This window comes from Massilia sp. CFBP 13721, from assembly GCF_014842025.1.
GTDB lineage: Bacteria > Pseudomonadota > Gammaproteobacteria > Burkholderiales > Burkholderiaceae_D > Telluria.
Genome location: NZ_JACYUY010000007.1, coordinates 114194 through 170855, shown reverse-complemented (window position 1 = coordinate 170855; position 56662 = coordinate 114194). Strand labels below are relative to the sequence as shown.

Genomic DNA, 56662 nt, shown 5'->3' with positions numbered 1-56662 from the left:
TTAATTGCAATTAATTGCAATTTAGCATCATCATTCCCATACAGGTCACCCGATGAAGATCTTTACCAAGAAGCGCGTGCTGGCGCTAGCCGCCCTGCTCGTTGCCGGCGCGGCCGCCCTCGCCTACGCTAAACTCAACAGCGAGCCGAAGACGCCGCCGCTGAAATACCGCGCCAGTGCGGTCGATACCGGCAGCATCACGCATACCGTGACGGCCACCGGCACCATCAATCCGGTGGCGCTGGTGAACGTTGGCTCGCAAGTCTCGGGCACGGTGGTCGAGCTGGAGGCGGACTTCAACGACCGCGTGAAAAAGGGCCAGGTGCTGCTGAAACTCGACCCGACCATCTTCAACGCCCAGGTCGGCCAGGCGCGCGCCAGCGTGGCCTCGGCCCAGGCTTCGCTGCGCCTGGCCCAGGCCAGCTTCGAGCGCAACAAGCAGCTCGTCGCCCAGAACTTCGTCTCCAGCCTCGCGCTCGACCAGTCGCAGCGCGAACTCGACGTCGCGCGCGCCAACGGCCAGCTGGCGCGCGCGCAGCTCGACCGTGCGCTGGCCGACGTCAACAACAGCGTGATCCGCAGCCCGATCGACGGCGTCATCATCAAGCGCACGATCGACCTCGGCCAGACGGTGGCGGCATCGTTCAACACGCCGAACCTGTTCCAGATCGCGCAGGATCTGACCAAGATGCAGATCGACACCAGCGTCTCGGAAGCGGACGTCGGCGCCCTGAAGGACGGGCTGCCGGCGCGCTTCGTGGTCGACGCCTACCCGAACCGCGAATTCAACGCCACCATGCGCCAGTTCCGCCTGGCGCCGAACGTGGTGCAAAACGTGGTTACCTACAACGTCGTGCTCGACGTCGCCAACGAGGATGAGCTGCTGAAACCCGGCATGACGGCGCAGGTGCGGCTGGTGGTCGACAACCGGCCCAAGGCGCTGCGCATCCCGACCGCCGCCCTGCGCTTCCGCTTGTCGGAAGAAGAGCAGGAAAAGGAACGCAAGGCGCTGGCCGACAAACAGGCGAAGGAGCCCGCCAACACGGCCGCCCTGCCGCCGCCGGAAGACGATTTCGCGCTTCAGAATACGGGCGCGACCGCGCGCATGTTCAAGGTCTACAAACTCAATGCGAAGAACGAACCGCAGCCGGTCGACATCCGCATCGGCCTGTCGAACTTCCGCTATACGGAGGTCGTGAGCGGCGACCTGAAAGTGGGCGAGCGCGTGGTCACGCGTTCGCTGGCGCCGGCCAAGGACATGTGATGGCGGAGGCATTGATCGACGCATTGATTGATATTCGCGCCGTCACCAAGAGCTACGTCTCCGGCAGCGTCGAAACGCCGGTGCTGTTCGGCGTCGACCTGCGCGTGGAGCGCGGCGACTTCATCGCGGTGATGGGGCAATCCGGCTCCGGCAAGTCGACGCTGATGAACATCCTCGGCTGCCTCGACCAGGCCAGCGGCGGCGACTATTTTCTCGACGGCGCCGACACGCGCTCGCTCTCGCGCCCGCAACTGGCTGCGATCCGCAACCGCACCATCGGCTTCGTGTTCCAGAGTTTTAACCTCATCAAGCGCATGAGCGTGGCCGAGAACGTGGCCCTGCCGCTGATCTATGCGGGCGTTGCGCGCGGGCGTGCGCTGGCCAAGGCGAAAGAGGAACTGGAACGCGTCGGCCTGGGAGAACTCGGCAAGCGCACGCCGAATCAACTCTCGGGCGGCCAGCAGCAGCGCGTGGCGATCGCGCGGGCGCTGGTGGGCGACCCGCCGCTGATCCTGGCCGACGAACCGACCGGCAACCTCGACACGCAAACCAGCGACGACATCATGCGCGGCCTGCAGACATTGAACCGCGAACGCGGCATCACCATCGTGCTGGTCACGCACGAACCCGACATCGCGGCCTGGAGCCGGCGCCTGGTGCGCCTGAAGGATGGCCGCGTGCTGTACGACGGACCCGCCGGCGAGGGCTTGCGCCAGCTCGCGGCCAGCCATGAACAGGCCGCCGCCGGGAGCCCGGCATGAAGGTGCTACAGGTACTCGTCGAAGCACTGCGCTCGATGGCCGCCAACCGGCTGCGCACCGCGCTGACCATGCTCGGCATCGTGATCGGCATCGCCTCGGTGGTGCTGATGCTGGCGCTGGGCGACACCATGCAGCGCTTCATCAAGAAAGAGATGCAGATGCTGGGCACGAACATGGTCTACGTGTTCCCGGGCGGCGACCGCACCCAGGCGCAGCGCATGCGCAGCGGCGCCGCGCCCTCGCTCACCGTGGCCGATGCCATCGCCCTCAACCGCCTGCCCAGCCTTGCCGGTGCGGCCCCTGCGCTGCAGGGCAACTTCAAGCTCGCCGCCGGCAACGAGACCGCGGCGAACCTGGTGCATGGCATCACGCCGGCCATGTTCAAGATCCGTAACTGGAAGATCGACCAGGGCAGCATGTTCACCGACGACGACGTGCGCGCCGCCGCGCGCATGGTAGTCATCGGCCAGAAGGTGGCCGACCAGTTCTTCTACCGCCAGGACCCGCTCGGACGCTACCTGCGCATCGAAAACGTCGCCTTCCAGGTGATCGGCGTGCTGCAGGGCGAAGGCCGCCAGCTCGACGGCGACGACCTCTCCGAAATGGTGCTGGTGCCGATCACCGCCGCCCGCGCCTACATGGTGCGCGGTCCCTTCCCCGACAACGTCCACTACATCGCCGCCCAGGGCAAGAGCGACGGCATGCTCGACGATGCCATCGAAGACATGAAGGAAACCCTGCGCGACCGCCACCGCATCAAGTTCGAGGAACCGGACGATTTCAAGATGCAGAACATGGCGACTTTTGCTGCCACCGCCGGCAAGATCAGCGCCGGCATCGCCGCCCTGCTCGGCCTGATCGGCGGGATCTCGCTGGTGGTGGGCGGCATCGGCATCATGAACATCATGCTGGTGTCGGTGACCGAGCGCACGCGCGAAATCGGCATCCGCATGGCGATCGGCGCGCGCCCGCGCGACATCCTGCTGCAGTTCCTGGTCGAGGCGGTGATGATCTGCCTGGCGGGGGCGGCGGTCGGCATCGCGATCGCCGCGGCCGGCGCGGCGGCGATTACCGCGGCGGCCGAATTCGACGTCAAGGTCGGCCTCAGTGCGGTGCTGGTGGCCTGCGGGTTTGCCACGGCGGTGGGCGTGTTCTTCGGGTTTTATCCGGCGCGCAGGGCCTCGCGCCTGCTGCCGGTGGATTGTTTACGTCATGAGTAGAGTGGACAATATGGTCGCATTTCGTAGCCTTCTGCTAGCCTGCATGGTCACTCTGCCGTTCGGCGCGCATGCCCAGCGCGTGCCGGACGTCGAGAAGGAAAAAGCAAAGCTGGTCTACCGCTTGTACCAGGCCACCTACGGCGCGCAGCAGCGCTGCGGCGCGTCCGCCGGCGCCAGCCACGGCGAAACGCTGGTGCGCTTCCGTGCGGCCTATCCTGAACTGGTCGGCCTGCTCGATGCCTCGCCCTACCTGGCGCAGGCGAGGGACCGGTATACGGCACTGCAGGACAGTGGCGCGCTGCCGCAACTGGATAACGCAGGCTTGCGCCGCGAGTGCGAGGGGCTCGAAGCGATCCTGCGTGCGCTGATCGATGCACAGGGCAGCGCCGAGGCGGCCGCCGGGTATGTCGACTTGTTGAAAAAGTAGCAGCGCAAAGCGATGACGACCATTCTCCAGCTCGGACCAGGCGACGCCGGCCTGATGGACGCGGTGCTCTCCCTCTTCGGCGAGGCGTTTGACGATCCGGCCTCGTACACGAGCAAGCGTCCAAGCGCCGATTACCTGCGCCGGCTGCTCGGCGGCGACAGCTTCATCGCGCTGGCGGCGCTCGACGACGACAAGGTCACGGGCGCCCTGTGCGCCTATGAACTACGCAAGTTCGAACAGGAGCGCAGCGAAATCTACATCTACGACCTGGCGGTGGCGGCGATGCACCGGCGCCAGGGCATCGCTACTGCCCTCATCCGCGCGCTGCAGGACATCGCCGCCGCGCGCGGGGCATGGGTCATCTTCGTGCAGGCCGATACCGCGCCCGAGGATGCGGCGGCGATTGCGCTCTACACGAAACTCGGCAGCCGCGAGGACGTGCTGCATTTCGATATTCCCGTCACCCGGACGGACCACTGATGTATCCCGAACAGGAACCAGAACGATGAAAACGATTTTCCCGCGCCGCACATTCACGGCGGGCGCACTCGCCCTGCTGGCAGCCCTGCCCCTCGCCAGCGCATTCGCTGCGCCTTTCGCCTCGGAGCGCATCAGCGTGCGCACCGAAGGATCGGGCCCCGACGTGATCCTGATCCCCGGCCTGAATTCCTCGCCGCGCACCTGGGCCTCGACCGTGGCCGCGCTGCCGGGCTACCGCTATCACCTGGTGCACGTCGCCGGCTTTGCCGGACAGCCGGCCGGCGCCAACAAGGAGGGTGCGGTGGCGGCGCCGGTCGCCGAAGAAATCGCGCGCTACATCAAGGAATCTAACCTCAAACAGCCGGCTGTCATCGGCCACTCGATGGGCGGCACCATCGGCATGATGCTGGCGGCGCGCCACCCGGAGGCGCTGTCGCGCCTGATGGTGGTCGATATGGTCCCGTTCCTGGGTACCTTCTTCGCCGGCCCGGGCGCCAGCGCCGCGCGCGTCGAAGCCGTAGGCGACCAGATCGCCGCCGGCATGCGCGCCACCCCGCCGGACCAGCGCTCGAAGCGCGCCAACGACACCATCGCCGGCATGGTCGACACCGAAGCGATGCGCCCGGTCGCGGTCAAGGATTCGATGGAGAGCGACGCCGACGTCGCCATTCGCGCCTACCGCGAACTGATCGTCACGAACCTGATTCCCGAACTGCCGAAGATCGCGGTGCCGGTCACGGTGCTGTACGTCCAGCCGAAAAGCGTGCCGATCCCGGCCGAGCAGTTCGATGGCGTCTACAAGGCTGCGTACGCGCTGCTCAAGCACCTGACCATCAAGCGCATTCCGGACAGCGCGCACTTCATCATGTGGGACCAGCCGCAGCGGTTCCAGGCGGAGGCGAAGGCCTTCCTCGGCGCGCCATGAGTTCGGGCTGGCGCGGCAAGATTGTGTAGTCAACAAGGAGATCAAGGATGGGAATCATTGTTTGCTTCACGGCGCTCCCGCCCCAGGAACTGGCGCGCCTGCGCGCCCACCCGGACGACGTCGACCAATACCTATATCCGAAAGACGGCGATGGCGAGCCGCCCAATTATTTTAGTCTGGACAAAGAGTGGCATGGCATTCACTACCTGCTCACCGGCGAGGCGGAAGGCGGCCCGCTCCCGCTTGCCCTGAGCATCATGGGCGGCGAAGAATTCGGTCCGGAACTGAGCTTCGGGCCGGCGCGTTTCCTGACGCCGGACGAAGTCGCGGCCGTTGCGCTAGCGCTCATTGGCGTGACACCGGCGGTCCTGGCCGAGCGCTACGATCCGCAGGATATGGAGGCCAAGGAAATTTATCCGGAAATTTGGGTCAGGGATGACACCGAGGCGCTGAGGTATCTGCTGCAATCCTTTACTCAGTTGCAGAAGTTTTATACCGATGCAGCCGCACGTGGCGACGCGGTCATTCAGTGGCATAACTGACTGGCGTACGCGCTTTATTTAAGGCGGGCGCGGCCGGCGTGGGTTTGTCCGCAAGCACTGCCTCGCGAACTGCCTGCACCGGCCTGGACCACGGCAGTGCCGCCGCTGCTCCCACGCGCCAGGCAAAAGCGTGCGTCATACCGTAGCGGTGCCGCCGCGCTCTTGCCGGGGCGGGTATCGATACGCACCGTGTAGACAATCCCGCCAGCCAGTTCGGCTGCCGGCGTTTGCGGCAGCGCCTGCACCCGGCCGCCGTAAGGGATGCACATGCTGAAGGCGAGCGGAAAGGTACGCTCGCGCGGCATCGCCATGCGCCACATCGTGCGCTGCCCCGCCGCAACCGTCACCGACTGGAAATCCGGATTGCCGCTGCGCTTCTCTTCACGGTCGGTGATCGTAAAGCATGGCAGATTGTTTTTCCCAATGCGTACCTCCGCCTCACCGATGCGCCGCGCCGCCTCTGCCTGGACGGTAAGCAAGCTGGCAAGGCATAGGGTCAGAAGCAGCTTCATGAGGGTCGGAAAACAGGAAGTGGCGAGGAGGAGTAAGCCTAATATGTTGCCGCGCTGCAGCATTGAGGAATGTCAAAGCCAGGGTGGCGGCGTGGCGAAATGACACGGTGTGCAAAGTTCACTGAACGAGCGACCCACCGCTCGCGCCCTACCGCGCACACGCGAGCGGACGTAGGGTGGACGGGTCCCCCGTCCACGCGTTCAGCGCACCGTTGCCCTCGTCATCTCGCCCAGCGGCTCAGCGGCAAGCGCACCAGCTTGCGCGCAAGCCCCCGATGCAGGTTGTCGGGGTTCGCCGGGTCAAGCAGAAAACCACGCAGCACCCGCTCATACAACGCGAGATCGTTCTGGTAACGCCGCTGGCGCATCGCCTCTGGCCGCCCCAAAAACTTCAGCACGAAGTAATCGGCCAGCAGGTCGCCCTGCGCTTCCATGTTGTAGTCGGCCAGCGTCGCGTCTTCGTGCAGATCGTAATGGTACGGCAGGCCGATGCGCACCGCCCCGCGCAGGCGCACCGGGTAGCCGAGCTGGTGCTGCCAGACGTGAACCATCTCGTGCATGAACCAGTGCTGGCCGGTGACGTTCGCCTGAGAGTAATCGTCGAGGAAGCAGGAATGGTGGAAGTACATGCTGCCATTTGGCGTCATGCAACAGTTCTTCGGCTGGAATGGCATGTAGCGGCGGGCGTGGATACGTACGCGCGAATAATCGATGGCGTCGCGAAACAGCTGCGAGGCCATGATGATTTCGCCGGCAGTGAGGAAACGCTGCAGACCCAATGCAGATACCCACCGCCAGTCTCTTCGCACTGGGAGCATATCGTTTTAGGCTTTTCCTAAGAATTCACTCATCAGCGCAGCAAGTTCTTCTCGCTCTTTAGCGCCAATATCGTAGGTACCAAGCACATCAGAGAGCCAAAGCCCATCTGCCGCCAACCGAACGAGTAACGCACTTGTGGAAGGAGCCTGGTCAAGAGCACGCTCCCCTTTGAGCCGTTCGCTCCAGCGTAACGCGATACTGCGATCAACGACACTCGCCACCAGCATGGCACGCCATCCTTCTGCATCTTCAGAAGAAGGGGCATTCAGCGAGAGACGCGCGTATCGCAATGCTGCCGGAACAGAAGCGTCTTCCAAGGCCAACGCATCATCGAACTCTTGAAGAAACGCCTCGCCTAGAGCCGCGAAGAGCTGCTCCCTTGTACCGAAGTGATGCTGTACCGCGCCCTTGCTTACGCCAGCAGCATCCGCAATCGAACCGATGGAAACCGCTTGCCCCTCGCTCAACAAGGAGGTTGCAGCATTGATCAGCCTGTTCCGCACCTGCTCAGGTTGTCTCGGGGGGCGTGAAGTGGGCATTTTAGTAGTCATATTTAGATTTTACAGTACGAATGTATTGTACAATACGACCGTATCGTAAATTTCAGTTGGAACAGCGATAGCGATATAACGCACCAGTTGTTAAATTGACCAAAATAAAGGAAAAAAGTATGTTTCAACTGTCTTATGTTTGGCTTGCGCTTGCAATATGCGCAGAGGTAGCAGGCAGCGCGTTCCTGGCGAAATCCGAACAGTTTTCTCGACTGGTGCCGAGTGGGCTGGTAGTTTTTTTCTACGGACTTGCCTTTTACGGACTTAGCCAAGCATTAAAGAATATGCCATTGGGGATTGCTTACGCTATCTGGGCTGGCTTAGGAATCGTCCTGACAGCCGCAGTCGGGGTCGTCGTATTCAAGCAAAAACTTGATCTCCCGGCTGTTGCGGGAATCGTGCTGATCGTCGTGGGAGTTGTGGTGATGAACGGTTTTTCGAAAACCGCCTCGCACTGATAGTCGAGCACCTATCAACGTCGCGTACACCTCTAAAAAACCGGATGGTCGGATAAGCACACGCTGTTAATTCAGGTCCAAGCCACCTTTCGCTTGGTGTGCAGACTGCCACAATTTGACCATCTCGTGCATGAACCAGTGCTGGCCAGTGATGTTCGGCTGAGAATAATCGTCGAGGAAACAGGAATGGTGGAAGTACATGCTGCCGTTCGGCATTATGTAGCAGCTCTTCGGCTGAAATGGCATGTAGCGCCGCTGGTGGACGCGCACACGCGAGTAATCGATGGCGTTGCGGACAGCGGGGACGCCATCGCAATGTCGCCGCCGTCAGCGAGCGCCAACGGCGGTTCAACACACCTTATTTGCGCAGCGCCGCCGCAGCGCGCGCCAGTTCCGTAATGCGATCCCAGTCGCCCGCCATGATCGCATCCTTCGGCGTCAACCACGAACCGCCAACGCAAGCGACGTTTTTACATGCCAAAAAGGCCGGTGCGCTGTCGATCGAGATGCCGCCGGTCGGGCAGAAGGTCACGTCGGACAGGGGGCCGGCGATCGCGTTGAGCATGCCGACGCCGCCCGCCGGCACGGCCGGGAACAGTTTCAGTTCGCGAAAGCCCGCCTCGCGTGCGACCATCACTTCGGAGGGGGTCATCACGCCTGGCAGCAGCGGCAGGCCGCTGGTTTTCGCCGCTTCGATCAGGCTCGGGGTCAGGCCCGGGGAGACGCCGAACACGGCGCCGGCGTCGCGCGCGGCGGCGAATTCGGACGGTTGCGTCAGGGTGCCGACGCCGACGATGGCGCCTTCGACCCCGGCCATGTCGCGGATGGCTTGCAGGCCGTGTGCGGTGCGCAGGGTCACTTCCAGCACGCGAATGCCGCCGGCAACCAGGGCTTTGGCCAGCGGTACGGCGTGCGCCGGGTCGTCGATGGCGATCACGGGAATCACGCTCGCCGAGCGCATGATGTCGAGTACGGTCATGGTCGTAGTCATATTATTTCTGGGTTTTGAACAAAAAGTCTTCGTCGGAGCCGGGCATGATTTCGCCGCTGTCGGCGCCTTCATGCAATGGCGTGGTGGTGTGGCGTGGCGAGGGCAGCGGGAAGGTGGCCGCGCCCTCTTCCGCGGCGCTGCTGGAATTGCGGAACATGCCGAACAGCTCGCGGCCCATGCCGATGTGGCTCGACGAGATGTCGGCCGTGACCTGCTTGCGCGCTTCCCAGACGTCGGCCGGCACCAGCGCCTCCAGGGTGCCGGTGGCGGCGCAGACACGGATGATGTCGCCGTCGCGAACGCGGCCCAGCGGGCCACCGGCCAGGATCTCCGGCGAGACGTGGATCGCCGCCGGCACCTTGCCGGATGCGCCCGACATGCGGCCGTCAGTCACCATCGCCACGCGGTGGCCGGCGTCCTGCAGGTTCGACAGCGCCGGCGTGAGCGCGTGCAGTTCCGGCATGCCGTTGGCGCGCGGGCCCTGGAAGCGGATCACGGCCACGAAGTCGCGGTTCAGGTGCCCCGCTTTGTAGGCGTGCATGAAGTCTTCCTGCGAATTGAAGGTCAGTGCGGGCGCTTCCACAGTCTGGTGCTCGATCTTGACGGCCGAGACTTTCATCACCGCGCGGCCGAGGTTACCCTTGACCAGCACCATGCCGCCGTTGCTGCTGAACGGATTGGTATGCGGGCGCAGCACCGACTCGTCGCCGGATTGCGCCGGCACGTCGCGGAACACGGCATTGCCGGCCTCGTCCAGGAACGGCTCCTTGCAGTGCTTGCGCAGGCCATGGCCGAGGATGGTGTTGACGTCCTCGTGCGCCAGGCCCGCGTCGAGCAGTTCGCGGATCACGAAGCCTGGGCCGCCTGCGGCCTGGAAGTGGTTGATGTCGGCGTCACCGTTCGGATAGATGCGGGTCAGCAGCGGCACGACTTTCGACAGTTCGTCGAAGTCGTTCCAGTCGATGACGATGCCGGCCGCGCGCGCGATCGCCACCAGGTGCAGCGTGTGGTTGGTCGAGCCGCCGGTCGCGTGCAGCGCGGCGATGGCGTTGACGATGCTTTTCTCGTCGACGATGTGCCCGACCGGGATGTAGTTGCCGCCCTGTTGGGAGATCGCCACCGCCTGCTGCGAGGAGGCGCGCGTGAGTGCGTCGCGCAGCGCTGTGCCCGGCGTGATGAAGGCGGCGCCCGGCAGGTGCAGGCCCATCATCTCCATCAGCATCTGGTTGCTGTTAGCGGTGCCGTAGAAGGTACAGGTGCCGGCGCCGTGGTACGACGCCGATTCGCATTCGAGCAGTTCCTCGCGCGTGGCCTTGCCCTGCGCGTAAAGCTGGCGTATGCGCGCCTTTTCCTTGTTCGACAGGCCGGAAGTCATCGGGCCGCCGGGCACGAACACGGCCGGGATATGGCCGAAGTGGAGTGCGCCGATCAGCAGGCCCGGCACGATCTTGTCGCAGATGCCGAGGTACAGAGCCGCATCGAACATGTTGTGCGACAGCGCGACGGCGGTCGCCATGGCGATGGTGTCGCGCGAGAACAGGGAGAGTTCCATGCCCGGCTGGCCTTGCGTGACGCCGTCGCACATGGCCGGCACGCCGCCCGCGAACTGGGCCACGGCGCCGACCTCGCGCACAGCATCCTTGATCACTTTCGGGAAGTATTCGAACGGCTGGTGCGCCGACAGCATGTCGTTGTACGACGAGACGATCGCCACCGACGGCTTCTTCTGTTCGCGCAGCTTGAGTTTGTCGTTCTGGGGGAAGGCGGCGAAACCGTGGGCCAGGTTGGTGCACGACAGCGCGCCGCGCTGCACACCCTGGATGCGTGCCGCCTCGAGGTGCGCGAGGTAGGCCGCGCGCGAGACGCGGCTGCGCTCGATGATCCGGTTCGTTACCTGTTCAACTACGGGGTGCAGCGCCATGATCGTTCCTTCGAAATTGGATTCTGAAATTTTACTACGAAATAGAAATGGGGGTTGGGTGGGAGTTTGGTTTTTCGAACCGGTGCCGTGCGTTGGCGCGTGGGCTCGGAGAGCCCACCCTACGGTGCACGACCTGCCGAGGTACAAAAATCATGCCGTTAACAGTTGCGCACCGTAGGGTGGGCTCTCGAGCCCACGCGGATCACCGGCTGATCAGCAACACCGTTTCGACCAACCCGGGTGCCGCGCACGCCTCATCATGTAGTGAATTTACGCGCCATTCAATGTAATATTCGATAACCTGTCCAAAACAACATCGCGCACGCTTATTTCATTATTTATGACCACGCCACTCACCAGCACGACCAGTTTCCAGGCCCTCGAAACCCATGCCATCGAGGCGGAAGACTGGGAGATGCGGCACCTGTTCGCAGCCGATCCGCAGCGCTTCGAGCGCATGTCGATCGAGGCCGCCGGCCTGTTTCTAGACTATTCAAAAAACCGTCTTGACGGGCGCACGCTTGAACTGCTGGCGGAGCTGGCGCGCGAGCGCGGCGTGGAAAGCCGGCGCGACGCCATGTTCGCCGGCGAGAAGATCAACAACACCGAACAGCGCGCCGTCCTGCACACCGCCCTGCGCGCCCCGCGCGACGCGGCGCTCGTCGTCGACGGCCAGGACGTGCTGGCCGACGTGCACGCCGTGCTGGCGCGCGTCAAAACCTTCACCGATGCCGTACGCAGCGGCGACTGGCGCGGCCATACGGGCAAACCGATCAGCGACATCGTCAACATCGGCATCGGCGGCTCCGACCTGGGTCCGAAGATGGTCTGCCTGGCGCTGCGCCAGTACAGCCACCCGAGCTTGAACATGCACTTCGTCTCGAACGTCGACGGCCACGACATGGACGCGGCGCTGGAAACGCTGAACCCGGAAACCACCCTGTTCATCATCGCCTCGAAGACCTTCACCACGGCCGAGACCATGATGAACGCGCAGACCGCACGCATGTGGTTCCTGGCCCATGCACAGGAAGAGGCGCTGGCCAAGCATTTCGTGGCGGTGTCGACCAATGTGGAAGCCATTAAAACCTTCGGCATCGACCCGGCCAACATGTTCCCGTTCTGGGACTGGGTGGGCGGGCGCTATTCGGTGTGGTCGGCGATCGGCCTGCCGGTGGCGCTGGCGGTCGGCTTCGGCTATTTCTCGGACTTCCTGGCCGGCGCCCACGCCATGGACCAGCATTTCCGGACCGCGGCCGTGGAGGAAAACATGCCGATGCTCTTGGGGCTGGTCGGCTTCTGGAACCGCCAGTTCCTCGGCTGCACCTCGGTCTCGATCGCGCCCTACCACCAGGACCTGAACCGCTTCCCCGCCTACCTGCAGCAGCTCGACATGGAGAGCAACGGCAAGCGCGTGACGCGCGACGGCGAAGCCGTCGACACCCCGACCTGCCCCGCCATCTGGGGCGAGCCGGGCACCAATGGCCAGCACGCCTACTTCCAGCTGCTGCACCAGGGCACCGACGTAACGCCGATCGACTTCATCGCCGCGCTGCGTCCGGCGCATGAGCTGCAGCACCACCACACCGCCCTGCTGGCGAACTGTTTCGCGCAATCGGAAGCCTTCATGAAGGGCAAGACGATCGACGAAGTACGGCAAGACCTGCAGGGCCAGGGCCTGTCGCTGAGCGAAATCGAACGCCTGGCGCCGCACAAGACCTTCCCCGGCAACCGGCCGAGCAACACGATCCTGATGGAATACCTGACCCCGGCCACGCTGGGCGCGCTGATCGCACTGTACGAACACAAGACGTTTGTCCAGGGCGTGCTGTGGGACCTGAACAGCTTCGACCAGTGGGGCGTGGAGCTGGGCAAGGTGCTGGCCAAGCAGGTCGAGGCGGAACTGAAGGGCGAGCCGCGTCCCGAGGCGCACGACAGCTCCACCAATGGCCTGATCGCACGCGCCAAGGCCGCCGTATGACGATGAATTACGCAGTGAACCACGCAGGTAGCGATATGAAAACGCTGAAATTCGATGTCGTCCACAACGACCCAATGCTGGTCGGCGAGTGCCCGCTCTGGCACGACGTGGAGTCGGCCCTGTACTGGGTCGACATCAACGGACTCACCGTCAACCGCGTGCACCCGGCCAGCGGCAAGTTCACGAGCTGGAAGATGGGGTCGGAACCGTCGGCGATTGCCGTCGACGGCAACAACAACCTGGTCGTGGCCACCCGTAAAGGCTTCATCCGCCTGAACACGACCAGCGGCGAGATCACCGACATCTGCCCCGCCCCCTACGACACGGCGATCACCCGCTTCAACGACGGCCGCGTCGATCCGCAGGGGCGCTTCTGGGTCGGCACCATGTACGAGCCGCGCGACAAGCCGGCCGCCGAGATGTACGTGCTCGAGCGCGACCAGCTGCGCCTGGCCTGGTCGGGCGGCATGACCAACTCGAACGGCCTGGCCTGGGCCCCGGACGGCGCCACCATGTTCCACGCCGACACCACCAGCCACCGTATCGACCGCTACGACTTCGACGCCGCCGGCGGCACGGTGGCCAACGGGCGCAACCTGGTCACCTTCTCGACCGACAAGACCTCGGCCGACTACGGCGGCCGCCCGGACGGCGCCGCGGTCGACGCCGACGGCAATTACTGGATCGCGATGTTCGAAGGCGGCCGCCTGCTGAAACTGTCGCCCACGGGCGAACTGCTGCGCGAAGTGCAGCTGCCGCTGCGCTGCCCGACGGCGGTGGTGTTCGGCGGCAGCGACCTGCGCACCTTGTATGTCACCAGCGCCAGCCATGGGCGCTCGGCGGAGGAGCTGGCGCGGTATCCGTTGACGGGCAAGGTGTTGTGTATCAAGCTGGATGTGGCGGGGCTGGTGCAGCCGGAGTACAAGCGCTGATTGTCGACGCATTCGCAAGGGACGTAGGGTGGGCGGCTATACCCGGGTATGTGATCATCCGCAGATTGAATGCCGCCCACGCGTTCAACCATCCTGCGCACTGCCGCGCGATGCTTGCGTGCGTTGAACGCGTGGGCGGCATCCACGCCGCCTGTCCGCAAACCGTCGGGTATAGCCGCCCACCCTACGGCCCTCCAGCACGCCGCCCGGCGATGCAAGTGACCCGAACGGCCTCTCCCACCTGCTTGTGGCACTATCAAACGCGCTCATTCCCATGTACGTAGTAGAGTTTCTTGCCAACCGCATATTCGTGTAGTAAATTTACACAATCAGCAACTCTCTCCATTCCGCGACTCCGAACCATGGCCCTTTCCGATTTCGACCTCGTCCTCTTTGGCGGCAGCGGCGACCTTGCGATGCGTAAACTCCTGCCCGCGATGTATGCGCGCGACGTCTGCACCGACCTCCCCGCCACCGCCCGCATTATCTGCGTCGGCCGCGACGAGATCACGCAGGACGCATTCCTGGACTTCGTCGACACGCATTCGAAGCAGCACATCAAGGACCAGGACAGCGTCGAGGAAGGCAAATGGCAGCGCTTCCGCGAGCGCATCACCTATGTCGCGCTGGACGCCACCGATGTGAAAACCTTCGGCCCGCTGGTCGAGGTCTTGCGCGACGACGCGGCGATCACGCGCGTGTACTACCTCGCCACGCCGCCGCAGCTGTTCGCCCGCATCTGCGACAACCTGAAAGCCACCGGCCTGGCCACCCCGGCCTCGCGCGTGGTGCTGGAAAAGCCGCTCGGACGCGACCTCGATTCGGCCAAGCAGATCAATGCCGACGTCGGCAAGGTCTTCGCCGAGTCGCAGATCTACCGCATCGACCATTACCTGGGCAAGGAGACCGTGCAGAACCTGCTGGCGCTGCGCTTCGGGAACGTGCTGTTCGAACCGCTGTGGCGGCGCGAGTGGATCTCGGACGTGCAGATCACCATCGCCGAAAAGATCGGCGTCGGCAACCGCCTCGGCTACTACGACAATTCGGGCGCCCTGCGCGACATGCTGCAGAACCACCTGCTGCAGCTGCTGTGCATCGTCGCCATGGAGCCGCCGACCTCGATCGCGCCCGACGCCGTGCGCGACGCCAAGCTGCAGGTGCTGCGTTCGCTGAAGCGTTTTACGCCGACCACGCTCAGCCAGAACATCGTGCGCGGCCAGTACCGCGCCGGTTTCGTCGACGGCCAGGCCGTGCCGAGCTACCGCGAGGAACCGGACGCACCGAAGCAGTCGAAGACCGAAACCTTCGTCGCCATGAAGGCCGAGATCGACACCTGGCGCTGGGCCGGCGTGCCCTTCTATCTGCGCACCGGCAAACGCATGGCCGACCGCCTGGCCGAGATCGTGGTGCGCTTCAAGCAGATCCCGCATTCGATTTTCAACCAGCCGACGTCGAGCTTCCAGCCCAACAGCCTGGTGATCCGCCTGCAGCCGGACGAGGGCTTGTCGCTGAACCTGATGGCCAAGACGCCGGGCGACTCCATGCGCCTGAAGCAGGCCGAACTCGAACTCGATTTCCGCGAGCAGTTCAAGGCGCCGCGCATGGAAGCCTACGAGCGGCTGCTGCTCGACGTGCTGCGCGGCCAGCTGACCCTGTTCATGCGCGGCGATGAACTGGAAGCGGCCTGGGAATGGGTCGAGCCGATCCTCGACCACTGGGAGCAGGACGACACCGCGCCGGTGCCCTATGCGTCCGGCACCTGGGGGCCAGCCTCCTCGTCGGCACTGATCGGCCGCGACGGCCTGCAGTGGCGCGAAGAAGCACTTCCGGAAGACTAAGCAGATGCTGCTCGACTCGATCCGTACCCAGCTCGACTCGCTCTCGAAGTCCGAGCGCAAGGTCGCGCTGGCCGTGCTGGAAGCCCCGAACGCCACCGTCAGCCAGAACATCACGGCGCTGGCGAAGAATGCGCAGGTATCGGAACCGACCGTTGTGCGCTTTTGCCGCACGCTCGGCTACGACGGCTGGCACGAATTCAAGCTGAAGCTGGCGCAGGGCCTGGCGCTGGCGCTGCCCGCCGCGAACGAGCAGCCGGCCCAGGACGATCTCGCAGCGGACCTGGTGAACAAGATCTGCAGCCGCTCGATTAACACCCTGCTCGACCTGCGCAACAACCTGAATGCCGAGTCGGTGCAAAAGGCGCTCGACATCCTGTCGCGTGCCAACAAGATCGAGTTCTACGGCCAGGGCACGTCGGGCATCGTCGCCGCCGACGCCCAGCACAAGTTCTTCCGCTCGGGCGTGCCCACAGTCGCCTATGCCGACCCGGCGATCCACTCGATCGCGGCGGCCCTGCTGCGCGAAGGCGACGCGGTGGTGGCGATCTCGCAGCGCGGCAACAACCCGCAGCTGGTGCGCTCGGCCAAGCTGGCGCGCCGCGGCGGCGCCGACGTGATCGTGCTGGCGCCGTCCGGCACCCCGCTGGCGGACATGGCCAGCGTGCTGATTCCAATCGACCTGGTCTTCAATATCGACCCCTACACCCCGATCTCGGCGCGCCTGGCCTACCTGGTCGTGATCGACGTGCTGGCGGTCGGTCTCGCCTTGCAGCGCGGGCCGGAATTCCGCAAGAAGATGCAGAACGCGCAGAAGGCGCTGCAGGAATTCGATATGCAGTTCGATTCGTTTATCGGCTAGCGAGCGGCACGTTATTCAGCGTGCCGGCGATTGCCGCTGCACGTGAGCGGTACATAGAAATTCCAGTGCCTATGCTGGCCGAGACGCAAGACGAACTGCCCCGGATCGGTGCCGTGCAACTCGCTGTTTGCGGACCTGATAACAGGTTATTGCGAGGATTTTAACAGCATGCTAGAGTCTGCTACGAACGCTAAATTCGTTGCACCATCAGCCAGGAGACGCTCATGCATTTACTGACCTCGGATGCGCAAGTTTATCTGGACGGTGGCAACGCCCGCCAGACCTACACGCTCTATAAGACAGCGTCGGCCCAAGGACATGCTACCGCCGACGATACGACGCTGCGCACCGCCTTGATCAGAGCCCTGAACATGCAGACGGGCGGAGACAAGGTCCATCAGGGCGCTGGCGTGTATCGGGTAAGGATCAATAACCGCCGCGGCTATTTGGTCTACAAGACGCCGTGCATACACGGCCAGGCTGCATCGGCCGCAATTTTCCATTATCACTGGAATTACCACCTCGATTTACCTTTGGACGAGACCTGAAGCAGGGTTAGGTCTCCCAAGGTAGCCACGTCCCATGTGACAACTTCACTCAAGATAAAAATCCAGGCCACTTCCGCGCTGATGTTCAACGCCCGCCCGACACCTCGATGAAGCTGCCCGTGGTATACGACGCCGCCTCCGACAACAGCCACAGCACGGCACGCGCCACTTCCTCCGGTTCGCCGCCGCGCCCCATCGGCACCGACGACTGCAGCCGCTCCACCCGCCCCGGCTCGCCGCCATCGGCATGCATCGTCGTGTGGATCAGCCCCGGTCGCACGCCATTGACGCGGATGCCCTCGCCCGCCACCTCTTTCGACAGCCCGATGGTCAGCGTGTCGAGCGCCGCCTTCGATGCCGCGTAGTCGACGTATTCGTTCGGCGAACCCAGCACGGCCGCGCGCGACGACACGTTGACGATGGCGCCGCCGCTGCCGCCGTGCCGGGTCGACATGCGCCGCACCGCTTCGCGCGCGCACAGGAAGGGGCCGACCACGTTGGTGTCCATGATGCGCCGGATGCGCGCCGCATCCATTTGATCCACGCGCATCTGCCGCGCCAGCACGCCGGCATTGTTGACGAGGGCGTCGAGCTGGCCGCAGCGTGCGTCGACCTCGGCGAACAGCCGCTCGACCTCGGCCTCATCAACCACGTCGGCCTGCAGCGCCAGCGCTGCGCCGCCCTGCGCTTCGATCGCGCGCACGACCTGCGCGGCGGCGGCGGCGTCGCTGCGGTAATTGATGCAGACCCGGTAGCCCTGTTCGGCGGCCAGCAGCGCGCAGGCGGCGCCGATGCCGCGCCCGCCGCCGGTGATGAGGATGGTTTTGTTCATATGGGCTCGCTGCGTGTGAACGATGACCGGGCAAGCATAGCCGGTCCGCCATTGGCATTTCAACATATAATGCTTTTTTACCAAAAAGCCATGCCATGCGGTCGCCCATCGGTTTTACTCTCTCGCTGCGGCGGTTGCTCATCCTGCTCAGCGGGATCGGCCTGCTGCCCCTGGCCCTGCTAGGGCTGTGGTCGGTCCATACGGCCAACCAGCACCAGCAGCGCGAACAGGAGCGCGCCATGCTCGACCTGGCGCGGGCGCTCTCGAGCGCGGTCGATGCGGAGCTCGACGGGTCGATCGCCACCCTCGCCAGCCTGGCGCGTTCCCCGGCCATCGCCGCCGGCGACGTGCGCACCTTCTACGACATCGCGCGCGACCAGGTCAAGGGCCAGCCCGAATGGCTGGCGATCATCCTCACCGATGCCGCCGGCAAGATCCTGTTCCGCACCACCATGCCCTTCGGCGAGCCGGCCGGCCGCATTGCCGATCCGGAAAGCCTGCACCAGCTGCTGGCGGTGCAACGGCCGCTGGTCGGGCATGTATCGCGCGGCCAGCGCGGCAAGGTCGCCTTCCCGGTGCGCGTGCCGCTGCGCGACGAAAGCGGCCGCCTGTATGCGCTCACCGCCGTCATCAAGCCCGACCGCATCCTGGGCGTCGTCAAGCGCCAGGCCGTGCTTCCGGGTTCGGTCATTGCCGTCATCGATGCGGCCGGCGCCATCGTGGCGCGCTCGAAGGACCACGACAAACGCGTCGCCGGCCCGGCCGGCCCGGCGCTGCAACAACTCATGCGCGGTCAGTCGCCCGAAGGCGTCGGCGCCAGCGTCAACTACGAAGGCGACAGCATCACCAGCGCCTTTACCAAAGTGTCGCGCCATGGCTGGACGGTGGCGGTCGGTGTGCCCAAGCCGGGCAGCGGCCCCGCTTCGCTCAAAGGCATGACCTTGTATGGCTGGGGCCTGGGGGCGTCGCTGCTGGCCTGCGTCGGCCTGGCCTCGCTGCTGTCGATCCGCATCGCGAAAAGCTTCGCTAACCTGCAGCAGGCGGCGGCGGCGCTGGGCGCCGGCAAGCCGGTCGAGGTCGCGGCCTCGCGCATCCGCGAACTGGCCCTGATGGGCCGGGCGCTGGAAGCGGCTGCCGCGCAGCACGCCACCTACGAGCAGGAACGTTCGCTGCTGCTGGCGTCGCTCGAGGACGCCTTGAAGACCAGCCGCGAGGCCAGCGTGGTGAAGGACGAATTCCTGGCCGTGCTCGGGCACGAGCTGCGCAATCCATTGAGCCCGATCGTCGCCTCGCTCGACCTGATGGACCTGCGCGCCGACGACAGCAGCCTGCGCGAACGCACCATCATGCGGCGCCAGGTGAACCATTTGAAGCGCCTGGTGGATGACCTGCTCGACGTGGCGCGCATCACCTCGGGCAAGATGCAGCTCGAACTGCGCCCCCTGAACCTGGCCGAGGTGGTGCGCCACGCCGTGGCCAGCCGTCCCGGCACGGCCGTCACGCTGGCGGCGCCGGCCGCGGTCTGGGTCGAGGGCGACGAGAGCCGGCTGGCCCAGGTGCTCAACAACCTGCTGTCGAACGCCGAACGCTTCGGCGACGGCGCCACCCGTGTCACCCTGGGCGTGGACGCCGACACGGCGCGCCTCGAAGTGGCCGACAACGGCATCGGCATGGACCGCGACCTGCTGGCGCGCGTGTTCGACCCCTTCTACCAGGCGCCGCAACAGGCCGCGCGCATCACGGGCGGCCTTGGCCTGGGCCTGGCGATCGTGCGCAAGATCGTCGAGCTGCACCACGGACGCGTGTCGGCCCGCAGCGACGGACCGGGCACCGGCAGCAGTTTCGTGGTCGAGCTGCCGCTGGCCGCCGCACAGGCGCCGCTGCCCCTGGCCATCCCCCACGCACCGGCCGGCGACAAGCAGGTGCTGGTCGTCGACGACAACGTCGATGCCGCCACCATGACGGCCCTCATACTGGAACAGTTCGGCCACGCGGTGCAGGTCGCCCACAGCGGAGCCGCCGCGCTGGCCCTGCTCGAACGCTACCGGCCCGCAGTCGCCATCCTCGACATCGGCCTGCCCGACATGGACGGCTACGCACTGGCCGCCGCGATCCGGCGCACGGGCATGACGGGGCGGCTGGTGGCGCTGACCGGCTATGGCCAGAAGTCCGACGTCGAACGCGCCAGCGCGGCCGGTTTCGACATGCACCTGACGAAACCGGCTTCGCTGGACGACCTGGCGCGCGCGGTCGCCGATACGGAAACCATCGCGCCATGACGACGCGGAAAAAACTCACCTTCTGGGGCGCCCATGAAAACGACGACAGCCTGGTGCGCGCCGTCATTGCCGGGCGCAAGACCGTCACCGCCGACACGGTCGAGGATTACTATCAAGGATACGGGGAACTGGGCGACGGCGGCTACGTGGCGGGCGACCTGATCGACGTCTACGACCTGAAGGGCCGCCTGCGCTGCACGATCCGCGCGCGCGAGGTGCGCGTGATCACCTTCGGCGCCATTCCGGAAGACGTCTGGCGCGGCGAAACGTTGACAAGTGCGCAGGAGTTCCGCGACGTGCACGTGCGCTGCCTGCCGCACCTGGAGCTGCACGACGGGTTCGAATTCGTGACGCTGCATTTCGAGCTTGTGGGCGTCGCTGGCTGAACTCGTGGACGGCGCGCACGTTACCGAAATTCAGCTACTCAGGTGGAGCCGACCACCTTACCGCGTGGGCGGCGCGCACGTTACCGAAATTCAGCTACTCAGGTGGAGCCGGCTACCCTACCTGAGTCGGCCGTAGGGTGGTCGGCTCCACCCCGAAGGATGATGGACGACTGCGTGTGCGCCGCCCACGCGTTCAGCAGGCGCCTGATTTACCGCGCGGCTGGTCGGAAGCCGGTTGAACGCCATTTCTTCAGCCCTGCGTCTGCTTCCACTCGCTGTAGCGTTTCTCAATGACCGGCGCCAGCAGATCATACGTCGCCCAGGTATCCGGCACGTGATAGATCGAGTCGAGATCCTGGGCCACGGCGGTTTCGTAATCGGTCGGATACGGCGACTGCTCGGGTGCGTAATAGAAGGCGGCGAACGCATTGCCCTCGTCGTTCAAGTCTTCGTCGGTGAACTTGGCGTCGCAGGTGTTGATGAACCATTCTCCCGGCGTGGCCTGGCGCGCACGCAGGCGCTCCAGCTCGTCCGCGAAATCCTCGGCATGGAGGGCGCCGCCCAGGCCGTGCAGGAGGCACCAGGCGCTGAACATGGCGATGTGCGTGGCGCCGGCCGCGTTCTTCAGGTCCTTGGGAAACTGTCCGCCGTAGTGCCAGGACGCGTCGTCGTATTTCATGTCTTCTCCGGTTGCAGGCGATTGGTATTGCTCAGTGTAACGGGTTTATTGTTATTGTCGCAATCGTCATCAAGCTGTCATCTGCCTTTCCTAGAATGCACGTCTTTCAAGGAGATCATCGATGCAGGTATTCAGCGGACACAAGGGATCGATCGCGGCTGCGGTTGCGACGATGTTGATGTTGCAGGGTTGCGGTGGCGGTAGCGACGGCGTAGGAGCGGGTCTCAAGCTGCATGGCGTCGTCGCCGTCGGCGCGCCCTTGGTCGGCGCCAGCGTCGCCTTGCAGTGCGCCGCCGGCACGCCAGCCGCCGTCAAGACCGAAGCCGATGGCTCCTGGGCGATTCCCGCCTCCGCCGAACTGACCCTGCCGTGCGCAATTGAAGCGAGCGGCGGGCGCGTCGGCAGCAGCAGCGGCGCCGAGAACACCCAGCGCCTGCATGCGGTGGCCGTCGCGCCGGGCGTGGCGAACGTGACCACCCTCACTAGCCTGCACACGGCCGTGCTGACGGGCCAGGAACCGGGCGCCTGGTACGCACGCCTGAAGACCGACCCGTCCGGCCTGCGCAGCATCGACGCTGCGGCTGCCGCTGGCGCTACCAGCCGCCTCGCCAGCCAGTTGCCGGCCAGCGTCACGCTCCCAAGCGGCTTCGACCCGGTGACGACCGCGTTCGCGGCGCGTAGCGACAACGCCTTCGACCAATTGCTGGACAAGCTGCAAACCGCCCTCAAGGAGAACGACAGCACGCTTACCGACGCGCTGGCGCAAGCGGCTTCCAAGCTGCCCGTGATCGAAGGGACGCCGACGACCTTGAGCCTGGCCCGCATCGGCGGTTTCGGCGGCGACGTGGTCGACGGCAAGCTGGTCGATACCCACGAGATCCCGGCCTACGATGCGCTGACCAGGCGCCTGTTCGTGGTGAACGGTTCCGGCACCGGCACGGTGGAGGTATGGAACATCGCCGATCCGCGCAACCCGGTGCAGGTGGGTACGCTGCGCACTGAATCCTTCGGCGCAAACCTGGGCAGCGTGAACAGCGTGGCGGTGCGCAACGGGATCGTCGCGCTGGCGATCCAGGCCAATCCGAAGACGGCAAATGGCAGCGTGGTATTCGTGAACGCGGCGGACCTGTCCACGCTCTCGCAAGTGCAGGTCGGCGCCCTGCCCGACATGCTCACCTTTACGCCCAATGGCAGCCACGTGATCGTCGCCAACGAGGGCGAACCGAACAGCTATGGGTTGAGCGACTCGGTCGATCCGGAAGGCTCGGTCAGCATCATCGACGTCGCCGACATCCGCAAGCCGGTCGAGCGCAAGGCCACCTTCACCGCTTTCAACGGCCAGGCCGACAGCCTGCGCGCGAGCGGCGTACGCATCTACGGTCCGGGCGCCAGCGTGGCGCAAGACCTGGAACCGGAATACGTGACGGTCAGCCTCGACAGCAAGACCGCCTATGTCACCCTGCAGGAAAACAATGCGATCGCCGTGGTCGACATTGCCGGCGCCAGCGTCAGCGCCATCCGCCCGCTCGGCTACAAGGACCACAGCCTGGCCGGCTTCGGCATGGACGTCAGCAACGAGGATGGCGGCACGAATACCAACAGCGGCACGCCCCTGATAAAAATCGCGCCGGTGCCGGTGAAGGGCATGTACCTGCCGGACGGGATCGCCAACTACACGGTCGGCGGCGTGACGTACCTGGTGACGGCGAACGAGGGCGACGCCCGTGCCGACTGGCCGGGCTTTAACGAAGAAACCCGTGTGCGCGACTATTGCGGCACCCTGGGCCTGGATCCGACCCGCTTCAGCGGCGACATCGCCAACCTGACGCGCGACTCCAACCTCGGGCGCCTGCGCATCACCACGACGCCGAACGGCGGCAGCACCGGCAAGAACAGCGCCGGCCAGTGCACCGAGCTGGTTGCTTTCGGCGGGCGTTCGTTCTCGATCTGGAATGCCGCCACCGGCGCGCGCGTCTACGATTCGGGCGATGCCTTCGAGCGCACGACGGCGCAGCTGGCGGGCACGCCCGGCTTCGACTTCCCGTTCAACACCGGCCACGACGAAGCCGACGCGCTCGACGCCCGCAGCCCGAACAAGGGGCCGGAACCGGAAAGCGTGGTGGTGCAGCGCTTCGGCCGCAAGACCTTCGCCTTTATCGGCCTGGAACGGGTGGGCGGCGTGATGGTGTACGACGTGACGACGGCGGCGGCGCCGAAGTACGTCACCTACATCAATACCCGCACGAGTACCGGCACCGTGATCAAGAACGCCAACGGCGACAACGGCATCGTCAACGGCGGCGACCGCGGGCCGGAAGGCATGGTCGTGATCCCGGCATCCAAATCGCCGAACGGCAAACCGATGCTGATCGTGTCGAACGAGATCAGCGGGACGACGGCGATGTTCGAGATCGGGCTGAACTAAGCTGGTAGCGGTGCATTGAAGTGCGTGAACACCCCGGTTGCGGCATGCGGCCGGGGTGTTGTCGTTCATAATGGCTGCATATCCTGACGACAGACGATGCCAACGCATGACCCGCGCGCTTTTCCTGTGTACCCATAACCGCCTGCGCAGCCCGACCGCCGAGCAGGTCTTCGCTACCTGGCCGGGCATCGAGACCGATTCGGCCGGACTCGGCGCCGACGCCGACGTTCCACTCTCGCCCGAGCAGCTGGCGTGGGCGGAGATCGTGTTCGTGATGGAAAAGAAGCACAAGGCCAGGCTGTCGGCCGGCTTCCGGCGCCACCTGAACGGCAAGCGCGTCGTCTGCCTCGACATCCCCGACGACTACGCGTACATGCAGCCGGAACTGGTGCGCTTGCTGGAAACGAAAGCCGGACGCTTCCTGCGCCATCCCTGAAGTTGGCGGCGAACGCAGGATCGTGCTGGTCATAAAATAGACCGTAGCGCCTGGTCAGCCCAGTGCCAGCTGTCTTGCCGGCACCGGTGCGCCCGCGGGCGCAAGGCGGGTACCTGGCATGGCGTCATGCTTGGCGGCACCGCTGTCGAGCGTGAAACGGCTCACCAACAGCGCCAGGCTCGCCGCCTGGTCCTCGAGCGAGCTTGCCGCGGCCGCGGCCTCTTCGACCAGTGCGGCATTCTGCTGGGTGACGTCGTCCATCTGCGTGATTGCCGCATTGATCTGCTCGATGCCCAGCGTCTGCTCGGCGCTGGCGCCGGCAATCTCGGACATGATGTCGGTCACGCGCGCAATCCCCTGCACGATTTCCTGCATGGTGGCACCGGCCTGCCCGACGAGCTGGCCGCCGGCGTCGACCTTGCCGACCGAATCGGTGATCAGGCCGCGGATCTCCCTGGCCGCGGCCGCCGAGCGCTGCGCCAGGTTGCGCACTTCCGAGGCGACGACGGCGAAGCCGCGTCCCTGCTCGCCGGCGCGGGCGGCCTCGACCGCGGCATTCAGCGCGAGGATATTGGTCTGGAACGCAATCCCGTCGATCACCGCGATGATGTCGGCAATTTTCTTCGACGATTCACTGATCGACGCCATGGTATCGACGACCTGGGCGACCACTTCGCCGCCACGCGCCGCCATTCCCGATGCGCTCTGTGCCAGCGTATTGGCCTGGCGGGCGTTATCGGCATTCTGGCGGACGGTGCTGGTCAGCTCCTCCATCGAGGATGCGGTCTCTTCCAGCGAGCTGGCTTGCTGCTCGGTGCGGGCGGACAGGTCCAGGTTGCCGGTGGCAATTTGCTGGGACGCCGTGACGATGGTATCGGTACCGGAACGCACTTCGGACACCGTGTTGAGCAAGCTTGCATTCATGTCTTTCAGTGCGCACAGCAGCATGCCGACCTCGTCTTTCGACGACACCTGAATATCGGCTGTCAGGTCGCCGGACGCGACTTGCCGCGCCAGGTCCACCGCGCGCGCCAGGGGCCGGGTGATGCTGCGCGTCAGCAACCAGCCCAGGGCGATGCCACATGCCAGGGCGGCCAGGCCGAGCACCAGCAATAACTGGCGCGAACTGGTGTACACACTGTCGATGCGTTTGTCCGCATCCTGAAACAGCGCATTCTGGTAAGCCGCTACCTCCTCCACCAGGGCAAGGTATTTTTTCAGCTCCGGCAGCAGTTTTTCGCTCACGGCGGCCTTGAATTCCGGGCTCATGCCCTGTTCGGCCTTGCGTTTGAACAATTCCGTACGCACTGCGCTGTAGATCTTGCGTTGCGTTGCGACCGCCTGCAGGTTGGCTTTGCCTTGTGCGCTCGTGACCAGGCCTTCAAGTTCTTCCTGCACTTTGCTTACCTGTGCGCTGACCGTTTTCATGTCGCTGTCGAGCGCCTGCTCGTCGGCCGGGTCGGTGCTGTTTGCCTTGGCCAGCGTGCGGATGCTGTTCGTTGCGATGCCTTCGCGCCAGGTGGCGGCCAGCCGGGATTTGTAGTTCGCCTGCGTCATCTCCGTCTTGGCTTCGTCGATACGTTCGAGCTGCCACAAGGCGCTGGCCAGCATGACACCGATCAAGAGAAGAAGGACAGCGAAGGCGCCGCTGAGACGTGTACCGATGTTGAGGTTCGTTAATCGCATGAGTGATCAGCCGGTGATGAAAGCGCGTGGGCTACATGCAAACCGGGTGCGGATACACATAGCAGGAAGTTTCCGTAAGATAACTCCTACGATTTCTGAACGGTAAATTAGTCCAGAAAAATTGTATTTACTGTGTGAAACAAACAAGAAAAGGTGGCCGATCCACAACGGTTCGATAACAGCGCTATAAGCGTTGTGATCGTCTGGCTAACGAACGCCTCGCGCGCATGCATCAGCCTTGCTGGCTGTAAAATAGCGCTTTTCGTCCAGCGTCCCCGAGCCCATGCACATCAATCCAGAACGCAGCACCCGCCCCGATTACGACCTGCTGGTACGCCAGGTGGTCAGCGTGTTGGAAGGCGAACGCGACCTCACCGCGAATGCGGCGCAGTTTTCCGCACTCGTGTACGACACGCTTGCCGACCTGAACTGGGCCGGCTTCTATTTCACCGTGCCGTCCAAAAAAGGCGGAGGCGAAGACTTGCTGGTCGGGCCGTTCCAGGGCAAGCCGGCCTGCGCGCGTATTCCGTTCGGCCGCGGCGTCTGCGGCACGACGGCCGTGGAGCGCAAGACCATCGTGGTGCCGGACGTGCACGCGTTTCCGGGACATATCGCCTGCGATTCCGCGTCGAATGCGGAGATCGTGCTGCCGGTGATCAAGGATGGCAAGCTGGTGGGGGTGTTCGACATCGATAGTCCGGTGCTGGAGCGGTTTACCGAGGAAGACCGGGTTGGATTGGAAGCGATGGTGCAGGCGTTCGTCGACGCGACGGATTGCTGAATCAGACACGATCCGTTTGCAAACATTATTTGGCAAAATTACAATTTAGGCAAATTATATGAATCAACTTGAACAACTAAAGCAATACACCACGGTCGTGGCCGATACCGGCGATTTCCAGTCCATCAAGGCCTATGCACCGCAGGATGCGACCACGAATCCGTCGCTGATCCTGAAAGCCGTGCAGAAGCCGGAATACCTGCCGCTGCTGCAAAAAGCGGTGGCCGAATCGAACGGCGGCTCGACCGAGGAGATCGTCGACCGCCTCTTGATTGCGTTCGGCGTCGAGATCCTGAAGTTCGTGCCGGGCCGCGTGTCGACCGAGATCGATGCCGCCCTTTCCTTCGACACCGAAGCCACCGTCGCCAAGGGCCGCGAGCTGATCGCCCTGTACGAAGCGGCCGGCGTGTCGCGCGAGCGCGTGCTGATCAAGATCGCCTCGACCTGGGAAGGCATTCGCGCCGCCGAGATCCTGGAAAAGGATGGCATCCACTGCAACCTGACCCTGCTGTTCTCGCTGTGCCAGGCCGTGGCCTGCGCCGAAGCGGGCGTGAAGCTGATTTCGCCGTTCGTCGGCCGCATCTACGACTGGTACAAGAAGTCGAGCGGCACCGACTACACCGGCGCCGACGATCCGGGCGTGCAGTCGGTCAAGCGGATTTACCAGTACTACCGCACCTTCGGCTACCAGACCGAAGTCATGGGCGCGAGCTTCCGCAATACCTCGCAGATCCTGGAACTGGCCGGTTGCGACCTGTTGACCATTTCGCCGGACCTGCTGCAACAGCTGGCCGACAGCGATGCGCCGGTCGAGCGCAAGCTGACGCAGGAGGCCGATACGGCGGTCGAGAAGATCGCGGTCGACGAGAAATCGTTCCGCTTCATGCTCAATGAAGATGCGATGGGGACCGAGAAGCTGGCCGAGGGGATTCGCGCGTTCGTGGCGGATTCGAAGAAGCTCAAGAAGATGATCGAAGAGATGCGTTGATGGGATGCGCGGCTTTAGCCGCGTCCCAACGATGCGGACGCCGGCGATGCCGGCGTTTTGTTTTTTCGGACCGGGCTACACGCGTGCTAGGTGCAAGCGCACGAAACGCGTGGGCTCGGGAGCCCACCCTACGGTGCGCAACCGATAGTAGTTGGCGTTAATGTAACGTAGGGTGGGCTCCGTGAGCCCACGCGTGCGACCGCCGCGTCACGTTACCGCGCCCGAATCCCCTCGAGCATGGTCCCGATCATCTTATCGCCCAGGTCGATCAGGCTGAACGCGGTCGGTTCAAACATCCAATTGCGGATCAGCCCATCCATCAGTGCCCACAAGCCCGCCGCCAGCAACTGCGGCTCGACATCTGGCTTGATGAGTCCGGCGGCCTGGGCCAGCACCAGGCGCTCGACCACCTGTTCCGTCAATTCGCACTTGCTCTGGCTGCGGCGCACGCGCACCGCTTCCATTTCGCTGACGAATTCCACCTTCAGCGACGCGATCTCGAGCACGCGGCGCGCCTGTGGGTTGGTTTCGGTCACACGGAAAATCTCGACGAAGAACTGGCGCACGTCGGCCAGCACCGTCGTCGCATCCGACTTGCCCAGCGAGCTCAGCGCGCACTCGAACGGCAGCGTCACCCGCTCCATCATGGCGTTGAACAGCGCGCCCTTGTCGTCGAAATGCCAATAGATCGCACCGCGCGTCACGCCGGCTTCGGTTGCGATATGCTGCAATGTCGTTCTTGAGACACCTTGTTCAACAAACAATTTCTCCGCAGCATCCAAGATGCTGTCGCGTGTGGCCGCTGCTTCTTCTTTCGTCCTGCGGGCCATGTCTCTTCTCCAGTTTTGAGTGGGTCCTGCACGTTAAACATACACCCATGATAGTATATATAAAATTTCGACAAAGCCAGTGATGTAACCGTGCACAGGACCGAGAGGTTACCTGAGGGCGGTTGCATCTTTTCCAAAAATCCAGAAGGAAGCACGTTAATGCGCTCTGCCCACTCCTCACCCCTGTCGCTCACGCGAATCGCTGCCTGCACGCTGATGGCCGTGACCCTGCTCTCGGCCTGCGGCAAGAAAGACGCCGCCCAGGCCCCTGGCGCCGGCGGCCAGATGCCGGCGCCCGAAGTCGGCGTCGTCACCACCAAATTCGAACAGGTCGCCCTCCAGACCGAACTGCCGGCGCGTGCCGAACCGGTGCGCGTGGCGCAAGTGCGCGCCCGCGTTAACGGCGTCGTGCTCAAGCGCCTGTTCACCGAGGGCAGCGAGGTCAAGGAAGGCCAGTCGCTGTACCAGATCGATCCGGCTCCCTACCAGGCGCAGCTGGCCGCCGCCCAGGCCGACCTCGGCCGCGCCCAGGCGACGTTGACCCAGGCCGCGGCCCAGGCCGAGCGCTACAAGCCGCTGGTCGAAGCCAACGCGATCAGCAAGCAGGAATACACCAACGCCGTCGCCGCCCAGAAGCAGGCCGAAGCCGCCGTGGCCGCCTCGCGCGCCCAGGTGCGCATCAACCAGATCAACGCGGGCTATGCCAGCGTCAACGCGCCGATCTCGGGCCGCATCGGCCGCGCGCTGGTCACCGAAGGCGCGCTGGTCTCGGCCACCGAAGGCACCGAACTGGCGGTGATCCAGCAGACCAATTCGATGTACCTGAACATCACCCAGTCGGCGTCCGAAGTCCAGCGCCTGCGCAAGCAGGCCGGCGGCGGAGCCAAAGACGCTTCCGTCACCGTGATCCTCGACGACGGCACCGAACTGCCGACCCGCGGCAAGCTGCTGTTCTCGGACGTCACCGTCGATCCGGGCACCGCCCAGGTCACGCTGCGCGCGACCGTGCCGAATCCCGACAACGCCTTGCTGCCGGGCCAGTACGTGCGCGTGCGCCTGGCCCAGGCCGAGCTGCCGAACGGGATCGTCGTGCCGCAGCAGGCCGTCACCCGCGGCGGCGCCCAGGGCGACACCCTGATGGTCGTCGGTCCAGACAACAAGCCGACCCCGCGCACCGTCAAGATCGCGTCGCAGCAGGGTTCGAGCTGGGTCGTCACCGAGGGCCTGAAGGAAGGCGAACGCGTGATGGTCGACGGCTTCCAGAAGCTGCAGATGCTGCCGCCGGGTACCCCGGTCAAGGCAGTGCCATGGCAGGCGACCGCGCCAGCCGGCGCCGCCCCGGCCGGCCCGCAGAACGCGTCCGCCAACGCCGGCCAGGCCGCCGCCGCGACCAACCGCCAGCTGCCAGCCTCGGCGCCATCGGGTTCGACCGCCGGCGCCGCGCCGGCCGCCGCCTCGACCGGCCGCTAAGCCCGCAGTAACAGAACAGGACTATTGCAATGGCACGTTTCTTTATCGACCGCCCTATTTTCGCCTGGGTGATCGCGCTGTTTATCATGGTGATCGGTGCGGTCTCGATCACCCAGCTGCCGATCGCCCAGTACCCGAACGTGGCTCCGCCATCGATCGTGGTGAATGCCGCCTATCCGGGCGCATCGGCCCAGACCCTGGAAGACTCGGTCATCTCCGTCATCGAACGCGAGATGAACGGCTCGCCGGGCCTGGTCTACATGGAGTCGAGCAGCACCGCCAACGGCAGCGGCTCGATCACGCTGACCTTCGAGACCGGCACCAATCCGGAACTCGCCCAGGTCGACGTCCAGAACCGCCTGTCGCGCGCGGCCCCGCGCCTGCCGGCGGCCGTTAACCAGCAGGGTGTGCGCGTCGACAAGGTGCGCGCCAACTTCCTACTGTTTACGATCCTGTCGTCGGACGATCCGAAGTGGGACCCGATCGCGCTGGGCGACTACGCCTCGCGCACGGTCCTGCCTGAAATCCAGCGTATCAAGGGCGTCGGTACCGCGCAGCTGTTCGGTACCGAGCGCGCCATGCGCGTCTGGATCGACCCGGCCAAGCTGGTGGGCTTCCGCCTGTCGCCCGCCGACGTCAACAACGCCATCCGCAGCCAGAACGCCCAGGTCGCCTCGGGCACCATCGGCGAACTGCCGCTGGCGCAAGGCCAGGAAATCACCGCGACCGTGGTCGTGACCGGCCAGCTGTCGACTGTCGAACAGTTCGGCAACATCGTACTGCGCGCAAATCCGGACGGCTCGACCGTGCGCCTGAAGGACGTGGCCCGCATCGAGATCGGCGCACAAGCCTATGGCACCTCGGCCCGCCTGAACGGCAAGCCGTCGACCGGTATCGGCGTGCAGCTGGCGCCATCGGGCAATGCACTGGAAACGGCGCGCCTGGTGCGCGAACGCATGGACGAACTGTCGAAATTCTTCCCGGCCGGGATGAAGGCGACGGTACCGTTCGACAGCTCGAAGTTCATCGACATCTCGATCGAGCAGGTGCTGCATACCCTGGTCGAAGCGCTGGTGCTGGTGTTCCTGGTGATGTACCTGTTCCTGCAGAACTTCCGCTATACGATCATCCCGACCCTCGTGGTTCCGGTGGCTCTTCTGGGTTCGCTTGGCACATTATTGGCGCTGGGCTATTCGATCAACGTGCTGACCATGTTCGGCATGGTGCTGGTCATCGGTATCGTCGTCGACGATGCGATCGTGGTCGTCGAGAACGTCGAACGCATCATGAGCGAAGAAGGCCTGCCGCCGCTGGAAGCAACCCGCAAGGCCATGGGCCAGATCTCGGGCGCCATCATCGGCGTGACCGTGGTCCTGATGTCGGTGTTCGTGCCGCTGGCCTTCTTCGCCGGCGCGGTGGGTAACATCTACCGCCAGTTCTCGGTCGTCATGGTGTCCTCGATCGCCTTCTCGGCCTTCCTGGCGCTGTCGCTGACCCCTGCCCTGTGCGCGCACCTGCTCAAACCGGTCGAAGCCGGGCACCACCACGAGAAGAAGGGTTTCTTCGGCTGGTTCAACCGCCGTTTCTCCCGCACCGCCAAGGGTTACGAGAGCTGGGTCGCCAAGCTGGCGCGTTACTCCGGCCGCGCCCTGGTCGCTTTCGTGCTGGTCTGCGGCCTGGTCACGCTGATGTTCACGCGCATGCCGAATTCGTTCCTGCCGAATGAAGACCAGGGCTACGTGATCGCCAACATCCAGCTGCCGCCAGGCGCGACGCTGGAGCGCACCAACGAAGTCATGCGCACCGCCGAAGCCTTCATCATGAAGCAGCCGGAAGTGGCCAACATGGTCAGCGTGCTGGGCTTCTCGTTCTCTGGCGCCGGCCAGAACATGGCACTGGCATTCATCCCGCTGAAGGACTGGGACGAACGCAAAGGCGCCGATTCGAGCGCGGGTGCAGTCGCCAACCGCATCATCGGTGGCCTGTCGGGCGTGCGCGATGCGTTCATCTTTGCGCTCTCCCCGCCGCCGATTCCCGAACTGGGCCGCGGCACCGGTTTCAGCTTCCGCCTGCAGGACCGCGGCGGCAACGGCCACAACGCCCTGCTCGCAGCACGTAACCAGCTGCTCGGCATGGCCGCGCAGAGCCAGATCCTGGCCGGCGTGCGTCCGGAAGGCCTGGAAGACGCACCGCAGGTCAGCCTGGAAATCGACCGCGACAAGGCGCAGGCCCTGGGCGTGACGTTCGACGCGATCAACACCGCGATCTCGACCTCGCTCGGCTCGTCCTACGTGAACGACTTCCCGAACGCCGGCCGCCTGCAGCGTGTGGTGGTCCAGGCCGATGCGAAAGACCGCATGCAGCCGGACGACCTGCTGCGCCTGAACGCCCTCAATATCCAGGGCAACCCGGTGCCGCTCTCGTCGTTTGCGACCACCAAGTGGGTCACCGGCCCGATGCAGACCCTGCGCTACAACGGCTATCCGGCGATGAGCATTTCGGGCGATGCCAAGCCAGGCTATTCGACCGGCGACGCGATCGCCGAGATGGAAGCGCTGGCAGCCAAGCTGCCGCCCGGCTTCGCCTTCGAGTGGACCGGCCAGTCGCGCGAGGAGCAGCTTTCCAGCGGCACGATGGGCATCCTGATGGCCTTCTCGCTGCTGGCGATCTTCCTGGCCCTGGCGGCCCTGTATGAAAGCTGGTCGATCCCGGTGGCGGTGCTGCTGGTGGTGCCATTCGGTATCCTCGGCGCGGTGCTGGCAGCCCTGCTGCGCGGCTACCCGAACGACGTGTACTTCAAGATCGGCCTGGTGACCATCGTCGGCCTGGCGGCGAAGAACGCGGTGCTGATCATCGAGTTCGCGAAAGACCTGCAGGCGCAGGGACGCTCGCCGATGGAAGCGGCGATCGAGGCGGCGCACCTGCGCTTCCGTCCGATCATCATGACCTCGCTGGCATTCATCCTCGGCGTGCTGCCGCTGGTGATCGCAGGCGGCGCCGGTTCGGCATCGCAGCGCGCCATCGGTACCGGCGTGATGGGCGGTATGATGACGGCATCGACCCTGGGCGTGCTGTTCGTTCCGATGTTCTTCGTAGTGGTGCGCAAGCTGTTCAAGGGCAGCGAGCGCCAGCGCAAGAAGTACGCGCATGAAGACGGCACGAAAGCTGACACCAGCAAGGTAATCGAGGAAAAAATCTAAATGAGCACTCTTAAACTCATCGTTACTCCCCTGGCCCTGGCCATGGTGCTCAGCGGCTGCATGTCGCTGGCGCCGAAGTACGAGCGTCCGGCAGCGCCGGTCGCACCGAGCTTCCCGGAGCTGCCGAAGACCGGCGGCACCACGCTGCCGACCGCCACCAGCGAGGCCCCGGCCAACCTGGAATGGCAGCGCTTCTTCGCCGATGCGCGCCTGCGCCAGCTGATCGAGTTGTCGCTGGCGAACAACCGCGACCTGCGCGTGGCGATCCTGAACATCGAACAGGCCCGCGCCCAGTACCGCATCACGCGTGCCGACCGCGTGCCGACCGTGTCGGCCATCGTGTCCGGCAACCGCCAGACGACGGGTGAAGACACGCCGATTTCGAGCATCTACCAGGGTGGCTTCGGCGTATCGAACTTCGAGCTCGACCTGTTCGGCCGCGTGCGCAACCTGTCGGAAGCGGCGCTGGCGCAATACCTCGCCACCGAGGAAGCGCGCAAGACGACGCAGATCAGCCTGATCGCATCGGTCGCCAACACCTACCTGACGATGCTGGCCGACGACGAACTGCTGGCCATCACCGAGCAGACCCTGAAGACGCGCGAAGAGTCGGACCGCCTGACGCGCCTGCGTTTCGAGAACGGCGTCGTCTCCAAGCTGGAACTGCAGCAATCGGTTTCGCTGGTCGAGACCGCGCGCGCCGAGCTGGCGCGCTTCCAGCGCCAGCGCCTCCAGGATGTGAACCTGCTGACCCTGCTGGTAGGCCAGACCATCCCGGACAACCTGGCGCCCGGCGCCACCCTGGCCACGACCGAACTGCCCGACCTGCCGGCCGGCATGCCGTCCGACCTCTTGATCGCCCGCCCGGACATCCGCGCGGCCGAGCAGCAGCTGATCGCGGCGAATGCCAACATCGGCGCGGCGCGCGCGAACTACTTCCCGCGCATCTCGCTGACCGGTTCCGTGGGCAGCGCCAGCACGGAACTCTCGGGCCTGTTCAAGAGCGGTTCCTACGGCTGGACCTTCGCACCGCAAGCGGTACTGCCGATCTTCGACCTCGGCCGCATCCGCGCCGGCGTCGACTCGGCCCGTGCCGGCCGCGACATCGCGGTGGCCCGCTACGAGCAGTCGATCCAGACCGCGTTCCGCGAAGTGGCGGACGCGCTGGCCGGCCAGTCCACCTTCAGCGAACAGCTGCGCGCCCAGCGCGCGGTGGCCCTGGCCGAGCAGGACCGCTTCGACCTGTCCGACCTGCGCTACCGCAGCGGCGCCGCCAGCTACCTGGACCTGCTGGACGCCCAGCGTTCGCTGTTCCAGGCGCAGCAGTTGACGGTGCAAGCGAATTTGCAGAGGTTGCAGAACCAGGTGACGCTGTATCGCGTGTTGGGTGGGGGATGGAGCGAAGCACAGGCTGGGGCACCGGCACAGGCGGCGCGCTGACACGAGCGTGCATACGTAGTAAGACGAACGGGGCCTTGGCCCCGTTTTTTTATGGCTGAGAGGGTTTCACGTATTTTTACAAATTGAATACTTGCGTCTTTAACTTTCGAATCAGGGAGAAAGCCGCCAAAGCACATTTATCTCGGCAACTACCCTGAGAAAGGACCTTGAAGCCATGCGTACATTGCCAGAGCCGTTGCCGCCAAGCCAATCAGGCCTTGGGCACGTACCCATCTGGCAGCTAATGCACTGTCAGGTGTTTCGAGCGTAAAACCAAAAACTTTGGATAGATACCATGTCCAAGCGCGGCTATTTCGGACAAAACGCAGCACACGGGCCGGTGCAAACGCCATAGCCAACGATATAAAAACACACCAAAAAATTAGAACCAACAGAAAGTATCGCAACATTGCCATCCCCTTCCAACGCACACCAGTTTGGCCGCGATGCCAGTTGTAGCCGACACTGAAACCGGGGGGTCCGGATATTCATTCCCATCGGATTACGCGCCTCATTGCCAGGCATTTGCACTGAAGATCGAGTTACCCCACCGCAGCCGTAAAAAAGCGTATCTTTCTCTATCCGCGCTATGTTTGATCAAGATAGAATCCCACTCCCATTTCCACCTTATGGAACAGCAAGAGTTCTGCAATTTCAAGCGTAATTAATGGTCCGCCACCAGTGCCATTCCCCTGCCAAAAAACAGAAATCCAATATTCAAACTCCTGACCAAGTTGCTGGAACAGTGGACGTCCCGGGCGGATAAGACCGAATATCTAGGCAATATGATCATAGATCATATCACTATCAACGAAACCATCAGAACTTAAATGCCAGTGAAATCTTGGGAGCGATATTTCCTCCAACCCCAGTTTCTTCCTTACTCGCTCACGACGTTCACGAACGTCTGGCGAGTTATTATCGACAAATTCGAGATTCATCTTTTCGCTCGAACGCAAAAATTCGGGAGGTAACGCAGCATGCGAATTTGATCGAATATGAAGAGTACAAAAGACGCTCATCGCTCTACCTAATTTCCGTTACCGCGAAGAGAGAATTGGCCTGCATTCACGCATATGCGCAAATTGCTGGATGGTGAAGGTGCTCATCGATGGTACCAATCCCGCGGCTCCTCGAAAATGCGCGAATCGTAGGGATACCAGTCTGCGGACGCCTGTTCGTACACGAGTTCGACACGGAACCCGGTACCCGACATTGAAAAAACACGGCCGGGACTGAAAGAAGCGCGCACTTCAAGACCTGGTTCATGCGCTGTGCTGACGAGGGACAAGTCGCTCGTATAAAACGACAATCTGAGCTGAACACTGTTGCAGCCTTTACTTGCCCACCTGGCGGGACTGCCTTCCGGCAGCGCCTCAAAATTCAGGCCGATAAACACATTGCTACAGCCATCGATCACAAGCTGCGCCAGATACAAGTCGTCGAGTACGGGCATACTCCCTCCAAATGTATTCCGCAGGGCCAGCCGGCTACGGTCGTTGTCGATCCAGTTCACCAGATGATCGTTCATGGCTTCCTTCATAGTCAGGCACCCTCCGTTCCACGTGACAAGCCCTTGGCCGGCGGGGGCAGATGCCCGAGTATAGCTGGGCAGCAGCGCCAACCGACCATTGTCTTTTTCTACCCGATACGTGCGTCTCTTGCGTGTGAACTTGGCTAGACTGAACCGGTCTATCAGTTGATGGCCTCAACCGACGCCGAAAGACTGCCATACGAAACTTTTTTCACTCCCACTGGAAAGCCATTGTTGCGCTCATCCTCCTTATCCTGGTGGCGGTGCTGACCGTGACGCCGACGTCCACCGCCGCTGTCCTGGCGCCGGCGCTGGCCGAGCGCTTGCGCGGCCACGTGGTCGCGATTGCCTCGCGCGAGCACAACACGCATACATCCGCCGAATTGGAGAAAGCGGCGGCGTACATCGAAACCGCGCTGGTGCAGGCCGGCTACCGGGCCACGCGTCAGGAGTACGCGGCCGGTGGCCAGAAGGTGCGCAATATCGAGGCGTCGGTCAGCAATGTAGCGGCGGGCAAGCGGCCGGATCGGATCTTTATCGTCGGGGCGCACTACGATTCGGCACAGGGCGCGCCCGGGGCCAACGACAATGGCAGCGGCACCGCGGCCGTGCTGGAACTGGCGCGCCTGCTGAAAACCATGCGCCCGACGGCCGGTACCGAGGTGCGCTTCGTGCTGTTCGTGAACGAGGAACCGCCCTGGTTCATGGGCGAAGAGATGGGCAGCATGGTGCATGCGGCCGAGATGAAGCGCCAGGGGCAGAACGTCAAGGCGGCGCTGGTGCTGGAAACGATGGGCTATTACACCGACAAGCCGAACACGCAGCAGTTGCCGCCGGGGCTGGAGGGACGCTATCCGAGTACCGGCAATTTCATCGCCTTTGTCGGGACGCTGGAATCGTCAGCGCTGGTGCGCGAGGCGCTGGCGGCGTTCCGGGCCTCGACCGACTTCCCGGCGCACGGCCTGGCCGCGCCGGCGCACACGACTGGGGTGACGCTGTCGGACCATGCTTCCTACAACCGCCATGGCTATCCGGCGCTGATGATCACGGATACGGCGTTCATGCGCTATCCCTACTATCACACGGCGGAGGATACGCCGGACAAGCTCGATTACGAGAGCATGGCGCGGGTGGTGAGTGGGTTGGCGAAGACGATCGTCGCGTTGGCGGGGACGAAGCAGGGTTAAGGACGCGGGATTGCAAACGCCGTACCGCGTGGGCGGAGCCCACCCTACGATTCCAGGCTCATCGCCGTTGCCATGTTCTCTACTTCGTTTCGCCTAAAAACATCTCTTGCAGGTCGTTGAGGAAGCGCTGTCCCAGTTCGGTCGGACGGATTAACTTGAAATCGCGGTAGAGCAAGCCCTTGGCTTCGGCCGCGTCGAGCGCTTCCCTGATTGCGGTGATGCTCATGCCGGTGCGCTCGTTGAACAGGTTCGGATCGAAACCTTCGGTCAGGCGCAGGGTGTTGAGCATGAACTCGAAGCCGATGTCGGCGCGTGCGATTTCGTGTTCTTCCTGTACCGGGTTGCCGCGTTTGGCCGCTTCCATGAAGGAAGCCGGTTGCTTGAAGCGCGCCTGGCGCAGGATGCGGTGCGGGAACGAAATCTTCGAATGGGCGCCGGCGCCGATGCCGAGGTAGTCGCCGAAATGCCAGTAGTTCAGGTTGTGCGCCGCGCGCCGGCCCGGCCGCGCATAGGCCGAGACTTCGTAATGATCGAAGCCGGCGGCCGTCATCGTCTCCGCGATCATGTCCTGCATGTCGGCGCTGGTGTCGTCATCGGGCAGGCTTGGCGGGTACTTGGCGAAGACCGTGTTCGGTTCCATCGTCAGGTGGTACAGCGACAGGTGCGGCGGAGAAAACGACAGCGCGGTCCTGATGTCGTGCTCGGCCTGCGCCAGCGTCTGCGAAGGCAGCGCATACATCAAGTCGAGGTTGAAATTGTCGAACGTCGAGGTTGCGATCTCGACCGCGCGCAGCGCTTCGCGTTCGTCGTGGATGCGGCCCAGCGATTTCAGGTGTTCGCCATTGAAGCTCTGGATGCCAATCGAGAGGCGGTTCACGCCGCTGTCGCGGTAGTGGCGGAATTTTTCGATCTCGAAGGTGCCGGGATTGGCTTCCATCGTGATCTCGGCATTGATTTCCAGCGGCAGCAGCGTGCGCACGTCCGACAGCAAACGATCCAGGCCGGCCGCCGACATCAGGCTCGGCGTGCCGCCGCCGATGAACACCGTGTGGATCTTGCGGCCCCAGATCAGGGGCAGCGATTGCTCCAGGTCGAGGCGTACGGCGTCGAGGTATTCCTGTTCCGGCAGTTCGCCCTTGGATTCGTGCGAATTGAAGTCGCAATACGGGCACTTGCGCACGCACCACGGGAAATGGATGTAGAGCGACAGCGGCGGCAAGGCGGTCAGATTGAGCGCGCCCGGCTGCAGGTATTGCAGGGCCGCAGTGGCGGGATTACGCGGCTCGCTCGAGGGCGCGCCGGCTACTTTAATCGGGATCATCGCAGTTTCTCGACCAGTGCGCGCAGGGCCTGGCCACGGTGAGACTGCGCGTTTTTCTCGCTTGGGGTCAACTCGGCCGTGGTCTTGCCCAGCGCTGGAATCAGGAAGTGCGGGTCGTAGCCGAAGCCGTTGTCGCCGCGCGCTTCGGCGATGATTTCGCCATCCCACCGGCCGTCGGCGATCACCGGTTGCGGGTCGTCGGCGTGGCGCACGTAGACCAGCACGCAGTAGTAATAGGCCGATTTGTCAGCTTTATCCCCCAGGTCCGCGACCAGCTTTTCACTGTTGCGCGCATCCGATTTCGGCTCGCCGGCGAAGCGCGCCGAGTACACGCCGGGGGCGCCGCCAAGCGCGTTCACGCACACGCCGGAATCGTCGGCCAGCGCCGGCAGGCCGGTCAGGCGCGACGCATGGCGCGCCTTTTCGAGGGCGTTTTCCACGAAGGTGGCGTGCGGTTCCTCGGCTTCCGGGACGTCGAATTCGCCTTGCGGGTGCAGGGTGAAACCGATCGGGCCGAGGATTTGCTGGAATTCCTTCAGTTTGCCGGCGTTGTTGGAGGCGAGGATGAGGCGTTGGGTCATGGTGGGGAACAGAATCGAGCGGAAGGGAGATATTTTACTCGTTCGGCGGCGCACAGTAGGGTGGGCACTTGTGCCCACGCGGTCGTACCGTTGCGTTTCGATTCGCATGCTCTGTACCGCGTGGGCTCAAGAGCCCACCCTACGTTACGCAACGGCCATGGGTATTAAATGCCGAGCGCCTGCTTCTGCATACCAATCAACTCTGCGATGCCGCCCTGCGCCAGATCCAGCAAGCGGTTCATGCCGGCCCGATCGAACGCGGCGCCTTCCGCCGTCCCCTGCACTTCGATGAAATGCCCCGCCTCCGTCATGACCACGTTCATGTCGGTATCGCAGCCCGAATCCTCGACGTAATCGAGATCGAGCACCGGTTCGCCCTGGTAGACGCCGACCGAGATCGCGGCGACGAAATGCCTGACCGGCACCGACGAAATGGCGCCGCGCGCGACCAGCGCGTTGAAGGCGTCGTAGGCGGCGACCATGGCGCCGGTGATCGAGGCGGTGCGGGTGCCGCCGTCGGCCTGGATCACGTCGCAGTCGAGGTGCAGGGTGCGTTCGCCAAAGGCTTCCAGGTCGAAGGCGGCGCGCAGCGAGCGGCCGATCAGGCGCTGGATTTCCTGCGTGCGGCCGGACTGCTTGCCGCGCGCGGCTTCGCGGTCCATGCGCGTGTGGGTCGAGCGCGGCAGCATGCCGTATTCGGCCGTCAGCCAGCCCTGCCCTTTGCCCTTCAGGAAGCCGGGCACCTTGTCTTCGATGCTGGCGGTGCAGATCACCTTGGTGTCGCCGCATTCGATCAAGACCGAGCCTTCTGCGTGCTTGGTGTACTGGCGGGTGATGCGGATGCTGCGCAGCTGGTTGACGGCGCGGCCGCTGGGACGGGATTCGAAGCTCATGGTGTTCCTTTTGTTATTTGAGTAATTATTTAAGTAAGTGCGACGACTTCTCGATCGCCTGGTTGATCTCGGCGATCGCCTTTTCGATGGCGTCTTCGTCGAAGGGGTCGGCGTCGAGCGCGGTGTCGAGCGCGGCGGCGTCGTTGCTGATTGTGCTGCTGACCTGGTCTTCCGGCAGCATCTGGGTCGAGATCACATTGGGGCCGGCACCGACGGCATTGTCGGCGCCCTGCCAGCTGATCGCCAGCGCGGTCGTGTTGTCGGCGCGCGGGCCGCCGATGGCAACGGCCATCGACACCAGTTCGGGCACCGCCTGCACCACCGTGCGCGTGGCGAGTTTCTGCGCGATCTCGGCATCCGGCACCATCGACCACAGGCCGTCGGAACACAGCAGCAGCACGTCGCCCGGCGCCAGGCCGGCCTGGCGCGAAAGTTCGATGCGCGGCGCGTTGCCGCCGCCGAGGCAGTTATACAGCTTGTTGCGGTCGGGGTGGCTGGCGCGCTCGGCGGGACTGGCCAGGCCCTTGGCGATCAGGTATTCAAGGTGCGAGTGGTCGCGCGTCTGCGCCAGCACCCGGTTGGCGCGCACCCAGTACAGGCGCGAATCGCCGCAGTGCGCCCACACGGCGCAGTTGTGCTGCACCAGGCAGGCGACCACCGTCGTGCGCGGACTTTCGTCGAGCTTGTGGCGCGCCATGTAGGCCAGGATGTCGCGGTGCGCCTGCTGCATGGCGTCTTCCAGGAAGCGCTCGGGTTTCTTGATATACGGCTTGGCCGCCATCTGGAATAGCATCGACAGCGTCTGCATGGCGATCGTCGCCGCGATTTCGCCGTGCTGGTGGCCACCCATGCCGTCGGCCAGCACCAGCAGCAGCGCGTCGCGCGTGAAGCAGTAGCCCATGCGGTCCTGGTTGACCTTGCGCCCGCCGATATGGCTGTGCTGGTAGACGGAAAACTGCATGCCGGGACTCCTGAAGATTGATTATTGACGGCCGCGGCCGAAGCCGCCGATGCGGCCCAGCAGGCCGCGCAATCCGCCCGCGGGCGACGCCGCGGCCGCGGGTTCGGCGGGGAATGGCACGCGTGGCGCCGCCTGCAGCGCCTTGTGTAACGCGAATACGCTTTGCGGCCGCGCCAGCGGGTCGAGCGCGAGGCAGGCGCGCACCAGCGCCACCAGCTCCGGCGAATAGTTTGCCGTCATGCGCTCGAACTGCGCATTGAGCTTATTCTCGAGCTTGTCTTCCAGCTTGCGCGCATCGGCCGCCTGCGGCGGCCCGCCCGCCATGCAGGCGAACATGGCCGCGCCCAGGCTGTAGATGTCGGACCAGGGGCCGAGCGGCGCCCCCCGGGTGTAGAGCTCGGGCGGCGCGAAGCCCGGCGTGTACATCGGCGCCAGCAGCGGCGCATCCAGCCCCACCGCCTGGCGCGCCGCGCCGAAGTCGAGCAGGATCGGCGCGCCGTCGCTGCGCAGGTAGATGTTGGCCGGTTTCAGGTCCAGGTGCAAGAGCTTGTTGGCGTGGGTTTCGCGCAGGCCGCGGCAAACGCCGTCGAAGGTCTTGCGCACGAAACTTTCGCCGAGGCGGCTTCCCTTGCCATTGCTGCGGGCGACGTGCTCCTGCAGCGACTGGCCCGATTCATAGGCCATCACCATGTACACGGTGTCGTTGGCGCGGAAGAAGTTCAGGATGCGCACGACGTTCGGATGATTCACGCGCGCCAGCGCCCGCCCCTCTTCGAAGAAGCACTTCAGGCCGATGCGGAACAGGGGCTGGTTCGGCCTGGGGATGATGGGCGCGAGTTCGCCGGGCTGGCGCAGCGCCAGCGCGCTCGGCAGGTATTCCTTGATGGCGACGGCATTGCCTTCGGTGTCATATGCAAGATAGACAATACTGAACCCGCCCGACGCGATTTTCTTTACAATGCGATATCCCGCGATCTCCAGCCCTTCCGGCAAGGGTGCGTTATTTTGTGCGGCCATACTGAAGAGTTCCTTGCATAACACGGCGATTGTGTGGATAAATGTCGGTCTTGTAAAGAATAATGATCGACCGGCAAAAGTAAATACGCGTGTACAACGCGCGTCGCTTTATTTTGGACGGTCGCTCTAAAAACCGGGGACTCCATTGAGCATTTCAAGCATGACAGGTTATGCGGTGGCCACCAGCGAAGGCGCTGCGGGCACCCTCACAATCGAGATCAAGAGCGTCAATTCGCGCTTCCTCGATCTTCAGTTCCGCATCAACGACGAATTGCGCGCGCTGGAACCGGACCTGCGCGCCGCCATCATGGCCGCCATCACGCGCGGCAAGGTCGAAGCGCGCCTGTCCTTTGGCCGCAAGGTCGCGGGCGGCGCCCAGGCGCTGAACGGGGAATTGCTGGCCGACCTGGCGCGCCTGCAAGGCGAGATCGCGCAGCACTTCGCGCAGGCGCAGCCGATGACGGTCGCCGAACTGCTGCGCTGGCCAGGCGTGGTCGAGGAAGCGCACATCGGCCAGGAGTCGCTCCAGGCCGACGTCGCCGCCCTCACCGCGAAAACCATCGCAGCTTTTGTGGACAGCCGCAAGCGCGAAGGCGCGGCGCTGGAAACGATGCTGCAGTCGCGCATCGATTCGATGGAAGCGATCGTCAAGCGCATCACGCCGCTGATCCCGCAGGTGATCGCAGGCTTCCAGCAAAAGGCGGTCGAACGCATGCAGGATGCGCTGGGTCTGGCCGGCCACGGCAACCCGTCGACGCTGACGCGCCAGGAAGTGTTCGAGCGCATTCGCCAGGAAGTGACGTTATATGGCATCCGCATCGACGTCTCGGAAGAACTGTCGCGCCTGAGCGCGCACCTGAACGAGACGCGCCACATCCTGAAAAAGGGTGGGCAGGTCGGCAAGCGCCTCGACTTCATGATGCAGGAACTCAATCGCGAGGCGAATACGCTAGGCGCCAAGGCGTCGGTCAAGGAGCTGGCGGATGCGTCGATGGAGCTGAAACTGCTGATCGAGCAGATGCGGGAGCAGGTGCAGAACCTGGAGTAAGTACAAATTGAATTTGACGGCGTGGCTTGCACGCGCCGCTTGAACGCGTGGGCGGGGGACCCGCCCACCTTACAGGTCAGATCGTCGTTCCCGCCATTATTCGGGTGGACAAAGATCATACGTGTAAGGTGGGCGGGTTTCCCGCCCACGCGTTCAGCTATATGATGAACAATCGCGACTTTGATCGCAGAAACAAAGGAATACCCCATGATCACCCCCGCTTTCTCCGGCAGCCTGTTCGTGGTCGCCGCCCCCTCCGGCGCCGGCAAATCGACCCTGGTCAATGCGCTGCTGGCGCAGGAGCCAGGCATCCAGCTGTCGATCTCGACCACCACGCGCCAGCCGCGTACCGGCGAGCAGGATGGCGTGCACTACCACTTCACGACGGCCGAGGATTTCGTGGCGCGCGCCGACCGCGGCGAGTTCCTGGAGTGGGCTGAAGTGCACGGCAATTTCTACGGCACCAGCCGCGCCAGCGTCGAAGAAAAAATGAAGAGCGGCACCGATATCCTGCTGGAAATCGACTGGCAGGGTGCGCGCCAGGTGAAGAAGCAATTCCCCGATGCGGCCGGCATCTTCATCCTGCCGCCGTCGATCGAGGCGCTGGAAGAACGCCTGCACAAGCGTGGCACCGACGAACCGCACATCATCACGCGCCGTTTGCTGGCCGCCGGAGGTGAGATCGCTCACGCTCCCGAGTTCGAATATGCTATCATCAACGAAGAGTTCAATGTCGCCCTGTCCGAGCTGCGGGCGATTGTCCAGGCGACACGTTGCCGCTTCGCCCAACAGGCGGCCCGCAATGCCTCGCTGTTTGCCCAACTGGGTATCCACGTAATCCAACCAACGTAAACTGCAAGCGTCGTCTGCGCCGCTGCACCATTGTCCATTTCAGGAGTTACCATGGCCCGTATCACGATCGAAGATTGCCTCAAGAACATCCCTAACCGCTTCCAGCTGACCCTGTCGGCGACCTATCGCGCACGCCAGCTGCTGCAAGGCCACACGCCAAAGGTCGAAGCCAAGGACAAGCCGACCGTGGTCGCCCTGCGCGAGATTGCCGCCGGTAAAGTCGGCATCGAAATGCTGAAAAAAGTGCCGATGTAAATACCGGTGCCGGTGCGCCGGCACGCCTGACTGTATCGATTCCTAATTCTGTTATTCTGTCATCACACTGCGGCTGATCGACATAACGTATGAACCTCGTATGAACCTGTTCCCCCCGGACTCGACCCACTCAGGCAACACCACCACCCGGGCCCGGCGCCCGGGCAAGCCGCAAGAAGTCCCTGAACCCCACGCCATCGGCGTCGCTTCGGTCACCCAGCTGATCGACAAGCTCTCGGACTACCTCACGCCCGTCGAACTCAAGAAAGTCCGCGAAGCCTACCGCTTCTCCGACGAGATGCACCTCGGCCAGGTGCGCAAGTCGGGCGAACCCTATATTTCGCATCCGATCGCCGTTGCCGAGATCTGCGCCGAGTGGAAGCTCGACGCCCAGGCCATCATGGCCGCCTTGCTGCACGACGTGATCGAAGACCAGGACGTCAAGAAGGAAGAGCTACTCGAGCGCTTCGGCCCGCAGGTGGCGAACCTCGTCGACGGCCTGTCGAAACTGGAAAAGATCGAGTTCCAGAGCCTGGTCGAAGCGCAGGCGGAAAACTTCCGCAAGATGCTGCTGGCGATGGCGTCCGACGTGCGCGTCATCCTGATCAAGCTGGCCGACCGCCTGCACAACATGCGTACGCTGGGCGTGATGGCGCCGGCGAAAAAGCGCCGCATCGCCGGCGAGACGATGGAAGTGTACGTACCGATCGCGCATCGCCTCGGCCTGAACAACATCTACCGCGAACTGCAGGACCTCGCCTTTTCGCACCTGTATCCGCTGCGCTACCGCACGCTCTCGAAAGCGGTGAAGGCGGCGCGCGGCAACCGGCGCGAAGTGGTCAAGAAGATCCTCGAAGCGGTGAAGAATACGCTGGCCCTGGGCGGCATCCATGCCGAAGTCTACGGCCGCGAAAAGACGCTGTTCGGCATCTATAAAAAGATGCGCAACAAGCACCTGTCGTTCTCGCAGGTGCTCGACGTGTATGGCTTCCGCATCGTGGTCGACACCGTGCCGAACTGTTACGTCACGCTGGGTACCCTGCACGCCCTGTACAAGCCGATGCCGGGCAAGTTCAAGGATTACATCGCGATCCGCAAACTGAACGGCTACCAGTCGCTGCACACGACCCTGATCGGCCCCTACGGCACCCCGGTCGAATTCCAGATCCGCACCCAGGACATGCACCGCACCGCCGAGAGCGGCGTGGCCGCGCATTGGCTGTACAAGACGGGCGACCAGAACATGTCGGACCTGCAGCAGCGTACCCACGCCTGGCTGCAGTCGCTGCTCGATATCCAGCAGCAGACCGGCGACTCGGCCGAATTCCTCGAGCACGTTAAGGTCGACCTGTTCCCCGATTCGGTCTACGTGTTCACGCCGAAGTCGAAAATCATCGCCCTGCCGCGCGGCGCCACGGCGCTGGATTTCGCCTATTCGATCCACACCGGCATCGGCGACCATACGGTGGCGGTCAAGATCAACAACGAAACCCAGCCGCTGCGCACCGAACTGCACAACGGCGACATCGTCGAGATCGTCACTGACCCGGATTCGCGTCCGAGCCCGGTCTGGCTCAGCTATGTCCGCACCGGCAAGGCGCGCTCGGCGATCCGCCACTACCTGCGCACGATCAACGTCAACGAGTCGGTGGAACTGGGCCAGGAATTGCTGGCGCAGGCACTGGCCGCGCGCAACATCGAGCCGGAGCTGGCGCCGAGCACGATCGACAAGCTGCTGGCCGAATCCTCGGCCAAGTCGATGGACGAGCTGTACGCCGACATCGGCATCGGCAAGCGCATGCCGGCGCTCGTCGCCCGCCACATCTTCGGCCTGATCGAAGGCGAGTCCGCCGCCGTGCCGTCGAACATGCCGCCCGCCGCCGACATCGACCCGGTCACGATCTACGGCAGCGAAGGCGTGTCGGTGCAACTGGCGCCCTGCTGCCTGCCGATCCCGGGCGACCAGATCACCGGCCAGCTGCGGCGCGACCAGGGCCTGGTCGTGCACACCTGCGACTGCCTGCCTGCGAAACGCCTGCGTGTGAAAGAGCCGGACCGCTGGATCGCGGTGCAGTGGGGAGAGGAACTGAACCGCCGCTTCGACTGCCGCATCCGCCTGTTGATCAACAACGAAAAAGGCATTCTGGCGCGCGTGGCGGCCGAGATCGGCGAGTCGGACGGCAACATTACCTATGTCGGCATGGACGAGGACGACGAGAACATGATGACGCAGCTGCGCTTCACGATCCAGGTGAAGGACCGGGTGCACCTGGCGCATTTGATCCGCAATTTGCGGCGGGTGGCGGGCGTCAATCGCGTCGAGCGCGAGCGGGCCTGACGCACTGCTGTGAAGTTCCATCGAAAAGCCCACGCAAGTGGGCTTTTTTTATGCCCCCCACAACGCAGGGTAGTCGGCTCCATCCGGCAAGGTGCGGACACGCAGCGCATGCGCCGCCCACGCGTCCAACGCATGGGTCCCCGGAGAACTTGGCAAACGACACCGAGGTCAACACCGCCCCCATGCCGGCGCGCGTCACACGCTTGGGCAAGCACGCCCGTGCAACATCAGCGCAAGGATTGCTTGACGCAATTCATAACATTCATGCATCATCGATTCTCCTTTTCCCAAGAGCAATCATGAACCTCTCCGTCCAAGAGGCGTCGCTGCAGCTGCGCGATGCGATCCGTGAAGCGACCGAAGGCCTGGTGGAGCGCGACCAGTTGGCGGAACTGATGGTGCTCGGTGCGGTGGCCAGGGAACACCTGCTGGTCGTCGGCCCGCCCGGCACGGCCAAGAGCGCCGTCGTGCGCCGCGTCGCTGCCAGCCTGGGCGGCAATTACTTCGAATACCTGCTCGGGCGTTTCACCGAACCATCCGAGCTGTTCGGTCCCGTCAACCTTGGCAAGCTGCGCGATGGCCTGGTCGTGACCGATACCGGCGGCATGCTGCCCGAAGCGGAAGTCGCCTTCCTCGACGAAGTCTTCCTCGGCTCGACCGCGATCCTCAACACCCTGCTCGGCGTGCTCAATGAACGCCAGTTCCGGCGCGGCCATACGCGCGTGGACTGCCCGCTACGCATCTGCGTGGGCGCGGCCAACGGCCTGCCGGAAGACGAAGGCCTGGCGGCCTTTGCCGACCGCTTCCTGCTGCACGCCTTTATCGAACCGGTCGCCGACAACCGCCTCGAAGACCTGCTGGCCGGCGGCTGGGAGATGGGACGGCACGCGATTTCGCCCAAGGCGGGCCTTGACCGCCTGGACGTGCTCAGCGCCGCCGTGCCCATGGTCGACATGGCCGCGGTGCGGCCGGCGCTGGCGCATGCCGTACGCCAGTTGCGCCAGGCCGGCATCGCCCTGTCGGACCGGCGCATCGTGCGCGCGCAGGGCCTGGTGGCGGCTGCCGCCGTGCTGGCTGGGCGCGACTGCGCGACTTCGGCCGACCTGTGGCCGTTGCTGTTCGCAATCCCCACTGCCGCCGGCCAGGCGGGTGCGCGCGAGGTGCTGCGCGACGTGCTGTCCGAAGCCAGCCATCCGCTGCTGCATGCCGTCACCGAACAGACGGCGCAGACGCCGCAGGCGCGCATGGCGCGCCTGGTCGAGGAGACCGACCGCCTGCTGCTGGGCGCGGGTGGCCAGCCCCCGCGCGCGCAGGTCGAGGCGCTGCTGCGCGAGATCGACGCCAATTTCGACCCGGCCGGGCTTCCCGCCGACCTGGCCGAACGGCGCGGCAAGCTTGCCGCCAGCCTGACCTGGGCCTGAGCATGAACACGGGCGTGCTGGCCTGGCGTGCGCGCACGGACCGCCCGGCTCCGGCCGGCCTGGTAGCGGCCGGGCCGGCGCTGGGCGCGCTGCTGCGCGAACTGGGGCGGCGCGAGGCCGACAGCCTGCGCCGCCTGCAACTGGCCGCCACGCGCGACCTGCTGGTCGTGCTCGGCCCGGCCGAACGCCTGCCCTGGGTCGACGGCGTGCGCTATTGCGCGCCGCTGGCCGGCGTTCCCGGACTATGGCTGCCGACCACGCTGGCGCCGGACGCGCCGGCCGCGCCAGCCGAGCTCCTGCACGCCGCCCTGCAGCGCCGCACCGGCCACGCCGCCATGCTGCTCTGGACCGCTCCCGACCTGGTGCTGGGACTGGACAACGCCTTGCCCGCGCGCCCGGCCGTGCTCGACTGGCTCACCCGGGAGTGCACATGAGCGAGCCGAGCAAAGCGCCTGCATCGCCGCCGCTGCCGCCGCTGCTGCAGCCCTGGGCAGCCTGGCTCTCCCTCTTCCCCGACGACCTGGCGGCGACGCTGGGCCAGATGCTGCTGCGCCTGCAGCCATTGGTCGGCCCGCTGCGCCGCCATGCGGCCCGGATCGCGGTGGAACCAGCCGGGGTCGGCGACATCGTCCGGCGCGGCAGCTACGACCGGCTCCTGATCAGCGAATGGGCGCTCGCCGACAGCGTGCCCGACGAATTCCTGCGTCGCGCCGCCAACGGCGAATTACTGTTCACCGGGCCGGAGCCGGCCAACAGCGAGACCTCGCTGCGCAGTATCGCCCTGTTCGACGCCGGACCGGCGCAGCTGGGCGAACCGCGCCTGGCGCACCTGGCGCTGTTCATCCTGCTGGCGCGCCGCGCCGAACTGGCCGGCGCCGAGTTCCGCTGGGGGATCCTGCAGCAGCCGGGCGTCCTGCGCGAGGAAGGGGGCGCGCAAGCGGTGCGCAGCCTGCTGGACGCGCGCAGCGTCGCCGTCCTCGATGCGGCCGGCCTCGATGCATGGAACGCCGCGCTGGAAGGCGGGCCGCTCGACTGCTGGCTGGTCGGCGACGCGGCCTCGCCCCGCCCGGCGCAAGTGGTGTCGCGGGTGCTGGTGCGGCGCTCCTGGTTCGCGGCGCAGCTCGAGGTCGAACTGATCGGGCGCCGCCACGCCAGCAGCGCCAGCCTGCCCCTGCCTGCGCCGCAGGATGGCGTACGGCTGCTGCGCCGTCCGTTCGACAAAGCCGCCACCGCCGTCGTCGTCCACGTCGTGTCGGAAGCGCATTCGCTCAAGCGCGCGCCGATGTTCAGCAACCTGCGCGAATGGCTGGCGCTGGGCACGATGGACGGCGGCGTGACCGTGTACCGCATCCCCGACCGGCCAGGAGGGGTGGCCGACCGGCCAGGAGCGAAGCCAGGCCGGCCGCGCAAGCTGGGAAAGCCGGCGCATCATGAGGCCATCGTTGCCGCCGGCCTGCACCGGAAATCCTTCGGGACGGTTGCGCTGAGCGGCGGCGCCCTGCACTTCGCCGGTTTTCCCGGTCCCATCTTCAGCAAGATCACGCTGCCGCTGCCGGATCCGGACATGTTCGAAGCGGTGCCGGGAGCGCTGCGCTGGGCGTCCGCTTTTTACTGGTCCAACCAGGGCAGCGGCGGTTCGGTCGAAGACGTGCTGGTGCTCGACAAGGCGGGCCGCCTGGTCCACTGGACCTGCAGCGGCGCCAAGGGCCGCGCGTTGGAGCAAGCCGATGTGCGGCTGGTCGCGCGCGACGTGATCGGCGCCATCCAGCAAGCGGACCGGGTCTTGTTCGCCGTGACGGCAGAGAGGCGGACCGACGTCTACAGCATCGCCAGGGGCAAGCCGGCGAAGGAGCACCTGTATCCGATCATGCACGGCGGCCGCCGCTTGCTGTTCGGCGAAACGAAAGAGTGGCGCGGCGGGCGCGGCACCTATGCGCTGCAGCTCGACGGCAACGGCTGGCTGGTGGGCAACGCGGCCGGTGCCGACCGCGTCGAGGTGCCGTCCGAGAGCGCCGTCATCGGCTGTGGGCGCAGCGAACGCGCGCAGCGGCCGGGCCTGCTCGTCCTGAATGCCGGGCGCACGCGCATCTCGTTGCTGGGCGCCGAGGGGAGCCTGCCGCTGTTGAAGGAGACCGAACCGATCGCCCAGGCGAGTTTCGATCCGGCCTATGGACGCCTGGCCTGGGTCGGCCAGAAAAGCGGCGCGCTGATCGTGCGCGGCATCGATGCGGCGCAACCCTTGCTGCGCATCGTACCGAAACGGGGGACGCATGACTGAGGTCCGGCGCCCGCTCCTGCGCGGCAGCCAGCCCGTGCGCGCGCTCTGGTTCGATGCCGCGCTGCTCGGCGAGGACGCCGCGCGCCGGCGCCTGCTCGGCGCCTGGGAGACCGGCGCCCAGGCCTGGCGCCTCGGCGACGGCTACCTGCTCGCATGGAAGGATGCGCGCCGCCTGCAATGCGAAACGGCGCCCGGCTTGCCGCTGTGCGACCAGGACGGCGTGCTTGCCAGCGCGCCGCTGCTGGCAGGTGAACGGGCCGGCATCGCCGCCGGCAGCGCCGTGCTGGTGTTCGGCGCAAGCCTGCGCGTGCATGCGCTCGACGCCGCCAGCCGCATCGACCCGTCGTCCTGGCTCGACACGTCAGCAATTCCCGTGTGCGTCGCGCTGGCGCTGCCGGCCGACCCGCTGGCGGGCTTTGCCAGCGCCGTGCCCAAGGCGGCGCCGGACGTGCGCACGCTGCTCGGCAGCGCGGTGCCTCCACCAAGCGCCGAGCGCGACGCTTTCCTGCGCGCGGCGGTGCGCCAGGCGGGCATGCGCGCCGCCTCGCCTTCCCTACCCGCCAGGGCGCTTGGCGCCGCCGGCATGCTGGCGGGCCTGTTGGCGGGCCTGTTGCAGCCTCTGGCGCTGCTGCGCGGTCCCGGCGGCACGGCGGATGCCATCCGCGCGTCGAGGCCGGATCCCCCTCCCGCACCGTCGCCGCTGGGCGAGTGGCTGGCCGCGCGCGTGGCAACACTGGCGGCGGCGACGCGCATCGCGCACCTGCTCGGCTGGCGCCAGGCCAACTACCTGCGCAAGATGCTGCGCCAGTTCGACGAAGGCAATCTCGACGAAGCACTGCGCCATGCCATCCCGCTCGACAGTCCGCATGCGCCGACGCGCCAGGCCTTGGGACGCTGGGGTCGGCGCGACAGTCTCGACGTCGGTCCCGGCACCAGCGCCGCCGCCATCGGCCTCGACCAGCGATCGATACAGCTGCTGCGCGCGACTTACCAGCGCAGCTTCGACATGCTCGACCGCGCCGGCCGCATCGACGAAGCCGTATTCGTGCTGGCCGAATTGATGAACCGGCGCCAGGAAGCGGTCGACTACCTCGAACGCAAGGGGCGCATCGCCCAGGCGGCGCAGCTGGCCGAAACCCTGGAACTGGCCCCGGCAATCGCCGTGCGCCTGCATGCCAAGGCGGGCAACCTGGCGCGCGCCGTGCTGCTGGCGCGCCTGGCCGGCTGCTTCGCCGACGCCGTGGCCGAACTCGAACGCCGTCGCGATGCGGGCGCCGCCGCCTTGCGCCTGGAATGGGCGCACGACCTGGCCGCGCGCGGCAACCTGGCCGAGGCCGCGCAGGCGGTCTGGCCCCTGGCGGAGGAACGCGCACGCGCGCTCGACTGGCTGCATGCGGCCGAGGCAGGGGGCGGCACGCTCGGCGTGCAGGGTTTGCTGTACTTGCTGGCCCTCGATCCGCAGGCGCTGCGTGCGCGCAGCGCGACGCTGCAAACCCTGCTGACCGCACCTGGGCCCGACGCGCTGCGCCAGCGCCTGCGCGCCTGCGCGTGCCTGCTGCGGCTCGACCGCCACAATGCGTCCACGCGCACGGTCGCCGCCGCCCTCTGGCGCGTGCTGGCGGCCGAACGCGGCGCCGGCCTGCACGCGCTGGCCGACGACACGATGACGAAACTCCTGGAGCTGGCCGCCGACCCGGTGCTGACCGAGGATACGCCGCACACGGGATGGCGCGATGCGCCGGTCCCAATGCCGCTGGCCGCGCGCGACGAACCGCTGCAGGTCAGCCTCGCCGAAGTCGGACTGCATGCACTGGAAGACGTGCGCGCCCTGCCCGACGGCGGCCACCTGCTGGCGCTGGGCGAAGGCGGTGTGGTACTGGCGCGCGAAGGCGGCCGAGCGCCCTTGCGCTTTCCCGTGCCGGCCCAGCACCTGGTCGTGTCGCACAACGGCAGGCGCGCGCTGGCGCTGGCCCGGCGCGAAAAGGCGGTGCGCGTCAGCAGGATCGACCTCGTCACCGGCAAGGTGGAGGACTGGTTCAGCGCCGACCTGCGCTTCTGGGCCGATGCCTTTGACGGCGCCACCTGGAGCGTCGTCGCCGATCGGCGCCTGCTGGTGCTCGATGCGACGGCGCCGGGGCAGTCGGTGCTGTGGCAGGTGGCCGACCTGCCGGGCGAGATCATCGGTTTCGCGGCGCAGGGCAAGCACGAGGCGCTGCTGCTGCGCGATGGAACAAGGGTTGCGCAATGGCGTTACGCCCTGCCCGCGCGGCGCCTGGTCGGGCGCGATGCCGTCGACGTTCCAGATGGCGCCTTTGCCGTCTTGCCCGACTGCGATGGCGAGATGCCGGTCGTATTGGGAGCGGCTGGAGCAATCGCCGACGGTACCGCATACTTGTCGACCCAGACCGAGGATGGCATGAGCGCGCAGTTCGCCTGGCCGCATGATCGCCTGCCACAGGCCAGCCTGCACGTAAACTGCCTCCTGCTGCGCGTGGACGACAGCGATGGCTGGCACTGCCAATGGATGAACTTCAGCGGCAAGCTCCTGGCCGACATCGTGCTGCCGGACGCCCTGGCGCCGCAGGCAACGGTGCATGGCGGCCACCTGCTGGCCTGGGACCGGCGCGGCCGCGTGGTGGATATCGCGCTCGCCGATGCGGCGGTCAGGATGCTGACCTTCGGCTGAATGCGAGGTGGCGCAAGCATGGCGGCTCCAGCGCTGCGCTTTGTCACACTGTCGGAACTTAGTTAATCGTAGGGTGGACTCAGTCCACGCGGTCGTACGCTGGCATACCCAAACGCTTGCCAATGGTGCTTTACATATGCTTCCAGGGCTGTGCATTGCGTTTCGATGTGCATGCCGGGTACCGCGTGGACTGAGTCCACCCTACGATTAACGAAACTCGAGCCATCCGGCAAAGCTCAGCGCTGCATGACACCTTCAGTAGCTTGTTCATGCCTCACGCGCGGCCGGCTTCGAGCGCATCCTGCCGGCGCCAGCGCTCGGCATATTCGTCGGCAAGCCCGGTCTCCTTGCGTTCGCACAGGTAGGCATAGGCGCGTTCGCAGGCCGGCTTGATGGCCTCGGGGTCGATCTCCATCGCGCGTTCCAGCAGCGCCAGCCCTTCGCGCTCGTCCTTGTCGAGCCGGGCCAGCGCCTCGGTGTACAGGCCGGGCGCGTGGGCGGGGTATGCCGCGTTGAACGCGGCCAGGGCCGCGCGCAGGTCGCTGCCGGGTTCGAGTTGCAGCGCCAGGCGCAGCAGTTCGAGCTGGGCATCCCTGTCGGGCTCAGGCATGGCGCGCAACTCCTGCAGGCGGGCGCGCTGCTGGCACACTGCCGCGTGGCGCTCGCCCCAGCCTTCGGCGACCTGCATCGACCATTGTTCCTGCAATTCGCGTTGCAGCCCTGGCAGCGCATTGCCGAACCAGGCCTGGCTGGCGGGCACGCCCTCCAGGGCCGGCGGCAGCGCCGCGGCTACCTGCGCGCCCTCGAACAGGGCGGCGAGCCGGGCGCGCAGCGTCGGATGGGTGTCGGTGAAATGCCCTTCGCGGTCGAGCGCGCCCTCGAGCCAGGTCTTCATGTCCGCTTCCGCCGCCGCGGTGCAGGCTTCGCTGGCCCAGCGCTGCAACAGGTCGCGTGGCGGCAGCGCTTCGTCGCCGGCGCGTTGATAGGTGTGCTGCAGGAACTGCTCGTAGCGCGGCGCGATCAGGTTGACACGTTTGAGCGCATGGGCGGCGCTGTGCGGGCCGACCAGCTCGGCCGAGGCGGCGTCGGCCCGGTACTCGTCCGCGCGCGCCAGCACATAGGTGTAGGCATTGAAATAGGGTCCGTACCAGCGCACCAGCGGCAGCAGCAGCCGTCCGAGCCAGCCCTGGAAATGCTCCATGTAGGCTTGCACCGTGCCCCAGGTGTGGCGCAGGCGGTAGATGAATGCGGAAAAGCGCCCATGCGCGCCGGCCAGGTGGCCGTACTCGTGGGCGACGATCGCCAGCGCCTCGTCGGGCGCCACGCATTCCAGCAGCGGCAAACCGAGCAGCAGGTAATTGCGCGGCCAGCCGACCAGCCCGAACGCGGGACGCTGCACGACGGCGGCATTCACTTCGTTGACGACCAGCACGTGGTGAAAGCGCGGCCCTTTCATCCTGCGGCGCATGTCCTCGAGTGCATCGAACAGCGCCGGCGCCTCGGTACGTGTGATTTCGTGTCCCGCTGGCGCCGGCAGGCGAATGAACAGCGCCTGCACTGCCGACTTGAGCGTGAACCACAAGGGAATCGCCAGCAGGAACAGCAGCTTGCCCAGCTTCAGGAGCAGCAACAGCGCCGCCCCGCCGGTGAACAGCATGGCGCCGGCAATGCCGACCAGCGCGACCAGGCCGAAACCGACCGCGGCCAGCACCAGCCCCAGGATCGCAAACCCGAGCAAGGCCAGCAGCGCCACCTTGACGCGGTACTGCCGTGGCGCCCGCGCGCTTTCCAGCTCGAGGCGCGCCACCATGCTGTGGAACTTGTCGATGTCCATGCTTTTCCCTGTCGGTCGTTGCGTGAGTGACTGACTGTCAATAGTAGTCTGCGCAAAAAAATAGTCAACAGGAAATATTGCTGGCTAGATGAAGGAAAGCACCAGCCCAACAGTGCGCGTTAGCGCACAGACCGCCCGCCGGCGCCGGTCCGACAATCGAAAAAACGGACCGGAGCCAAGCATGGAGCAGCCTGTACGCCGCCAGCGGCGTGCCCGACGATGGATCATCCTGGCGCTGTTGCTCGTGCTGGCCCTGGGCGCCGGCGCCATCATGTGGCGCCCGGCAATCGCGCCGCGCGAACAGCCGGCCAGCTTCGACAACACGCTCGTCGCACGCGGCGCGCGCCTGGCCGCGCTCGGCAACTGCGCCGCCTGCCATACGGCCGATCCGGCCCGGCCGTTCGCCGGCGGCCTGCCCATGGAGACACCGTTCGGCACGGTCCACAGCACCAACATCACGCCCGACGCGCGCACCGGCATCGGCCAGTGGAGCGAGGACGCTTTCATACGCGCCATGCGCCGCGGCGTCTCGCGCGACGGCCATCTGCTGTATCCCGCCTTTCCCTACAATCACTACACGCGCCTGACCGGGGACGACGTCACGGCGCTGTATGCGTACTTCATGACGCGCACGCCGCTCGATGCGCCGGCCATACCCAACAAGATGACCTTCCCCTTCGGTTTCCGTCCCCTGGTCGGCTTCTGGAACGTGCTCTACCTCGACGACGAACCCTGGCAGGCCGATCCGCGCCAAAGTCCCGACTGGAACCGCGGCGCCTACATCGCCGATACGCTGGCACATTGCGCGGCCTGCCACACGCCGCGCACCCGGCTCGGCGGGCCGGACAAGAAGCGATTCCTCGACGGCGGCGAGGCCGAAGGCTGGTACGTGCCGGCGCTGAATGCGCGTTCTCCCTCGCCCCTGCCCTGGACCCGCGAACACCTGGCCGCCTACCTGCGCATCGGCATCGCACCCGGCCACGCGATGGCGGGCGGGCCGATGCAGACGGTGGTCGAGAACCTGCGCCTGGCCGAACCCGCCGATACCGAGGCGCTCGCCACCTACATCCACAGCTACCTGCGCCAGGCGCCGCAGCGCGCCACGCCGGCGACGCGGCCCGGGAGCCTGCCGGCGCCGGCCACTGAAGGCCCGGATGCGGCGCGCATGCTGCTCGGCTACCAGGTCTACGCGAACGCCTGCGCCCGTTGCCATGACGCCGGCCGCGCCGCGACCTCGGGCACCGCGCTGCAATTGCAGCAGGCGGTGGCCCTGTACGACCCGGATCCGCGCAGCCTGATCCACATCGTACGCGACGGCATCGTGCCGCCGGACGGCGAACCGGCACGCTGGATGCCGGGATTCGCCACCCTGCTCAGCGATGAACAGACCGTCGCCCTGGCAGCCTACCTGCGCCGCTACGGCGCGCGCGCGCCGGACTGGCCCGACCTTGCGGACGACGTCCGGAAAGCGAAACAACCATGAGTACTTACCGCCTGCAGGTGAACGGCCGCGAACATGCGGTCGACACCGATCCCGACACGCCACTGCTCTACGTGCTGCGCAACGACCTGCAGCTCAACGGCGCCAAGTTCGGCTGCGGCCTGGGCCAGTGCGGTTCGTGCACGGTGCTGCTCGACGGCGCCTCGGCGCTGTCCTGCCTGGTGCCGGTGTCGCTGGTCGGACGCCGGCCGGTGCGCACGGTCGAAGGCCTCGGCAGCGCCGCCGCGCCGGGAGCGGTGCAGCGTGCCTTCATCGAGGAACAGGCGGCGCAGTGCGGCTACTGCATCGCCGGCATGATCATGCGCGCCACCGCCCTGCTCGAGCGCGAACCGGCGCCGTCGGAGGAGAGAATCCGCAGTCACATGGCGCTCAACCTGTGCCGCTGCGGCACCCACATGCGCATCCTGCGCGCGGTGCGGCGCGCGGCGCAACTGCTGCGCGCCGACGCGCCGAAAGGCGAACGATGAGCGGCGCACACGATCCGGCGCGGCGGC

General features: G+C 65.2%; 50 protein-coding genes (1 of these 50 only partly in view). 34 read left to right on the top strand and 16 right to left on the bottom strand.

Features of this window, described 5'->3' with window-relative positions:
* The first annotated feature begins 52 nt into the window (after positions 1 to 52).
* From IFT60_RS09230 to IFT60_RS09200, 7 genes are read left to right on the top strand one after another with little or no spacing between them, the layout of a single operon-like run.
* Positions 53 to 1264 (top strand): efflux RND transporter periplasmic adaptor subunit, encoded by a 1212-nt coding sequence (locus IFT60_RS09230; protein ID WP_192051657.1) that lies wholly within the window; start codon positions 53 to 55, stop codon positions 1262 to 1264.
* Positions 1264 to 2025 carry an ABC transporter ATP-binding protein gene (locus IFT60_RS09225; protein ID WP_192051656.1) on the top strand — a complete coding sequence of 254 codons (762 nt, stop codon included), beginning with the start codon at positions 1264 to 1266 and terminating at the stop codon, positions 2023 to 2025. The genes IFT60_RS09230 and IFT60_RS09225 overlap by 1 nt, the downstream gene beginning before the upstream one ends.
* Entirely contained in the window at positions 2022 to 3245 is a 1224-nt protein-coding gene (locus tag IFT60_RS09220; protein WP_229510758.1) for an ABC transporter permease, read from the top strand. The genes IFT60_RS09225 and IFT60_RS09220 overlap by 4 nt, the downstream gene beginning before the upstream one ends.
* 43 nt (positions 3246 to 3288) lie before the next feature.
* Positions 3289 to 3672 carry a hypothetical protein gene (locus IFT60_RS09215; RefSeq protein ID WP_192051655.1) on the top strand — a complete coding sequence of 128 codons (384 nt, stop codon included), beginning with the start codon at positions 3289 to 3291 and terminating at the stop codon, positions 3670 to 3672.
* A 12-nt stretch (positions 3673 to 3684) separates the two neighbouring features.
* Positions 3685 to 4152 (top strand): AAC(3)-I family aminoglycoside N-acetyltransferase, encoded by a 468-nt coding sequence (locus tag IFT60_RS09210; RefSeq protein ID WP_192051654.1) that lies wholly within the window; start codon positions 3685 to 3687, stop codon positions 4150 to 4152.
* A 25-nt stretch (positions 4153 to 4177) separates the two neighbouring features.
* Positions 4178 to 5077 carry an alpha/beta fold hydrolase gene (locus IFT60_RS09205; RefSeq protein ID WP_192051653.1) on the top strand — a complete coding sequence of 300 codons (900 nt, stop codon included), beginning with the start codon at positions 4178 to 4180 and terminating at the stop codon, positions 5075 to 5077.
* Positions 5078 to 5124: 47 nt separating this feature from the next.
* Positions 5125 to 5619 (top strand): YfbM family protein, encoded by a 495-nt coding sequence (locus tag IFT60_RS09200; protein ID WP_192051652.1) that lies wholly within the window; start codon positions 5125 to 5127, stop codon positions 5617 to 5619.
* Between the two features lie 14 nt (positions 5620 to 5633).
* On the opposite strand, the gene IFT60_RS09195 is transcribed toward IFT60_RS09200, so the two are convergent.
* The 3 genes from IFT60_RS09195 to IFT60_RS09185 all read right to left on the bottom strand — a co-directional run bounded on the left by IFT60_RS09195 (position 5634) and on the right by IFT60_RS09185 (position 7489).
* On the bottom strand, positions 5634 to 6131 hold the full coding sequence (locus tag IFT60_RS09195) for a hypothetical protein (RefSeq protein ID WP_192051651.1): 498 nt from the start codon (positions 6129 to 6131) through the stop codon (positions 5634 to 5636).
* A gap of 221 nt (positions 6132 to 6352) precedes the next feature.
* Positions 6353 to 6871, bottom strand: coding sequence for a Rhs element Vgr protein (locus IFT60_RS09190; protein ID WP_192051650.1), 519 nt, complete (start codon positions 6869 to 6871; stop codon positions 6353 to 6355).
* An 84-nt stretch (positions 6872 to 6955) separates the two neighbouring features.
* Positions 6956 to 7489 carry a TetR/AcrR family transcriptional regulator gene (locus tag IFT60_RS09185; RefSeq protein WP_197986262.1) on the bottom strand — a complete coding sequence of 178 codons (534 nt, stop codon included), beginning with the start codon at positions 7487 to 7489 and terminating at the stop codon, positions 6956 to 6958.
* Positions 7490 to 7620: 131 nt separating this feature from the next.
* On the opposite strand from IFT60_RS09185, the gene IFT60_RS09180 reads away from it, so the two are divergent.
* A complete protein-coding gene (locus tag IFT60_RS09180) occupies positions 7621 to 7959 on the top strand; it encodes a DMT family transporter (protein WP_192051648.1) in 339 nt (112 codons plus the stop codon).
* 358 nt (positions 7960 to 8317) lie between these two features.
* On the opposite strand, the gene IFT60_RS09175 is transcribed toward IFT60_RS09180, so the two are convergent.
* On the bottom strand, positions 8318 to 8938 hold the full coding sequence (locus IFT60_RS09175) for a bifunctional 4-hydroxy-2-oxoglutarate aldolase/2-dehydro-3-deoxy-phosphogluconate aldolase (RefSeq protein WP_192051727.1): 621 nt from the start codon (positions 8936 to 8938) through the stop codon (positions 8318 to 8320).
* A 13-nt stretch (positions 8939 to 8951) separates the two neighbouring features.
* The gene (edd, locus tag IFT60_RS09170; RefSeq protein ID WP_192051647.1) at positions 8952 to 10871 is read right to left on the bottom strand and encodes a phosphogluconate dehydratase; all 1920 of its coding nucleotides are present in this window, start codon (positions 10869 to 10871) and stop codon (positions 8952 to 8954) included.
* Positions 10872 to 11211: 340 nt separating this feature from the next.
* On the opposite strand from edd, the gene pgi reads away from it, so the two are divergent.
* From pgi to IFT60_RS09145, 5 genes are all read left to right on the top strand, one after another.
* Entirely contained in the window at positions 11212 to 12852 is a 1641-nt protein-coding gene (gene pgi, locus IFT60_RS09165) for a glucose-6-phosphate isomerase (RefSeq protein ID WP_192051646.1), read from the top strand.
* Between the two features lie 35 nt (positions 12853 to 12887).
* On the top strand, positions 12888 to 13784 hold the full coding sequence (locus IFT60_RS09160) for an SMP-30/gluconolactonase/LRE family protein (RefSeq protein ID WP_229510757.1): 897 nt from the start codon (positions 12888 to 12890) through the stop codon (positions 13782 to 13784).
* A 362-nt stretch (positions 13785 to 14146) separates the two neighbouring features.
* Positions 14147 to 15622, top strand: a complete 1476-nt coding sequence (zwf, locus tag IFT60_RS09155) for a glucose-6-phosphate dehydrogenase (RefSeq protein WP_192051645.1) — start codon at positions 14147 to 14149, stop codon at positions 15620 to 15622.
* Between the two features lie 4 nt (positions 15623 to 15626).
* On the top strand, positions 15627 to 16481 hold the full coding sequence (locus tag IFT60_RS09150) for an SIS domain-containing protein (protein ID WP_192051644.1): 855 nt from the start codon (positions 15627 to 15629) through the stop codon (positions 16479 to 16481).
* A 224-nt stretch (positions 16482 to 16705) separates the two neighbouring features.
* Positions 16706 to 17029: a hypothetical protein gene (locus IFT60_RS09145; RefSeq protein ID WP_192051643.1), complete on the top strand. Its 324-nt coding sequence runs from the start codon at positions 16706 to 16708 to the stop codon at positions 17027 to 17029.
* Positions 17030 to 17114: 85 nt separating this feature from the next.
* Here IFT60_RS09145 and IFT60_RS09140 read toward each other — a convergent pair whose 3' ends face one another.
* Positions 17115 to 17861, bottom strand: coding sequence for an SDR family oxidoreductase (locus tag IFT60_RS09140; protein WP_192051642.1), 747 nt, complete (start codon positions 17859 to 17861; stop codon positions 17115 to 17117).
* Positions 17862 to 17956: 95 nt separating this feature from the next.
* Here IFT60_RS09140 and IFT60_RS09135 point away from each other — a divergent pair, with 95 nt between their 5' ends.
* Positions 17957 to 20140, top strand: a complete 2184-nt coding sequence (locus IFT60_RS09135) for a hybrid sensor histidine kinase/response regulator (RefSeq protein WP_192051641.1) — start codon at positions 17957 to 17959, stop codon at positions 20138 to 20140.
* Positions 20137 to 20526 carry an ASCH domain-containing protein gene (locus IFT60_RS09130; RefSeq protein ID WP_192051640.1) on the top strand — a complete coding sequence of 130 codons (390 nt, stop codon included), beginning with the start codon at positions 20137 to 20139 and terminating at the stop codon, positions 20524 to 20526. Before IFT60_RS09135 ends, IFT60_RS09130 begins: the two co-directional genes overlap by 4 nt.
* 250 nt (positions 20527 to 20776) lie before the next feature.
* Here the strand turns inward: IFT60_RS09130 and IFT60_RS09125 are convergent, their stop codons facing one another.
* Positions 20777 to 21205 (bottom strand): DUF7832 domain-containing protein, encoded by a 429-nt coding sequence (locus IFT60_RS09125; RefSeq protein ID WP_192051639.1) that lies wholly within the window; start codon positions 21203 to 21205, stop codon positions 20777 to 20779.
* A 121-nt stretch (positions 21206 to 21326) separates the two neighbouring features.
* Here IFT60_RS09125 and IFT60_RS09120 point away from each other — a divergent pair, with 121 nt between their 5' ends.
* Together IFT60_RS09120 and IFT60_RS09115 are read left to right on the top strand one after the other, a co-directional pair.
* Positions 21327 to 23630, top strand: a complete 2304-nt coding sequence (locus IFT60_RS09120; RefSeq protein WP_229510756.1) for a choice-of-anchor I family protein — start codon at positions 21327 to 21329, stop codon at positions 23628 to 23630.
* 106 nt (positions 23631 to 23736) lie between these two features.
* On the top strand, positions 23737 to 24066 hold the full coding sequence (locus IFT60_RS09115) for a low molecular weight protein tyrosine phosphatase family protein (protein WP_192051638.1): 330 nt from the start codon (positions 23737 to 23739) through the stop codon (positions 24064 to 24066).
* Between the two features lie 54 nt (positions 24067 to 24120).
* On the opposite strand, the gene IFT60_RS09110 is transcribed toward IFT60_RS09115, so the two are convergent.
* Entirely contained in the window at positions 24121 to 25752 is a 1632-nt protein-coding gene (locus tag IFT60_RS09110; protein ID WP_192051637.1) for a methyl-accepting chemotaxis protein, read from the bottom strand.
* 283 nt (positions 25753 to 26035) lie between these two features.
* Between IFT60_RS09110 and msrC the strand changes: the two genes are divergently transcribed.
* Both msrC and tal read left to right on the top strand, forming a co-directional pair.
* The gene (gene msrC, locus IFT60_RS09105) at positions 26036 to 26533 is read left to right on the top strand and encodes a free L-methionine (R)-S-oxide reductase MsrC (RefSeq protein WP_192051636.1); all 498 of its coding nucleotides are present in this window, start codon (positions 26036 to 26038) and stop codon (positions 26531 to 26533) included.
* Positions 26534 to 26591: 58 nt separating this feature from the next.
* Positions 26592 to 27521, top strand: a complete 930-nt coding sequence (tal, locus tag IFT60_RS09100) for a transaldolase (RefSeq protein WP_192051635.1) — start codon at positions 26592 to 26594, stop codon at positions 27519 to 27521.
* Between the two features lie 212 nt (positions 27522 to 27733).
* Here the strand turns inward: tal and IFT60_RS09095 are convergent, their stop codons facing one another.
* Positions 27734 to 28351 (bottom strand): TetR family transcriptional regulator, encoded by a 618-nt coding sequence (locus IFT60_RS09095; RefSeq protein ID WP_192051634.1) that lies wholly within the window; start codon positions 28349 to 28351, stop codon positions 27734 to 27736.
* Positions 28352 to 28510: 159 nt separating this feature from the next.
* On the opposite strand from IFT60_RS09095, the gene IFT60_RS09090 reads away from it, so the two are divergent.
* From IFT60_RS09090 to IFT60_RS09080, 3 genes are read left to right on the top strand one after another with little or no spacing between them, the layout of a single operon-like run.
* Positions 28511 to 29821, top strand: coding sequence for an efflux RND transporter periplasmic adaptor subunit (locus IFT60_RS09090; protein ID WP_192051633.1), 1311 nt, complete (start codon positions 28511 to 28513; stop codon positions 29819 to 29821).
* 29 nt (positions 29822 to 29850) lie between these two features.
* Positions 29851 to 33021, top strand: coding sequence for an efflux RND transporter permease subunit (locus IFT60_RS09085; RefSeq protein WP_192051632.1), 3171 nt, complete (start codon positions 29851 to 29853; stop codon positions 33019 to 33021).
* Positions 33022 to 34461 (top strand): efflux transporter outer membrane subunit, encoded by a 1440-nt coding sequence (locus tag IFT60_RS09080; RefSeq protein WP_192051631.1) that lies wholly within the window; start codon positions 33022 to 33024, stop codon positions 34459 to 34461.
* Between the two features lie 1105 nt (positions 34462 to 35566).
* Here IFT60_RS09080 and IFT60_RS09075 read toward each other — a convergent pair.
* Entirely contained in the window at positions 35567 to 35992 is a 426-nt protein-coding gene (locus tag IFT60_RS09075) for a hypothetical protein (RefSeq protein WP_192051630.1), read from the bottom strand.
* A gap of 275 nt (positions 35993 to 36267) precedes the next feature.
* On the opposite strand from IFT60_RS09075, the gene IFT60_RS09070 reads away from it, so the two are divergent.
* Complete coding sequence (locus IFT60_RS09070; protein ID WP_197986261.1) at positions 36268 to 37182, top strand: M28 family peptidase; 915 nt, start codon at positions 36268 to 36270, stop codon at positions 37180 to 37182.
* 79 nt (positions 37183 to 37261) lie between these two features.
* Here IFT60_RS09070 and hemW read toward each other — a convergent pair whose 3' ends face one another.
* From hemW to IFT60_RS09045, 5 genes are all read right to left on the bottom strand, one after another.
* On the bottom strand, positions 37262 to 38503 hold the full coding sequence (hemW, locus tag IFT60_RS09065; RefSeq protein WP_192051629.1) for a radical SAM family heme chaperone HemW: 1242 nt from the start codon (positions 38501 to 38503) through the stop codon (positions 37262 to 37264).
* Positions 38500 to 39084, bottom strand: a complete 585-nt coding sequence (gene rdgB / locus IFT60_RS09060; protein ID WP_192051628.1) for an RdgB/HAM1 family non-canonical purine NTP pyrophosphatase — start codon at positions 39082 to 39084, stop codon at positions 38500 to 38502. Before rdgB ends, hemW begins: the two co-directional genes overlap by 4 nt.
* A 164-nt stretch (positions 39085 to 39248) precedes the next feature.
* Positions 39249 to 39977, bottom strand: a complete 729-nt coding sequence (rph, locus tag IFT60_RS09055; RefSeq protein WP_192051627.1) for a ribonuclease PH — start codon at positions 39975 to 39977, stop codon at positions 39249 to 39251.
* Positions 39978 to 40002: 25 nt separating this feature from the next.
* The gene (locus tag IFT60_RS09050) at positions 40003 to 40938 is read right to left on the bottom strand and encodes a PP2C family protein-serine/threonine phosphatase (protein ID WP_192051626.1); all 936 of its coding nucleotides are present in this window, start codon (positions 40936 to 40938) and stop codon (positions 40003 to 40005) included.
* A gap of 21 nt (positions 40939 to 40959) precedes the next feature.
* Entirely contained in the window at positions 40960 to 41955 is a 996-nt protein-coding gene (locus IFT60_RS09045) for a serine/threonine protein kinase (protein WP_192051625.1), read from the bottom strand.
* Positions 41956 to 42115: 160 nt separating this feature from the next.
* On the opposite strand from IFT60_RS09045, the gene IFT60_RS09040 reads away from it, so the two are divergent.
* The 8 genes from IFT60_RS09040 to IFT60_RS09005 all read left to right on the top strand — a co-directional run bounded on the left by IFT60_RS09040 (position 42116) and on the right by IFT60_RS09005 (position 52833).
* A complete protein-coding gene (locus IFT60_RS09040; RefSeq protein ID WP_192051624.1) occupies positions 42116 to 43003 on the top strand; it encodes a YicC/YloC family endoribonuclease in 888 nt (295 codons plus the stop codon).
* A gap of 207 nt (positions 43004 to 43210) precedes the next feature.
* Positions 43211 to 43855: a guanylate kinase gene (gene gmk / locus IFT60_RS09035; RefSeq protein ID WP_192051623.1), complete on the top strand. Its 645-nt coding sequence runs from the start codon at positions 43211 to 43213 to the stop codon at positions 43853 to 43855.
* A 51-nt stretch (positions 43856 to 43906) separates the two neighbouring features.
* Positions 43907 to 44110, top strand: coding sequence for a DNA-directed RNA polymerase subunit omega (rpoZ, locus tag IFT60_RS09030; protein ID WP_123069763.1), 204 nt, complete (start codon positions 43907 to 43909; stop codon positions 44108 to 44110).
* Between the two features lie 100 nt (positions 44111 to 44210).
* A complete protein-coding gene (locus tag IFT60_RS09025; protein ID WP_192051622.1) occupies positions 44211 to 46448 on the top strand; it encodes a RelA/SpoT family protein in 2238 nt (745 codons plus the stop codon).
* 299 nt (positions 46449 to 46747) lie between these two features.
* Positions 46748 to 47869 (top strand): AAA family ATPase, encoded by a 1122-nt coding sequence (locus tag IFT60_RS09020; RefSeq protein WP_192051621.1) that lies wholly within the window; start codon positions 46748 to 46750, stop codon positions 47867 to 47869.
* A 2-nt stretch (positions 47870 to 47871) separates the two neighbouring features.
* A complete protein-coding gene (locus IFT60_RS09015) occupies positions 47872 to 48303 on the top strand; it encodes a bpX5 domain-containing protein (protein ID WP_192051620.1) in 432 nt (143 codons plus the stop codon).
* Positions 48300 to 50147: a hypothetical protein gene (locus tag IFT60_RS09010; RefSeq protein ID WP_192051619.1), complete on the top strand. Its 1848-nt coding sequence runs from the start codon at positions 48300 to 48302 to the stop codon at positions 50145 to 50147. Before IFT60_RS09015 ends, IFT60_RS09010 begins: the two co-directional genes overlap by 4 nt.
* Positions 50140 to 52833, top strand: coding sequence for a bpX6 domain-containing protein (locus IFT60_RS09005; RefSeq protein WP_192051618.1), 2694 nt, complete (start codon positions 50140 to 50142; stop codon positions 52831 to 52833). The genes IFT60_RS09010 and IFT60_RS09005 overlap by 8 nt, the downstream gene beginning before the upstream one ends.
* A gap of 274 nt (positions 52834 to 53107) precedes the next feature.
* Here the strand turns inward: IFT60_RS09005 and IFT60_RS09000 are convergent, their stop codons facing one another.
* Positions 53108 to 54667 (bottom strand): M48 family metallopeptidase, encoded by a 1560-nt coding sequence (locus IFT60_RS09000; protein WP_192051617.1) that lies wholly within the window; start codon positions 54665 to 54667, stop codon positions 53108 to 53110.
* 181 nt (positions 54668 to 54848) lie between these two features.
* Between IFT60_RS09000 and IFT60_RS08995 the strand changes: the two genes are divergently transcribed.
* The 3 genes in view from IFT60_RS08995 to IFT60_RS08985 are tightly spaced (each overlapping or abutting the next) and all read left to right on the top strand, a layout consistent with a single transcriptional unit that may run on beyond the window.
* Positions 54849 to 56150 carry a cytochrome c gene (locus IFT60_RS08995; RefSeq protein ID WP_192051616.1) on the top strand — a complete coding sequence of 434 codons (1302 nt, stop codon included), beginning with the start codon at positions 54849 to 54851 and terminating at the stop codon, positions 56148 to 56150.
* On the top strand, positions 56147 to 56635 hold the full coding sequence (locus tag IFT60_RS08990; protein WP_192051615.1) for a (2Fe-2S)-binding protein: 489 nt from the start codon (positions 56147 to 56149) through the stop codon (positions 56633 to 56635). The genes IFT60_RS08995 and IFT60_RS08990 overlap by 4 nt, the downstream gene beginning before the upstream one ends.
* Positions 56632 to 56662 carry the start of a xanthine dehydrogenase family protein molybdopterin-binding subunit gene (locus IFT60_RS08985; RefSeq protein ID WP_192051614.1) on the top strand. Its footprint extends 2207 nt past the window's final position, so the window shows 31 of its 2238 coding nt (coding positions 1-31); its start codon is at positions 56632 to 56634; the stop codon falls past the right edge of the window. The genes IFT60_RS08990 and IFT60_RS08985 overlap by 4 nt, the downstream gene beginning before the upstream one ends.

Excerpts from the sequence above, each read along its gene's own strand:
- msrC (WP_192051636.1), top strand. The coding sequence starts at position 26,036 with ATGCACATCAATCCAGAACGCAGCACCCGCCCCGATTACGACCTGCTG.
- IFT60_RS09225 (WP_192051656.1), top strand. The coding sequence starts at position 1,264 with ATGGCGGAGGCATTGATCGACGCATTGATTGATATTCGCGCCGTCACC.
- IFT60_RS09075 (WP_192051630.1), bottom strand. The coding sequence starts at position 35,992 with ATGAACGATCATCTGGTGAACTGGATCGACAACGACCGTAGCCGGCTG.
- IFT60_RS09045 (WP_192051625.1), bottom strand. The coding sequence starts at position 41,955 with ATGGCCGCACAAAATAACGCACCCTTGCCGGAAGGGCTGGAGATCGCG.
- zwf (WP_192051645.1), top strand. The coding sequence starts at position 14,147 with ATGGCCCTTTCCGATTTCGACCTCGTCCTCTTTGGCGGCAGCGGCGAC.
- IFT60_RS09205 (WP_192051653.1), top strand. The coding sequence starts at position 4,178 with ATGAAAACGATTTTCCCGCGCCGCACATTCACGGCGGGCGCACTCGCC.
- IFT60_RS09180 (WP_192051648.1), top strand. The coding sequence starts at position 7,621 with ATGTTTCAACTGTCTTATGTTTGGCTTGCGCTTGCAATATGCGCAGAG.
- IFT60_RS09135 (WP_192051641.1), top strand. The coding sequence starts at position 17,957 with ATGCGGTCGCCCATCGGTTTTACTCTCTCGCTGCGGCGGTTGCTCATC.
- IFT60_RS09200 (WP_192051652.1), top strand. The coding sequence starts at position 5,125 with ATGGGAATCATTGTTTGCTTCACGGCGCTCCCGCCCCAGGAACTGGCG.
- IFT60_RS08990 (WP_192051615.1), top strand. The coding sequence starts at position 56,147 with ATGAGTACTTACCGCCTGCAGGTGAACGGCCGCGAACATGCGGTCGAC.
- hemW (WP_192051629.1), bottom strand. The coding sequence starts at position 38,503 with ATGATCCCGATTAAAGTAGCCGGCGCGCCCTCGAGCGAGCCGCGTAAT.
- IFT60_RS09215 (WP_192051655.1), top strand. The coding sequence starts at position 3,289 with ATGGTCACTCTGCCGTTCGGCGCGCATGCCCAGCGCGTGCCGGACGTC.
- rph (WP_192051627.1), bottom strand. The coding sequence starts at position 39,977 with ATGAGCTTCGAATCCCGTCCCAGCGGCCGCGCCGTCAACCAGCTGCGC.
- IFT60_RS08995 (WP_192051616.1), top strand. The coding sequence starts at position 54,849 with ATGGAGCAGCCTGTACGCCGCCAGCGGCGTGCCCGACGATGGATCATC.
- IFT60_RS09185 (WP_197986262.1), bottom strand. The coding sequence starts at position 7,489 with ATGCCCACTTCACGCCCCCCGAGACAACCTGAGCAGGTGCGGAACAGG.
- IFT60_RS09210 (WP_192051654.1), top strand. The coding sequence starts at position 3,685 with ATGACGACCATTCTCCAGCTCGGACCAGGCGACGCCGGCCTGATGGAC.
- tal (WP_192051635.1), top strand. The coding sequence starts at position 26,592 with ATGAATCAACTTGAACAACTAAAGCAATACACCACGGTCGTGGCCGAT.
- IFT60_RS09080 (WP_192051631.1), top strand. The coding sequence starts at position 33,022 with ATGAGCACTCTTAAACTCATCGTTACTCCCCTGGCCCTGGCCATGGTG.
- IFT60_RS09175 (WP_192051727.1), bottom strand. The coding sequence starts at position 8,938 with ATGACCGTACTCGACATCATGCGCTCGGCGAGCGTGATTCCCGTGATC.
- rpoZ (WP_123069763.1), top strand. The coding sequence starts at position 43,907 with ATGGCCCGTATCACGATCGAAGATTGCCTCAAGAACATCCCTAACCGC.
- IFT60_RS09050 (WP_192051626.1), bottom strand. The coding sequence starts at position 40,938 with ATGCAGTTTTCCGTCTACCAGCACAGCCATATCGGCGGGCGCAAGGTC.
- IFT60_RS09150 (WP_192051644.1), top strand. The coding sequence starts at position 15,627 with ATGCTGCTCGACTCGATCCGTACCCAGCTCGACTCGCTCTCGAAGTCC.
- IFT60_RS09085 (WP_192051632.1), top strand. The coding sequence starts at position 29,851 with ATGGCACGTTTCTTTATCGACCGCCCTATTTTCGCCTGGGTGATCGCG.
- edd (WP_192051647.1), bottom strand. The coding sequence starts at position 10,871 with ATGGCGCTGCACCCCGTAGTTGAACAGGTAACGAACCGGATCATCGAG.
- gmk (WP_192051623.1), top strand. The coding sequence starts at position 43,211 with ATGATCACCCCCGCTTTCTCCGGCAGCCTGTTCGTGGTCGCCGCCCCC.
- rdgB (WP_192051628.1), bottom strand. The coding sequence starts at position 39,084 with ATGACCCAACGCCTCATCCTCGCCTCCAACAACGCCGGCAAACTGAAG.
- IFT60_RS09125 (WP_192051639.1), bottom strand. The coding sequence starts at position 21,205 with ATGAAATACGACGACGCGTCCTGGCACTACGGCGGACAGTTTCCCAAG.
- IFT60_RS09110 (WP_192051637.1), bottom strand. The coding sequence starts at position 25,752 with ATGCGATTAACGAACCTCAACATCGGTACACGTCTCAGCGGCGCCTTC.
- IFT60_RS09195 (WP_192051651.1), bottom strand. The coding sequence starts at position 6,131 with ATGAAGCTGCTTCTGACCCTATGCCTTGCCAGCTTGCTTACCGTCCAG.
- IFT60_RS09020 (WP_192051621.1), top strand. The coding sequence starts at position 46,748 with ATGAACCTCTCCGTCCAAGAGGCGTCGCTGCAGCTGCGCGATGCGATC.
- IFT60_RS09230 (WP_192051657.1), top strand. The coding sequence starts at position 53 with ATGAAGATCTTTACCAAGAAGCGCGTGCTGGCGCTAGCCGCCCTGCTC.
- IFT60_RS09115 (WP_192051638.1), top strand. The coding sequence starts at position 23,737 with ATGACCCGCGCGCTTTTCCTGTGTACCCATAACCGCCTGCGCAGCCCG.
- IFT60_RS09015 (WP_192051620.1), top strand. The coding sequence starts at position 47,872 with ATGAACACGGGCGTGCTGGCCTGGCGTGCGCGCACGGACCGCCCGGCT.
- IFT60_RS09145 (WP_192051643.1), top strand. The coding sequence starts at position 16,706 with ATGCATTTACTGACCTCGGATGCGCAAGTTTATCTGGACGGTGGCAAC.
- IFT60_RS09130 (WP_192051640.1), top strand. The coding sequence starts at position 20,137 with ATGACGACGCGGAAAAAACTCACCTTCTGGGGCGCCCATGAAAACGAC.
- IFT60_RS09220 (WP_229510758.1), top strand. The coding sequence starts at position 2,022 with ATGAAGGTGCTACAGGTACTCGTCGAAGCACTGCGCTCGATGGCCGCC.
- IFT60_RS09010 (WP_192051619.1), top strand. The coding sequence starts at position 48,300 with ATGAGCGAGCCGAGCAAAGCGCCTGCATCGCCGCCGCTGCCGCCGCTG.
- IFT60_RS09000 (WP_192051617.1), bottom strand. The coding sequence starts at position 54,667 with ATGGACATCGACAAGTTCCACAGCATGGTGGCGCGCCTCGAGCTGGAA.
- IFT60_RS09025 (WP_192051622.1), top strand. The coding sequence starts at position 44,211 with ATGAACCTGTTCCCCCCGGACTCGACCCACTCAGGCAACACCACCACC.
- IFT60_RS09140 (WP_192051642.1), bottom strand. The coding sequence starts at position 17,861 with ATGAACAAAACCATCCTCATCACCGGCGGCGGGCGCGGCATCGGCGCC.
- IFT60_RS09090 (WP_192051633.1), top strand. The coding sequence starts at position 28,511 with ATGCGCTCTGCCCACTCCTCACCCCTGTCGCTCACGCGAATCGCTGCC.
- IFT60_RS09160 (WP_229510757.1), top strand. The coding sequence starts at position 12,888 with ATGAAAACGCTGAAATTCGATGTCGTCCACAACGACCCAATGCTGGTC.
- IFT60_RS09190 (WP_192051650.1), bottom strand. The coding sequence starts at position 6,871 with ATGGCCTCGCAGCTGTTTCGCGACGCCATCGATTATTCGCGCGTACGT.
- IFT60_RS09095 (WP_192051634.1), bottom strand. The coding sequence starts at position 28,351 with ATGGCCCGCAGGACGAAAGAAGAAGCAGCGGCCACACGCGACAGCATC.
- IFT60_RS09120 (WP_229510756.1), top strand. The coding sequence starts at position 21,327 with ATGCAGGTATTCAGCGGACACAAGGGATCGATCGCGGCTGCGGTTGCG.
- IFT60_RS09040 (WP_192051624.1), top strand. The coding sequence starts at position 42,116 with ATGACAGGTTATGCGGTGGCCACCAGCGAAGGCGCTGCGGGCACCCTC.
- IFT60_RS09005 (WP_192051618.1), top strand. The coding sequence starts at position 50,140 with ATGACTGAGGTCCGGCGCCCGCTCCTGCGCGGCAGCCAGCCCGTGCGC.
- pgi (WP_192051646.1), top strand. The coding sequence starts at position 11,212 with ATGACCACGCCACTCACCAGCACGACCAGTTTCCAGGCCCTCGAAACC.